The sequence below is a fragment of the Paenibacillus sp. CCS19 genome (assembly GCF_033239625.1).
GTDB lineage: Bacteria > Bacillota > Bacilli > Paenibacillales > Paenibacillaceae > Paenibacillus_T.
Genome location: NZ_BTCK01000043.1, coordinates 1 through 56062 on the forward strand (window position 1 = coordinate 1; position 56062 = coordinate 56062).

Genomic DNA, 56062 nt, shown 5'->3' on the forward strand with positions numbered 1-56062 from the left:
AGTACCGACGCCAGCTTGCAGCCTAGGGCTTTTTTCAATGTCCGAAAAATGGGGTCTTGACCACTACGAGCGGATGGCTTCTTCTATATCACGCAGCTGAAGGTATTAAGCTTAGCCTTCGAGCAGCAGCGTTTCTGGATCTTCGAGCAGTTCTTTCACCTTCACGAGGAAGCTTACAGCGCCTGCGCCATCTACGATGCGGTGGTCGTAGGACAGTGCGATGTACATCATCGGACGGTTCTCCATACGCTCAGCATCGATTGCAACTGGACGGAGCTGGATTTTGTGCATACCGAGAATGCCGACTTGCGGAGCATTCAGGATAGGCGTCGACAGCAAGGAACCGAATACGCCGCCGTTCGTGATCGTGAACGTGCCGCCTTGCAGTTCGGACAGGCTGAGCGAGTTGTTGCGAGCCTTTACCGCAAGATCAACGATGTTGCGTTCGATCTCTGCGAAGCCGAGACGGTCTGCATCGCGTACGACAGGAACGACGAGACCTTCCGGTGCCGATACAGCGATACCGATGTCATAGTAGTGCTTCTCGATAATATCGTCGCCGTCGATTTCTGCGTTGAGCAGCGGGAACGCTTTGAGCGCGCCTACGACAGCTTTGGTAAAGAACGACATAAAGCCGAGGTTGACGTCATGTTTCTCTTTGAACTTGTCCTTACGGCGTTTGCGAACGTCCAGGATCGCCGTCATATCGACTTCGTTGAACGTCGTCAGCATGGCTGCGTTATGTTGTGCTTCTACCAGACGTTTCGCGATCGTCTGACGGCGGCGCGACATGCGCTTGCGCTCTGCTGGCTTGCCAGCTACCGCTGCAGCCGGTGCTGCAGGAGCAGGTGCTGCTGCAGGCGCCGGAGCTGCTGGTTTGTTCGATGCCGATTTCACATCATCGGAGTATACGCGACCGATTGGATCACGCGTTGCGACGGCATTCAGATCGATGCCTTTCTCGCGTGCCAGCTTGCGTGCTGCTGGCGAAGCATTCACTTGCGACGGTTCTGCAACAGCTACTGCTGCTGGCGCGCTAACTGCCGCAGGAGCCGCTGCCGGTGCAGCAGGCGCAGGTGCGCTGGCTGCAGGCGCTGCCGCTGGAGCTGCTGCTGCAGCCGAGCCTGCACCGATTGTACCGATAACTTCACCGATTGCGACCGTATCGCCTTCTTGCTTCAGGATGCTCGTTACAACACCGTCTGCTTCTGCGCCGATCTCGATATTTACTTTATCCGTTTCAAGCTCGAGGAGTACGTCACCTTGACGAACTGTTGCTCCTTCTTGAACGACCCATTTGGAAATCGTTCCTTCTGTGATCGATTCTCCCATTGCTGGTACGATAATATCACTCACTGCTGCTACCTCCCATTGCTATATGTCAAGCTTGGTTTTTGGTCAAACGTTAATGTAATAATTTGCTGCTGCTCGAACGCATGTACATGTTGGAAGCCTGTAGCCGGGCTCGAACGGTCTGGACGGCCGATGTAGCTTACGCTCGCATCTTTCGGAGCTACAGCACGCAGACGAGGTTCCATGTAGAACCAAGCGCCCATGTTTTGCGGCTCTTCTTGTACCCAGATCAGCTGCTTCGCATTCGGATAACGCGCAACGATCGCTTCGATCTCTTGCTGCGGGAATGGATACAACTGCTCGATGCGCACGATGTGCAGCCAGTCGTTATCTTTGTCTTCCGATTTGTCGAGTGCATCTTCCAGATCGATTGCCATCTTGCCTGTGCAGAACACGATGCGCTTCACATGCTCCGGCTTGCCGCCAAGACCTGGCTGCTCGATTACAGTGCGGAACTCCGTTCCTTCTGCGAACTCCGATGCCGACGAAGCGACACGCGGGTTACGAATCAAGCTCTTAGGCGACATCAGGACGAGTGGACGCGCTGCTTCCGTGCCTGCGATTGCTGCTTGACGACGAAGCAGGTGGAAGTACTGCGATGCGCTGGACAAGTAAGCTACCGTCCAGTTCTCTTCACCGGACAACTGCAGGAAGCGTTCCAGACGTGCACTGGAGTGCTCCGGTCCTTGACCTTCGAAGCCGTGCGGCAGCAGCATAATCAGGTTCGATTTCTGCGACCACTTCGAGCGGCCAGCCGAGATGAACTGGTCGATCAGCACTTGCGCCGTATTCGCGAAGTCGCCGAATTGCGCTTCCCAGATCGACATCGTCTCTGGCGAGTATACATTATAGCCATATTCGAAACCAAGTACAGCGGATTCGGACAGCGGACTGTTATGGATAGCGAACGAAGCTTTCGCTTCTGGCAGCTTGTGCAGCGGGCAGAACGTGTCGCCCGTTACTGCATCGTGAAGCACGAGGTTACGGTGCGCGAACGTTGCACGTTCAGCATCTTGACCCGTAATGCGGATTGGTTTGCCTTCTGCCAGAATCGTTGCGAACGCAAGCGTCTCTGCATGGCTCCAATCGATTTTCTCGCCTTCATTGAAGGCTGTTCCACGACGCTCCAGAATACGCTGCAGCTTCGGATATACTTTGAATTCGTTAGGCCATTGCAGCAAGTTCGTATTGATCGTGCGCAGCTGGTCAAGCGAAACGCCTGTTGCGATCTTGCCGATCTGACGAGCAGCGCGAACGTCTGTGTTCTGTTGAACCTGTTCCTTCGTCTCGCTAGCTTTCATTTCGTCATAAGCTGCTTTGAGAATCGCTTGAACATCTTCACGAATGGCGTTGATCTCATCTGCCGTAAGGATGCCGCGTGCTACGAGCTTGTCGCCATAAATATGGCTGACCGATTTGTGCGCTTTAACCTTCGCATAAATCGTTGGCTGCGTTGTTTCCGGATCGTCCGTTTCATTATGGCCGTATCGACGGTAGCCGATCAGGTCGATCAAGAAGTCTTTCTTAAATTTCGAACGGTAGCCCGTAGCGATGCGAGCTGCCAGAATAGCCGCTTCCGGATCGTCGGCATTTACGTGAATAACAGGGATCTCGAAGCCTTTGGCCGGGTCACTCGAATAATGAGTGGAACGGGAGTCTCCGCTTTCCGTCGTAAAGCCGATTTTGTTATTAACGATGACGTGAATCGAACCGCCATTGTTATAACCGCGAAGCTGTCCAATGTTCAGCGTTTCAGTTACGATGCCTTCGCCCGGGAATGCAGCGTCACCGTGCAGCACGATTGCTCCTGCAACGGACTGGTCTTGAACCGGATAACCTGGCTGCGTGCGGTTGTCTTGCGCAGCACGAGTGAAGCCGTGAACGACAGGGTTGACATATTCCAAGTGGCTCGGGTTGTTCGCGAGCGTAATGCGCGTCTGAACCGTCTCGTTCATCTTCAGCTCGTGATTCGCACCCAAGTGATATTTTACGTCGCCGGACCAGCCATAGTTGATCCCCATCGAGCCCTCGGACGGAACCAGGTTGCGGTTCGGCGCATGATGGAACTCCGAGAAGATCTTCGAGTAAGGCTTGCCGAGCACGTGCGCCAATACGTTCAGACGACCGCGGTGCGCCATGCCGAGCAGAATGTTCTTCGCACCGTTGTTAGCAAGCTGCTTGACCAGTTCGTTAACGAGCGGCACTGTTGCTTCATTGCCTTCAACGGAGAAGCGCTTCTGACCGACGAACGTACGGTGCAGGAAGTCTTCGAATGATTCAGCCTCGATCAGGCCGCGAAGCAGCTCCTTACTCTCGCCGCTGGACAGCTTGAAGGAAGGGGCAATTCGCTCAGCTTGTGCGTGCAGCCAGTCCCGTTCCTCCTGCACATGCACATGACTGAACTCATAGGCAATTGTGCCTGTGTATGCATTGCGAAGCATACGAATAGCATCGGCGCCCGTGACGGCCGATGCAGGCGCGTTATACCATACGAGTTCGCCAGGAATGTTGGTAAGGTCAGACTCTTTAAGGTTGTATTTCTCGAGGCTGCTCATGCCGGAATCTGCTGCCGGACCAATGTTCAGCGGATCGATGTTAGCTGCAAGATGGCCGTGCGCGCGAATGTTCGCCACAAGCTTGCCTGCTGCAACCGCTTTCTTAACCAAATTCATACCTATTGTCGTTCCAGCACCTGCCGTGTTGACTTGCGGCGTCTCTGCTGCAGGCGGCTGCCCCCAGCGTTCAAACATTGATCGCGTTTCGGCATCAACAGATGCAGGATCGTTCACATAACGCTCATACTGCTCTTGTGCGTAACCAAGGTTCGGACCATAAAAACCTTCCCAAGAGCGTTCTTTGTTATTGTCCGTCGACATGGATGTTAGACCTCCGTCTAGGATTTTGTAATTCAATATGGAGGAAAATCATATTCATTCCTGAAATCATTATAATATAGCCAGACCATAAGACTGAAATAACACTTTTGTATGATATCAATCTCACATAGAGATGAATCGGCACAAAAGCATAATTTTTTAACAGAACCGTTCGATTTCAGCGATAAACCGTCTTTTTATTGTGAACATAGCCTGCATTGGTTATTCCTTCTTATGTACGTAAAAATAGCTGTACAGGTTTCAATATCCTGCACAGCTATTCCTTTTAAGTTTCGACAGCAACGACTTTGCCGGTCTCCTGCGACTCGAACGCCGCCAAAATGACCTTAAGCGACCTCAGTCCCTCTTCCCCCGAAATCAAAGGCTTCTTATTGTTCAAGATACAGTCGACGAATTGTTCGATGACGAAGCTCGGCAGCTGCCTCTCGTTCGTTGAAATCGCGCCTGCCTCAATATTTTCCGACGCACCGTCGCGCAGTTCGAGTATAACCTGACGATCAGGGTCCGTGCCGATCTTCAGAACGCCATTCTCGCACCATAGAATCGTCGAATTGTCCTCGCCGCGATAATAGGTCCAGCTGGCGACAAGCGTTCCGATGGCACCGCTCTTCATACGCAGAATGCAAGTGGCATTATCGTCGACTGCCGTGTTCTCCTTATGAAGCGTTCCCACGAAAGCTGCGACGTCCGCCACTTCGTCACCAAGCAGCCAGCGGATCAGATCGGCTTTGTGCACACCCAGGTCGCCCATCGCCCCCATGACGGCCTCATCCTTACGGAAAAACCAGCTGTCGCGTCCATCCAGACTCCAGCCTTCCGGTCCCGGGTGACCAAATGAAGTGCGGAACGAGAGTACCCGCCCAAGCCTGCCGGACTCGAGCACTTCCTTCGCTCTCACATGCGGCGGCATAAGTCGCTGATTATGGCCGACCATGAGCAGGACGCCGTTATCTTCAGCCGCTTTAATCATCGCGAGCGCTTCTTGTTCATTCGTTGCCATCGGCTTCTCGACCAGCACATGAGCGCCAGCGTTTGCCGCTGCAATCGATGCATCCGCATGCAGGTGATTCGGCGTACAGACGCTTACCGCATCAACTTCTACTTCAGCCAGCATCGTCCTATAATCATGAAAAGCGCGCGCGCCGAAGCGAGCCGCCTGTTCCTCTGCCCGCTCCAGCCTCGGATCGGCGAAAGCAACGAGCCTCACATTCGGATTGTCCGCATACTCCGGAATATGACGACGAACTGCGATAGCACCGCAGCCAATAACTGCTACTCGAATCGGTTCAGTCATGAAGAAACGCCTACTTTCGTCAGATAATGGTCCTTCAGCCACTGCATACTCGCCTCAATGCTTTCAAAAGGAGGGTTCTGGCATACATCCTGCTCGACGATCAGCCATTCAACACCTGCACGGCTTGCTTCCTCCAACACAGCCGGAAGATTGACCTTGCCTTGGCCTAATTGAAGCGTAATCATCTGTTTCTCTTCACCGAGCGTGAAATCTTTCAAATGCAAAAGCGGCAGTCTTCCAGCATAACGGCGAATATAAGCGAGCGGGTCTTCACCTGCAAATTGCACCCAGCAAACGTCCAGCTCTGATTTTATTTCTTGTTCACTGATTTGGCCGAACAACTGGTCGTACACGCTCATTCCATCCAGCTTCGTCTCAAACTCAAATTCATGATTATGATAGCAAAATTGAAGACCTTGCTTGTTAACTTCCTCTGCCGTTGTTCGGAAATAGTTGATCAGACCGCGCCAGTCTTCCGCACTTTGCCGATCCTCTGGTTCTATATACGAGCAGGGCATATATCTTGCTCCTATTGCTATAGCATATGCAATTTCGCCCTGAAGGTCATTACGGAGTCGCGTAAGTCCGACATGCGTACTGAATGCCTGCAAGCCTAGCTCGTCCAGCCAATCTCGCATTTGCTTCGCAGGTACATCGAAGTAGCCTGCGAATTCTACTCCCTCATAGCCAAGAGCTGCCACTTTGCGAAGCGTCCCCTGAACGTCCTTCTCCATCTCATCCCGCAGCGTATACAATTGTACGCCGATTCCCATTCGCCGCATTACGAACTTCCCTTCTTTCACCGTGATCTAGAGGTACGTTGTGCTTTAACCATTGTCGCCGGGAAAGAATGGAAAAATACGAGGGGCCGCTTCAAAAAGTCATCCCGACTCTCTGAAGCAGCCCCCTATATATGAACGGCCGCTATTCGATTATTCAGCTCATAGAAGCAGCATTCCGGCCTTCGACTCCGCCCAACATATACTTATTGTTCCGCGCATAAGAATCTCCCGGATCCTGTCTATTCTCTCGAACGGTAATCGTTACGAGCCGCTTCGGTCACCCGTTCGCCATTGTAATAATAGTCGTATGCCCGGATAGCGCAAACTATATGGATCGAATAGGACAGGTACGAGATCGAGCCACGGCTGATGATAGGAATGAACTTCATGCGAGCTGCTGTGATTGCATTGATCCGCCCACCAGGTTACAAAACGGTTCGACTCGTCAATACGCTTGACTCCGATGAACCCAGCGTTAAAGGTTCCCGTTCGAAGGAGCTTCACTGCTCATCGTGATCCCGCTCTCCTTCGGAGTTTCGCCGAATGAATTAACAATGGAGCCGCCCTTCTATGGCTGAACGACCATGTCCACTGTTTCTTCACGCTGCTGTCTTTCGCTTCCCGAATTGATTTAACCAGAGAATCAGATGATCGGCTGCGGGAACGTTTACGGATCGATCTCGACTTCTTTCCTTTCTTCGTTATCCTATGATGCGGGAGCATCTTCCTTCGTGGCACATCAAATAGCGTTAGAACTCCCGGTTGAACAGACCTGGTCATCGGTTCAGCCTGGGATTGAATCACTGGCGGCACCTCACCGAACATCCCCCACTCGAAGAACTCGTTACTCAGCTCATAGGGATTCGGATATTCCTGCTCAAGAAAGAGATTGTTGCGATAGAGCATTCGCGTTGAGTCTTGAATCGGTTCTCCGCTCGCGAAAAATTGATAGCTCCAAGGCATCGAATAGGTGCGATCCCATCCTAGCGCATCCAACCGTTCTACATATTGCTTAATCAACGCAGCAAGCACAGGCCTCTTACTTGCGTATTCCGGTTGGCTTGCTTCCTTCTCTTGATCCTCGACGCGGTGATAATGTTTGATGTACAACGTCTCTCCGTTAGCTAAGTAATGACTGCCTCCATTCTGCGTAATGTCCCGCTCATCATAGTTCCAATCCGCAACGTTATAGCCGGCATGCTTCAACACTTGAACGCCATCGAACAATACCGGGACCTGGTTCAGCCATTTTTGCTCCGCTAGAAGTTTCTTCGTCTCATCGTCATATTCCAGGAAACTGTAACGCTCCAGCCGCTGCATCCACCATTGTGCGAAAGCCAATCCCGAAGGCGTGCGGCTGACGCCTACCAACCCCGCATTGTATACGCCGACGCGCGTATCATCAGATTCGGCACCTGTTCGGAGATGCCGAGGGGTTAACAAGATGGAGCACTCCTCCAGCCTTGAACGCAAATCTTGCAGCGGTGCGAGAACCTCCATATCACTGTCGAGCAATACGATCTGATTCTCATTCGGATATCGATTGAACAGATAGTCGATTAGCAGTGCTCTAGAGAAGCTGGATGCTTCCCGTGCGTTGTATTTGAAGATGGCCTGATTGAAATCGCCCAGCCACGTTTGACTTGCAAGAACCACCTCGTCAAAGTGAGGATACATGCTTATATCCTGCATGTTGTAACGTTCCAGCAGACTGACAACGACCTTTACTTCGGGGTTGAATCGTTTGATTGATTGTGCCAGCGCTTTCGCTCGGACCAGGTGACTCCTCGTTACTACAATGCCAATGATCATAGGCTCACCCACTCCTTTGCCTTCATCCTCATCCAGCTTATGTGCGTTTGTCGCGGAGGTATAGGCAATAGAAGCAGTGTGAATGCCTGTTTTGCAGGATACGCAACTAGTGATTCGTCACCCTTCAACTCTCGGCTTTGCCGGATCACAATTCGGAGAAGGCACCAGCCCGACTGCCGCCAGCTTCGTCAAATAATAGCACTCTTCTCTGGCCATATGATCAGGCATAAGCGGCGTAATGGTATCGAGCACCGCGGCTGACAGCTCCAATTCCTCCAGCTCCTGCAGAAACTTGCGGAACAGAGACAACTCCAGATCAATCTCGGCATGAAATCGGCGAAACGCTGGAAAGTCACGAAGTCCGGTGCGCATATAGCCCGCCATTTCTACCGCTTTGAGAAACAGGTCATTAAAATGCTTCTCGAATGACGAATAACGTTCGATTAGCGATCGTTCAACCCGATCCAGCCCCATCACGATGGAGCCTGCATGACCCGAAGCGTCCGGGAGCCAGACCATATCATAATGAAGAGGCTCGTATAAGGGCACCGGTTTACCCTCGAGCAAGGCATGCAGAATACGAACATATTCATCCAGCTCATTCACCATATGGTTGAAAAAAGTCGGCGGAAGGCCCACTGTTACCTTGCCCAACAGCAGCCTCTCCAGCAGTGACAACTTAAATGCCCGAAGCTGCATTGCTGCCGTGTGCGCCTGCCGATTAAGTTCCGCCAGCGTCAAACTGCCGGAAGGATATCGAGCCTGCGACAGCAGCGAATCGAAGCAAGCAATCCAATGCTGCGCTTGCTGCACATCATTCGTTTCCTTCGGAGACAGCGCATTCAGTATAAACCTGCTGTGATCTCCTAGAATTTGCAGCCAGAACCGATGCTCAAACCATGCAGCCGATTGCTCTGCATCCACAGCGGCCTTGTTCATCTTGATCCCTCCCTATGTTCATAACGAGGGCCGCAGAGTACTCTCTGCGGCCCTCGTGAGTTGATTCGCATCATCAAAATATTTTCTTCTGCTCCCGGTCCGCCTTAATGATCTCGACCGCTTCCTTGAAGCGAAGCGCATGCACGATCTCGCGCTCCCGCAGAAACTTCAAGCTATCCTGGAGGTCGACGTCATCGGTCATATCAATCAGCCATTGATACGTCGCTCTTGCCTTCTCTTCGGCAGCAATATCCTCATACAAATCGGCAAGCGGGTCGCCCTTAGCCTGAATGTAGGCAGCCGTCCAAGGCACTCCCGACGAGTTCGCATAGAACAAGGCGTGATCCCGCTGCGCATAATTGTCGCCGAGCCCCGCCGCCTTCAACTGCTCCACAGTGGCGTCCTTCGTCAGCTTATACACCATCGTCGCAATCATCTCAAGGTGGGCGAATTCTTCCGTTCCGATGTCCGTCAGCAGCCCGATGACCTTATCCGGAATCGAGTACCGTTGATTTAAGTAGCGCAGCGCCGCCGCCAGCTCGCCGTCTGCCCCACCGTATTGTTCCAGCAGAAACTTAGCCATCATCGGATCGCATTTGCTGACTCGAACCGGGTACTGCAGCTTTTTATCATAAACCCACATCGTGTACAAAGCCCCCTTTCAAGATCGTGTTCAAAAAATCGGCTCACCGATTGTTATACCTGCCAAGGCCAAGGCGTCTCCACCCACTGCCAAGGAAAACGAGAGTAGCTGTGTCCGAATTGCAGCAATGGCCCATACTGCATCTCGAATTGATATGCCGCCTGCTGCCGTTGCTGGGCAAGCTGGTTGAACTGCTGAAGCGCATGCAAATCATTCGGATGCGTATCCAAATAGAGCGTCAGCTCGACTAGCGCAAAATCAAGCTGCTGAAGCTCCAAGAGCTTCGCATAATATTGTGCATCCAGCTGCTTCTCGCTCATGTGCGGATCACCTTCCTTTACCGGACTTCGACTCGTACGGACTGTACAAGGCAGGCCACAGCGTTCCTTTGCATAATGCTTCCTGCAGCGAGAACTGCGGCAGGTTCATCGGTTGAAACGTGATGTATTGGTTCGGCGGCACAACGTACGTTTTGACAAGAATTGGCGGGCAAGGATCGAACGGACCACGGAACGGCCTCCATTCCCGATAGCCTGCTTGGGAAACGCCTGCCACATAACCCGCTGGATTGGCATTCAAATTCGCTGCGTTCACGACATTGGGGTTGTTGACATTTGAATTCAAGCTCAGGACCTCCTCCTAATAGCCACAGCTGCTCTTTTTCATCGTATGTGCTGGGCGGTATGTCCAATGTCATGGAAGATATGCCCCTGTATGTTGAAAAACAAAAAAAGCAGTGCGGGCATCATTCCCGCACTGCTTGCCAGTCATTGCTTATGGCTCGATCCGTCATTCGATTGTATCCGCACTATCGTTCACGTTCTCATTGTCATTCTTCTTGTAAATCGATACGCGCAAGACGCGAAGCGGCTCGCATTCGGCTACCTCGAACCAGTAGCTGTCGTAATCAACCCGTTTACCGACGACAGGAACGCCCTCCAGCTTCGTAAACAGCCAGCCGCCGATCGAATCGACATCCTCGTCGGTAATGTCAAGGTTGAACATGTCGTTTATATCCTCGATCAGCATCCGGCCTTCAACCGAAGTGATATCCCCTTTGATGACAACGCTCGGCTGCTCGGTATCGAATTCGTCATGAATCTCGCCGACGATCTCTTCCAGAATAAGCTCCGTTGTAAGCATGCCGGCTGTACCGCCATACTCATCGACAACGATGGCAAGCTGTGAATGCTTGCGCTGCATCAGCTTCAGTACGTCGCTAATTTCCATCGATTCCGGCACGCTTAAGATTGGCCGTATGAATCGGCGAATATCGTAGCCGGCTGATTTGTCCGCGGTAAGCAGATCCGTAATGTGCACGAAGCCGATAATCTGATCCTTATCTTCGATCCCTACCGGATAGCGCGTATGCTTCGTCTTATACACCAGCTTGATGACTTCATCATACGATTGATCCGTGAAGACGCAGTCCATATCGGTTCGCGGCAGCATGACTTCACGAGCAAGCCGATCTGAGAATTCAAAAATATTATCGAACAACGTCATCTCGTCCTTGTCAATGACACCGCTCTGCGCACTCTGATCCATCAGAATGCGAATTTCTTCCTCTGTATGTACACCTTCACCTTCACTTGCAGGTTGAACGCCCACCAGCCGAAGCAGTCGATTGGCGGTGCCATTAAGCAGCCAGATCGCAGGCAGGAACAACTTGTGGAACATCATCAGCGGCCAGGACAGCCACAGGGATACGCTCTCCGATTTCTGAATGGCCAGCGACTTCGGCGCAAGTTCGCCAAGAACAATGTGCAGAAACGTAATGACGAGAAATCCGATTGCAACGGAAAGCGTTGAAATAATCGTCTCATCCGTTACGCCGAGCTTGTAGAAAATCGGTTCGACGATCAGCTCCGATATCGCAGGTTCGCCAACCCAGCCAAGTCCAAGCGAGGCCAGCGTAATGCCGAGCTGTGTAGCCGACAAATACGCATCCAGCTTCCGATTGACCTTTATGGCATATCTCGCGCGTGAATGACCTTCATTCGCAAGCTGCGTCAGCCGAGACTGACGCACCTTCACAAGCGCAAATTCTGCGGCAACGAAAAAAGCGTTCAACATGACGAGCAGCAATACGATCAGCAAGTTTGTAATGATCGATCCGGGCATAAATTCCGTATGGTTCAAGCCGGCATTTCTCCTTTACCGCCTTCGTCTCACCGAGACTGGCACTAGCGTTTACTCTATAATTGCCGAACGCTCCAGGAAATTATCATCGCGGTAATACATATCCTTCACGAGCAGGTTCGGCCCGCAGCAGCTGGCAGCCGGGCAATGACAGTCGATCGACTTGGCAAGCGAACCGTTCAACCAGCGACCGAAGACATCGTCCAGACGATCATTCGTAATATTCCCGAATGCCGGCACATCTGAGAAGTCGGTGACGAACACATCTCCCGTGAACAGATTCACGTTCAAGCGATTGCGGCCGTCGGGGTCGTTGCGCACCGTAACATTCGGCTCTGAAGCAAGCCGCGCCAGCAGCTGCCGCTCCTCGGCATTCGTGCTGCAGCGGAAGAATGGCAGGGTGCCGAACAGCATCCACACCGACTTATCGCGCGTATTCAGCAGCTTCTCGATGGCCATCCGCATCTCTTCCCGCGAGAGCATCGGCAAATTTTTCGCGAAGGAGCTCGGATACATCGGATGCACCTCGTGCCGCTTGCAGCCCATCTCGATAATGAGTTGATGGATTTCGTCGATTTTGTGATGCGTACGGAAATTGATCATCGATTCCGCGGACACGAGCACGCCTGCTTCGCTCAAACGTCTTGCATTGTCGATCATGCGCTCGTACATCCGCGCGGCCGTGTCTCGAGAGACTGCGTGGTTCGATCTCGCAAAGCCGACCTGATGGAAGTCATCCGCCGACGTATAGTTGAACGAAATGTGCATGACGTCAAGATAAGGCGCAAGCTGCTCATAGCGCTTATAATCAAGCGTTACATTGGAATTGATCTGCGAACGGATTCCGCGGCTACGTGCATAACGCAACAGCGGCACCATATAATCGCGGACAGTCGCAGCCGAGAACGACGGCTCTCCGCCTGTGATACTGATCGTCTCCAGATGCTCGACTTCGTCCAGTCTGCGAAGCATAAGATCGAGAGGCATTTTGGCAGGCTCCGCCATGACAAGCGTATCGCCCACTGCACAATGCTCGCATCGCATATTGCAAAGATTGGATACCGTCATCTCGACACTCGTCAGCACATGGCGTCCATGCTGCTGAAGCGAACGAATCGGGTCCCACGGATCGTATGTAGGAGACAGCTCTTCTCTGTTGCTATGCATATTGTTTAACGCTAGTATATGATTCATTCTCTACACCTATTTTCACCGATATGAATGATTGCATTATCTTTCATTGTAATATTCGAAGCGTGCCGACGCAAATGTGAATACCTGTATTGCTGTCAATCTTACGATTCGCGGAACGCGAACGCCTCGGTTTCCTCTGCATGCTTACGTACTATACAATATGCTTCAACTTAAGCGAACTAGCTCTGCAAACATGAACAAATCCCGCCGTTAGCGGCGGGATTGCGCTTAAAAAGTCTTGAGCTATATGAGGCTAAACAGCCTCTGTGATCTCATTATTGACGCTAATAATCATGGTAGTCAGCTGCTTGGACAAATCGACTTCATACGGCGAATTCACCATGGAGCCGCCCTCTTCTAATACACGGATTATCGGACGATGCGGACATGCCGCATTGATATCGACGACGACACCGGTCTCGCCGCTGTTCATCTGCACCGTCAAGCCGATCGGATAGATCGCGACCTTATCGCGGAACTGCTGAACCATACGCTGCTCATACAAGGTTCCGCTCCCTGCATACAGAAGCTCGATCGCTTGATGCGGCAGCATCGCCGACCGATAGATACGCTTCGTCGTCATGGCATCGTACGAATCAACCAGCCCGATCCACTTGGCGTACTCGTGAATCTCATTCCCTTTAATGCCTCTAGGGTACCCGCTTCCATCTAATCGCTCATGATGCTGGAAAGCGCAATGCGCTACAAGCAGCGGCATGTTCGGCTCATCTTTCAGCATCCGATAACCGACTTCCGCATGCAGCTTCATCAGCTCGTATTCCTCATTGCTGAGCTTGCCGGGCTTCTTCAAGACATCGGCCGGAATTTGTGATTTTCCGATATCATGCAGGGCAGCGCCCATCCCAAGCACCATGAGATCGTCGCGGTTGTAACCTTCAGCAATGCCGAGCAGCGTCGTATAGACGCATACGTTAAGCGAATGCTGGTACAAATAATGGTCCACCGAATTTAAGTTCATCAACATAATCATCGCATCTTCATGCGCGGTCAGATCATCGATGACCATGTTCATCATGTTGTAATAGGATTTCGATATATAAGGGTATGTTACGCCTCGTCTGCCGTTCGGACGATCCATCATCTGACGGAACGACTGCCGAATCTCCTTCAAGGCATTGCGAATCGTATCTTCGCTTATGATATCGGGAATGACTGTATCCTCAAGGCGTGGATCTTTTATATAGATGTATGAAATTCCGCAGTCCGTCAACCGTCTGATCATGCGAGCGTCTAACTCCACATTTTCAGCAAGGAGAATAAGCCCTTCCTCGGAAAATATTTTTTTGGCCAGCCGCATCCCCGGTCTAGCCATTGATATGGGCATTAAACGCATTTCCTTATCCCGCCCCGCAACTGGTGTTTAATCGTATAATATATCGTGTTTATCGGTCAGGGACGCCTTGTTGTGAATCGATTTCATAATATTTTTCATCAAAAATCGACTTTTTCTTCGACATTTACGTTGCTGCTCTGCCACGGATAACAAATCGCGCATGCGAAGCGGCTGTAATAGCCGCCGGATTCTGCAATTCCTCCGCCAGAACATCGCGAATAAACTCCGGCAGGAAATAGTGAATATCAGATCCCTGCTTTAGTGATAAATAGCCCACGCCGAACGTGAACATGTCCAGCGTCCCTACGGAATATTCGCGGTCATCGACCAGCGGATCGCCATCCACATAGATCGCGGCTAATTGAAGCTGGCCTTGACGATCATATTCCGCTTCAACGCTCATGCCGTCTACCGCTAACGTGCCCAACACATTGCCCCTGAAGCCGAAACCTCGGATCGGCATCGTTATATATTCGTCGCGCAGCGACTGCTGCAGCGCTTCGCGAATATGCGTGCCGAGCAGTTTCAGCCGGCATGGATTGATTGGAGACGGGCAAATCGCATGCAGATCGCCCGCCGTCACATCGCCGAGCGGCAGTCCAGACAGCAGTTGACCATTGTTCGTGATGCCGATGTCTGCGTTCGTCCAGCGGCGAATGCCTGCAGCGAGCAGATTCGGCAGCTGCGATTCTTGATCCTCTCGCGATAGGATCGGCATCTCTAGCCTAGTGATTACACGCCCCAGCCGCTCCGAAGCCAGCTCTCGGTACTTCGCGATCGCCGCCACTGCATCTGGATGTTCTTCATAAGCGGCAGTAGGCACACATTCTGCACGGAATAAAGGCTTAGATGCCGCTTCATCCCAGCCAATCTCAACGCGTCCAACCCAATCGCCGAACTTGCCAGCGGCGCATATCGTCGTCGAGCCGATGACGAGCGGCTCCTCCAGCAGATGATGCGTATGTCCGCCAAGGATAAGATCAATGCCTTCAAGCTGCTCAGCCATGCGTCTGTCGAATGGCAGGCCGAGATGTGACAATACGACGAGTACATCAACATGCGGCCTAAGCTCAGCGGCCTCCATTCGAACAGCATCGATTGGGTCTGTCACGTCCCAGCCAAGCAGTGTATAGAAATCGGTATATCTAGCCGTTACGCCGATGATGCCAATTCGTAATTTCCCTTTGCGAACGACCGTCGAGGGCGACAACCACTCCGGCCGCTCATGGTCGGAAGTGCGGAACATATTCGCCACAAGCACAGGAAATTTCACGCGATCCCTATAGGCCGCCTCCAGCAAACGAGGCTCGAATGTCAGGCCTTCATTGTTGCCAAGCGTCGCTGCCTCGCAGCCTGCAATGTGCAGAAGCTCGATATTAATCAGTCCATCGCTTCCCTCTGTCTCGACACGCATGCGGTCCATATGATCTCCGATATCAACGGCCAACACCCGGTCGCTTCCATACGTTCGACGGTGCTCTGCGATGACGGTCGCGATCTTTGCTGCATGCTCAAGACGGCTGTGAATATCGTTGCTATGCAGCAGAATCGCTTCTATTGTCCAATCCTGCGTCTCGTTCATGCGTACCTCCTTGCCAAGCGGGCTCGTTAGCTGCCCAACACTTTCTTCTTCCTCAGCTCATCGGCTGACCATTGCTGTTTAAAGCCATATGCCGCTTCATCGCCCAGCGCTTGCTCCGTGCTGATGACGATTCGAACGACATTTTTCACATTCAAACATTTGCTCGTACCGTTCGGAACGTAGAATCGGATTGGCCCAGCCTGTTCCAGCGGACTGCCGTCGTTCTCGGCGAACAACACTGCGGCAGCTTGCAGCTGCGTCCATGGAATTGTTGCCTCGAAGGAATCTGCGGCATACAGCTTCAAATGCGTAGGCTGCGGCAGCTTGGCTTGCGTCGTGTAGGAGAGCAGAAACAACCATTCCTCGAACCACTTCTGCCAGTCGAAAGCAAGACCCGAAGCGCCGGGCACGCGCGTATCGATTGGGAACACTTCCCCAGCCAGCTCCGACATAACGATCGCCGTCCACTGCTCCACTCCGAACTGCTCGTGCTCAATCTCGATGCTTGCGTCCTTCCCAGCATTATTGTACGCTTTCGGCACCATCATGTCAGGATCTCCTTTCGAGATGTAATAAAAAACAGCGCTTGATTATGCGAGCTAACCCCCGATTTGGGACATTCTCCGATCTGTCGGCACATGCGACAGCGCACCGCCCGCTAATGTCGCTGCCATCTCATGGCTTTCCGGCTTCAAGTCCAGCGCCTTGCGCAGCAGTGCATCCATCGCCTCTTCACTGCCAAGCGCTTGACGCACATTCAGCTCCTCCATCCAATAGAGGCATGGCTTCAAATAACCATCCGCCGTCAGCCGCAGTCGATTGCATCGTTTGCAGAATTCGTCGCTGATGGGGTGAATCAATCCGAACGACCCCCGGCCGCCGACGATCTCATAATTGTCAGAAGGACCACTGCCCGACACATCGTCCCGTGAACGATAACGAAGTCCGCGCTCATCCGCCACTTCCAATACACGCGTCAAAGGCAAGTACTGCTTGCGCCAATTCTCATCCGCATGGCCGATCGGCATATATTCGATAAAACGAACATGCAGCGGCTGTTCATAAGCCATCTGCAGAAAATCGCCGATCTCATCCTCGTTAACGCCGCGAAGCAATACGCAGTTGAGCTTGATCGGATCAAACCCGACCCTGCCTGCGGCCTCAATCCCTTCCAGCACGCGCCTCAGCTCGCCGCGCCGGGCGATGAATTTGAAGCGGGCCGAGCTGAGCGTATCGAGACTTATGTTTACGCGATTCAATCCTGCATCACGCAGCGCCTCAGCCTGCTGTGCTAATAGAATGCCATTCGTAGTCATCGAAATATCGGATATGCCAGGAATCGAAGCCAGCATTCGAATGAGCTGGTCAAGATTCTTACGAACAAGCGGCTCCCCGCCTGTAATACGCAGCTTCGTTACGCCGGAGCTGGCTGCTGAACGAACGACCTCCGCAATCTGTTCGAACGACAGCAGATTAGAGGCATCTGTAAATTCGACGCCTTCCTCTGGCATACAGTATACACAGCGCAAGTTGCACCGGTCCGTTACCGATATTCGCAAATAGTTATGCTCCCGTCCAAATCGATCGATCAATAGACTCATTACAGCCACCCCCTGCCCTTACGTTTCACAAACATTTCATTACTTTCTAGCATAACATCTCTATGCCGATTATGATATACTTTACCCATCATTATACCATCGCTATGAGAGGTTTTCTAACATGGAATATAAATGGACGATTCGTTTATTCGCCGGTCTCAATGAACGACTGGGTGCTTCTTCAATCGAACTAAGTGTCCCGCACCCGACACTTTCCGTTATAGAATTGAAAGCGCTCCTAAGTGAACAATATCCGGCTCATCAGCACCTGATCCACTTATGTTTCGTTGCATGCAATCAGACTTATGCAACTGACGAGGCATCCGTCAGCCATTCAGACGAACTCGCTCTGCTTCCTCCGGTTTCGGGTGGAGAGGAACCACCTGCTGACCCAGCGCACCATTCATCGGCGGATGCATTGCCGCTCTATTGGCTGACGGATCAGCCCATCTCGGTCGAGGATGTTACACGACGGGTTATCGCACCTAATCACGGCGCCTCCATCGCATTCGTCGGCACGACGCGCGAATGGACGGAAGGTCAGCGGACCGTACGGCTTGAATATGAAGCTTATGCGCCAATGGCGGTTCGAACGATGGAACAGATAGGAGAAGAAATTGCAGTAAAGTGGAATGGCGCCCGCTGCGCAATTGCTCATCGGACAGGCGTAGTAGATGTAGCGGACATCAGCGTCGTCATTGCCGTCTCTTCCCCGCACCGGGATGAGTGCTATGAAGCAAGCCGTTACGCGATTGAACGGTTGAAGCAGATTGTACCCATCTGGAAGAAGGAAATATGGGAAGACGGATCGGAGTGGAAAGGCCATCAGACGGGCCCATGGAACCCGCTGGCGGATCAGGTGCAGTCATGACCAGCGACCATATCCATCTGAACAAACAGGAAGCCGGATCAAGGTATGTGCGTCAAATGCGATTTGCACCAATCGGCGCAGCCGGACAACAGTCGCTAGGGTCGCGCTCTGCGGTTGTCGTCGGCTTAGGCGCGCTGGGAGCTGTCATCGCATCCCACCTCGTTCGCGGCGGCATTGGCCGGATTCGGCTCATCGACCGTGATATCGTCGAGTACAGCAATCTCCATCGGCAGATGCTCTATACCGAGCAGGATGCCGAGCAGCTGCTTCCGAAGGCCGAAGCTGCGGCAATCCGTCTTCGTGCTGCGAATTCAGAACCTATCATCGAACCAATCGTTACGGAGTTGTCTCCCTCTAATGCGCAGAAGCTATTGGCTGACGCCGATATTATTATGGATGGGACGGACAACTTCTCCGCCCGCTATCTCATGAATGAGGTAAGCGTGAAGCACGGTATCCCGTGGATCTACGGCGGCGCTGTTGGCGGATCCGGCATGTGTACTTCTATTATACCAGGAGAGACCGCTTGCTTCCGCTGTTTATTCCCAGCGCCGCCGGCTGCCGGAGCAGTCGACACATGCGAAACGGCAGGGGTCATTTCTCCTATTATCGATATTATCGGTTCCTTGCAGGCCGCCGAGGCGCTTAAGCTCCTCACAGGTAATGCCGGTGCCGTCAATCAGGGGCTTACTCAAGTCGACGTGTGGAACAGCCAGTGGATGAACATTAAGACGACGCAATCAAGAAGAAGCGACTGCCCCGTATGCGCCAATAGACAGTTCGACGCCCTTGAGAACCATGACAACCATACGGAAACAGCCTCCTTATGCGGCCGCCATACCGTGCAGATTACGCCGCCGCAACCGCTGCAAACCCCACTGCCCCACATCGCCAGCAGACTATCGCATACAGGCGAGATCGAACTGACGCGTTATCTGATGCGGCTCTCGCTCGCTGACAGTGATTATACGTTCATTCTATTCCCGGATGGCCGAGCCCTCGTGCAAGGGACAGATGACCCAATTACGGCACAGCGCATTTATAACGATTTGATCGGAACCTAATGGAACGCCGATACCCTTCGACATAATATGCAATTTCTTTAAGAAATTAAATTAATGTTAAGAAAATATGTATAAAATGTTAGCGTTTTCGCCATTGGTCGACATTCAACTTATTGCCATCAGTAGCAACTATTGATACTATATGACTAGTACATCAAATCTAGTTCAGGGGTGTCATCATGCGGGTACACGTCACCGATTTGAGAGATGGAGACCTCCTCATACGCGATACATTCAACGATTATGGGCTCCATGTTTTATCAAAGGGTACGACTTTACGCAACAAAGAGATCTCCATGCTGTTCCAGCATCAAATCGATTACGTCGATATTGAAATACGATCCTTCGACAAACCTGTACATCCGGCAGCTGAAGGCAGCACTCGCACGATCGAGACTAGTGTAAGCCCGAAATGGATGCCAACTGTTAAGCCTATTTATGAAGATACAATTAAGGGGTTCAAATCGCTGTTCGAGCAAGCGATCAATGAGGGGGTAATTGAAGAACAAGCCGTAAAGGAGACGTTCCAGCCGCTAGTCGATAACTTCCGAATGGAGCGGGACGTCGTTTCTATGCTGCTGCTCTTGAATACGAAGGACGACTATACTTATCAGCACTCCGTGCAGGTGGGCATGTTATCCTTCTATCTTTCGTCATGGATCGGTTACAGTCAGGAAGAAGCCGTTGAGATCGGACAAGCCGGCTTCCTTCACGATATCGGCAAGTGCCGAATCGACAGCACCATTCTGAATAAACCAGGACGACTAACGGATGAAGAGTTCAATGAGATCAAACGTCATCCGGAATACGGCCACGATATCATTAAGAAATCGATGGACAACGAGATTGCTGCAATCGTTGCAGCACAGCATCATGAACGCAATGATGGCAGCGGTTACCCGCTCGGCTTGAAGGATGAGCAAATTCATCCCATCGCCAAAATCGTTTCCGTTGTCGATGTGTACAGCGCGATGATATCCATGCGCGTCTATCGCGAGAAGCGCGACCTGCTTCAGGTCCTTCGCGAGATCTATCGCATGAGCTTCAAGGAACTCGATGCCAAGACGGCTCATACGTTCATCAAGCATATGATCCCGAACTTCATCGGCAAACGCGCAACGCTCGATAATGGCAAGACCGGCGTCATCGTTATGACACATCCGACGGAGTTCTTCCGGCCGCTCATCCAGATTGATGATGAATTCGTCGATCTGACGATCATTCGCGACGTTGATGTGAAAGAAATCATTTTATAACCATTCGTACTAGTGAGGCGTTCCGCATCGGTGGGGCGCCTTTCTTGTGTCTTTAGGACAACACAAAGACGACCGCTCCATCGAGCGGTCGTCTCCATCTTTAACCTATTTCACTTCGATCTTGCTGAAATATTTGTCCTGCATGTTCTTCGCCGCTTCGTCCAGCTTCGCCTTCAGATCGACGCCTTTCTTCGAGAACACTTGTTGAACGACATTCGTCATCTCCGCATAGTAATCCTGCGTATTGTATTGCGCTTCTGGCTGCCCATCCAGCAGGGCATTCGACTCTGGTGCATATTTGTATACGTTGTCGTACTTATCGAAGATCGCTTGAACCTTTTGTCCATAGTCGGAATCTTCACGGAAGTAGTTCATTTGTGGCGGAATGAAATATTTGTTCTGCGCTTTACGCGCTTGGATATCCTTCTCGACCGAAGCAAGCCAGTCATCGGAGAAGTAATCGAACGTAATGTAACGGAATGCGGCTTCTTGCTCGACTTTGCTAGCATTCGGATTGATGACAAGATAGTCGCCGCCCAGAATGCCATAATGCTTGCCTCCTGCTTGGAATGCAGGCATTGGGAACGTCAGAACATCCTCCGGCTTCATGCCGCCTTGGTTCAACGCTTCCTCAAGCGGACCTTCAGCACCTGCAATGACCATCGCCGTTCTGCCTTGCGTGAACGCGCCTACAGCGTCGCCCCAGCCAAGCGCCCAGTCCTTCGGAATGGCATTCGCATCCCAGCGCAGTTTCTCGTACAGCTCCAGCGCTTTAACGCCTGCATCCGAGTTGAATGCTGCCGTTACTTTGCCGCCGTCCGTGCTAATGATTTGACCGCCCGCTTCGAATAAGAAGTTGGTCCAGTTCCAGCCTGCTTCGTTGCCTTTGCCCATCGGCGCAATGCCGGCAATGCCTTTCGCCGGGTCAGCGACAGCCTTAGCCGTGTTGACCATGTCATCCCAAGTCCAGTCGTACGAAGGAATGGCTACGCCCTTCTCATCCAGCATCTTTTTGTTCACGACCGTACTTGTCGAGTAACCCTTCTGAACGACGCCATACACTTTGCCATCTACGATGAACTGACTTTGCAGCGTCGGGTTAATTTGATCTTTATTCTCGTAATTGTTCCACAAGTCGGTGATGTCAGCCGCCCAGCCGCGCTCGATCAGGAACTTCGCTTCCGTAGCGAATGTATTGAAGATCGTTGGCGCTTCGTTCGATGCCATCTTGATGCCAATCTCATCTACTTTATAATGCCAATCGCTCTTCTCAATCGTAATGTTCGGGTATTTCTCGGTGAAGCGGCGGATCTTATCATCTTCCAACTTACGGTTTTCTACCTGATCCGGCGTCGGATAATAGATGCTGATCGTCGCCTTCTCATTCAGGAACGGGTCTTGCGCCGCTGGTTCGTCAGTTGTACCCGCCGTGTCCGTCTTCGTGCCTGCGTTGTCTGTCGTGCCGGTCGCGCTCGTGTCTTCCTTCGTCGTTTCCTTCTTGTCGGTACCGCCGTCGCCGCATGCTGCGAGGATGGATGTAGACAACGCTAGACATGCCATGACTGTCATGAGCTTACGCTTACGCATAGATACTCCCCTTTTCTAGACGCTTAAGTTTTCCTTACGCATTCATCATATCGCTTGCAAACGCTTCACACGATGTGCGTCGTTATGCCGATCATGTGTGGTTCTACGCTGTTGCAGATCGCCTAATGTGTGCAATATTACCCTTTGACCCCGCCTAGATTAAGTCCGCGCATAATAAAACGCTGGAAGACGAGGAACACAACGATCGGCGGCAGCATGACCATGAACAATATCGCGAATCGAATATTCAGACCGAGACCGCGTGCGCTTATGACGTACTTATAGATGGCTGTCGAGAGCGGATACTTGCTGTCATTGTGCATGACAAGCGATGGCCAGAACCAGTCGTTCCATGCGGTTGAGAAGACGAAAATCGCCAGCGTTGCAATGATTGGAATGGACAGCGGCAGCGCCAGCCCTGCGAAGCAGCGCCACTCGGATGCGCCATCCATACGAGCTGCCTCGAACATCTCTTGGTGAAGGCCGTCGAAGAAGTTCTTGAGCAGAAGCAGGTTGAACGCACTTGCACCGGCCGGCAGCCAGAATGCAGCGAATGTGTTGATCAAGCCGAAGTCTTTCAAATTCAAGAAGTTAGGAATCAGATACGTTGTCGGCGGAATGAACAGCGTAATAAGAAAGAACATGCTGATCATTCTAGCCTTCGGCACATGAAGCTTGGACAAGCTGAATGCCGCAAGTCCAAGCACCCCGACTGTCACCACCATGTTGCCGACGAAAATAAACATCGTGTTGCGCAGGAATATCGGCAAATCGATGTAATTCCAGGCCTGCTTTAAGTTGCTCCAATGCCAGCCCTCATTCGGCAAGAAGGTCGGCGGGAAACTGTTGACTTCCGTGTTCGTCTTGAATGCATTGAACATCGCAACAAGAACCGGGTAGATCATGGAGCAAGCCATCACAATGACGCCCACGAGCATGGTGACATATACCGTCCGGTTAAAAGGCTTCCTCAGATCATAACGGGACAAGATGCCGCGTTCTTCTAGTTTCATCCTAGTTGTCCCCCTTATGCTGAAGCCGGAATTGGATAATGGCAAGCACGCTCAATACGATGAACATGAGCACGCCCATCGCGGAAGCAACGCCGAGTTCGAGCCGGGTTGTCGCGTATTTGACAATGAGCAGCGCATACGTCAGCGTAGCATTGTTCGGACCGCCGTCCAGCATCGCCAGCTGTGATTGGAAGCCTTGCGAAGTGCCGATCAGCTGAAGCAGCAGCATAAGCAAAATCAAGCTTTTGATCGAAGGCAGTGTAATGTGACGAATCCGCATCCAGACGCCCGCCCCGTCGATCTCCGCCGCTTCATACCAGTCGCGCGGAACGCTTAAGATCGCCGCTAGATAGAGCAGCATCGCTGCACCGAATTGCTGCCACGTCTCCATGAAGACGAGCGAGATCATTGACCAGCCGGTGTCGGTCATGAAGGAGATGCCTTCACCGCCGACCGTCTTCGTGATAGCTGCATTGATCGGTCCAACCGGATCGTAGAACCAGCGCCATAATCCGTATAGAACCACGACTGGAATAACGTTCGGCAAATAAGCTGCGACGCGCAGAATGCCTTGGAATCTCCGAACCTCAGAGATCGAGATGGCGAATACGATCGGCACCCAGAAGCCCATTACGAGTGCCAGTCCCATGTAATAGAGCGTGTTTCGAATGGAAGTCCCTACATCGGAATCATGGAATACCGTCTTATAGTTGTCGAATCCGACGAACGTGTTCCCTTTGACAAAATCGACATTGTAGAAGCTGTAGAAGAAACCTTTGATAATGGGCAGCCATAGAAATAATGCAAAAATAAGAAGGGCGGGCAGTAGAAACAGATATCCCCAAAGATGCTTCTTCAGGATCTGTCCGATGCCCGTCCTCCGTTCTCCGATCGCCCCTTGCTGCCGCTGCGGAGCTGCTGTTTGATCCATCTTACGTCCCCCTCATTCCCCTGTAGCAAGTAGTTTGCTCCTTCATTGTAGAGAAAGCGCCGCCTGCTGCACATGTGCGTATCTATTGGAATGATGAGTGATTTTACGTGGGTGGATGCAAGGTTATTTTTTCAGCTCGCTGGGGCTGATGCCGTAATACTTTTTAAATATTTTGCTAAAATGTTCCGGCGACTCGTATCCGACCCGCTCGGCAATTTCGTATCTGCGCATATCCGTCTCGAGCAGCAGACGGCGGCTCTCCTCCATCCGCAGCTTCATGACATATTCCCACAGGTTCATGCCATTCGTTTTCTTGAACAGATAACTGAGATAATTCGGGCTCACATGGTTGTTCTGCGCCACTTCATGCAAGGTCAGCCCTTTCTGAGCGTAATTGCGGTCGATGTACGCCTTCGCGCCTTCCGCAATCCGATTGTGTTGCGCGTGGAGTTCATCCTCGGAAGTCTCTTCTTTCGTATACAAGCTTTCGTGAAAATCTCCATAATAGAAGACATCATGATCCGGGTGCCGCTCGCTCCACTGCAGCGCTTGCATGGCCTGCTTATTCAGCAGAACAAGGCTCTGCAGGCCGTTTGCGATCTGGCTAATGCTGACGATGGTCGTCAGCCCGAGATATCGTTTCATGCTTCGGTGCAAGCTTCTACCGATCATGTCGAGTTGATCGAGCTTACTTACGGATGTGTTCTCGTACGATTCCTCGTCCCACTGGATTACGATGCTCAGCTCATCAGCTCCGGAATAGAACACGACAGATTTGCGCTCGGTCTCGGCAAGCAGCTCGGCCGTTATGTTAAGTGCCGCGTAGCGCAGCAGCTGAGCATCCCGCTCCGATGGCGGATTGTTGGATGCAATCGCAGAGCGCGGGAGCAGTCTTAACTTGAGTACGGCAAAGTAGGGTCCGCCCAGCCCGATGCCAAGCTTATGCAGCTCGGCAGCCGATGGCTTCATGGAATTGACATCCTCGCTGAGCAAATTGTTCAGCAGTGCCGTCTGAAGAGCGGATGGCTCCTCCACTCGGAACGAATCGCGCAGCGTGTCGATCGTTTCCTCACGCGACTTCGAACGCTTCTCGAGCTTCAGCAGCGCATTGCGGACAGAATCAAGCAGTTGTACGCCATCAAGCGGCTTGATCAGGTAGTCTTTCGCTCCAAGCCGCATGGCAAGCTGAGCGTATTGGAACGTTTCATGGGCCGAGATGACAATGGTCTGAATCCAAGGGCGAACGAGCTTCGCTTGATGCATAAGTTCAATCCCGCTCATCGCCCCCATCTGGATGTCGGTGATGAGCAGGTCGATATCTTCCATTCGTATATAGTCAAGCGCCTCATAGCCGTTATGAGCGACATAGATCGCTTCGATGCCGATCCCTGACGATGCGAGCAGGCTGTTTAGTCCTTGGCCGATCAACGGCTCGTCGTCGACAATTAGTATGCGGTGCATAAGACAGCCTCCTTTTTTTTGTAGGTGACAAAATATTAGTGCTTCGCATTGGCGCTGCGCGACAGTAACATGCATGATTGCTTCGCATTGACGCTGCGCGACAGCGTCATTCCTACGATCGCTGTTGTATCCAGATTGTTCTGATTAGAGTAGATCAGAAGTGGTAACAATCCGGATACAAAGGCGAACTACAAGCTTTTCGGAGAAAAGCTGCTTCGGAAGCAAGTACTTCGCTTCTACGGAATGACGCTGCCGCTTCGCTTCTTGACTCGCCGTTGACGGGATTTAAAAGATTGGGCTGTTGCCTGCTTTAGATTTTGCAGGCAACTGCTGATATAGTGAGTGATGCTTCGCATGGACGCTGCGCGACAGCCCGTTAGCTTTCTTCCTCCGGCGCTTCGGTGACGGCGGGCATGGTGAGGCGGGCGATTGTTCCCCCGCCTTCGCGGCGGCGGTAGTTCAGGCCGTAAGCTGTGCCAAAATGCAGCTGAATCCGCTGCTGGATATTACGAATGCCATACCCGGAATGTTCGCCTGAACCGTTGCCGGCTATCATGCGCTCAATCGCACCTGTGTCGACCTCTTTGTAGCCATTATCTTCGATTTGGATGATGATCGCGCTATTCTCAATACGAATATCAATCCCGATTTCCCCGTCTTCGCCCATATGCTTGATGCCGTGAATGATCGCGTTCTCGATAAGCGGCTGCAGCGTGATTTTCGGGATGAGATAAGGAAGCGCCTCATCAGGTATGCGCCAGTCGACATTGAAAGTGAAGGCATATCGATGCTGCTGCAGCTTGATATAAGCGCCTGCATGCTCCAGCTCTTCTCCGATCGTAATCAACTCGCGGCCGCGGCTTAAGCTGATACGCATCAGTTTGGACAAATCCTTGATCATCTCGGCAGATTCCGAACGGCCTTCGATCGTGCTTTTCCAATAGATGCTTTCCAGCGTGTTGTAGAGCAGATGCGGATTGATCTGCTGATAGAGCATTTGAAGCTGCGTTTCCTTCTGTTTAATCTCCATTTGATACTTATCTTTAATCAGCATGTTCAGACGTCGCGCCATATCGTAAAGTGAGGACATCAGAATACCAATCTCATCCCTTCTATCCTTGGCAGGCGTTCCTGGTACAAGCTTGCCTGGCTCATAGGAGCGTGAGAACGAAGCCATTTTCTGAAGCGGTTTCATGAGAGAACGCCAGAAATAAGTCATAACGACACAGCATAACGCCAGATAGATAATCGACAGCACCTGAATAATCCGTTTAAATTCAGTCTGTTGTTTGAGCAGCGGCTGCTTCGGAATATTGTAGACGAGCTCCCGCCCATCATTGCCGAACGTGGACACATAGATGCTGTCCGCTTCAATGAGATGAATCGATCTGCCCGGACCGCTCTGCTGCTGCAATTCCAGCGGCACGGTAAGCTGCGTTCCAAGTCGACCTGCCTCATTCGAGGCGAGAATCGTTCCCTGTCCATCTGTAAAATACACATTGCCGCCTTCCGGCAAGTCTACCGAATTGATCGATAATCCAATCTGGTCCTCCATATTGGTGGCTACAAGTACACCGATGACGTTGTTTCCGCTGCTCGTATCCCGCACGGCACGAATATAGGCCAGCGTCTTCGACCTCGGCGCCATCTGCACCATGCTGTCGATGACCTTCATATAACCTTCACCCTTGCGCTGCACCGCTTCTTCATACCAGACAGGTGGAGCCTGCTCCTTCGTGAAGAAATATACACCGCTCGCAGCCATTTGCCGTTTAGGCGCGAATTCGTATAAGTCATTGGGGTCATACACGTAGAAGGAATACGCAATCGTGCTGGAGCCATCGGCTGTCGTCGAATAGTTGGACAACATGATATCCGCTGCCGAATACTTGCGCACCCGATCGATTACCTCACTGCCTGCCGATAAATCCGTCCGCAGCTGCTGTGTGATTGGATTCGCGATAATCGTTGATGTGATTTTGCTAATCGTATCAATATCCCTGCTGATTAATGACAAGTTCTGCTTACTCGTCTCCGCATAAGCACTGGTCACGTTCCTAGTCATAATCTCCTCTGCCTTAGCACTCCCATATACCTGAAGAATAAGAATCGGAATGACCATCACGAGCAGCAGCAGCAGCAACTGACGGTTCACGCTGAACCTGGTTAATGGATTCCAACTGTATTTGCCCAAATGCAAGTTCCCCCTCCGGCTGATACTTATACGATACCAATTCTCGCGTACGATACAATGGCTAATGCTATTCAAATGAGGTGTTATGTTAAGCACTAATGCTCTCATTCTATCATTATAACTAGTTCTTTCGGCAGTAAAAAAAGCTTGCTCCATCAGTTCTCTAACTGATGGAGCAAGCTTATTCGTCCACGTATCAATTCGTTTGAGTGTCTCTAGCTTTAGGCATAAACCAATCATCTCGGTCGAACTGCTCCCTAAGATGATCCTGAGTCTCAACAGCCTGCCCATAGTTCGTCCCCGTCACAATGTACAAGGAATCCTTCTGGTTCCCACCGATCCAATCCGCACCGGTTACGATGTTGATCTGCTCGAAATCATCATCGAAATAGATCACACCATAAAATGTAGTCACATGTGGAGCAGCTGCAGCTGAATACAAAAGCCCTCCCATATTTACACCGTTGCTATGCTTCATGATATGAATCTTGTTCTGCCAATCCTTAGTTGTAGCCTCAATCCCATCAATAACGAAGCTGCCCTCAAAATAATGCTGCTTGAATAGCGGTTTATGCAGCTTCCCTTGTACACGTATCGTTGTCGTCTCAACCGAATCCGCACTATCATTCGTAATAATTACCGATGCCGTCTCTACATCGATCTTCTTCGACGCTTGCATTTTGTACAAATAGACTCCCACTCCAACCAGGCAGATAACCACAAACAAACTTATAGCAGTAATAACCGTCTTCCTCGTTATGACTTTCCCCTCCTAATCAACTAATTCACATTCCTGAATATGGAATATATACGCACCTTTACATGCAAAGTTGCTTCTAAGAGCCCCGAGCCGTCTCTAGGCAAGGGGCTTCACGCTGCCCACCGCAGGTGAAAAGGCATCATCCGCGAAGCGAAAAAGTCACGCGGCAATAGCCTCGCGTGACCGAACGCGAAGCGGTCCCCCATTTTCCCACCCTCATTGAAATTCCAAGCCCCGAGCCGTCTCTAGGCAAGGGGCTTCACGCTGCCCACCGCAGGTGAACCGGCAGCATCCGCGAAGCGAAACAAGCCTTCGAAGCATCACCTAGCGAAGCGGCGGCAATCATGATGGAGAAGCGGAGCGCTCGCCTTTGTCAACCGGATTGTAACCGATAAAGAATTTATAAGATCAGAACAATCTGGGGACAACAGCGATCGGAATCATGATGCCGCCGCGCAGCGGCCAATGTTTTCATGCTCTTGCCTCTTTCATGTCTTTCATGTCTTTCATGTCCTTCATGTCTTTCACGCCTTTTAAGCTCTTCACGCTTCCACTCCTGCGAAAACGCAGCAAAAAGCCCCTCGCCGATATTAGCGAGGGGCTTGGTATTGCAATGTTAACCGATCGAACCTTCCATCTCGAACTTAATGAGACGGTTCATCTCGACCGCGTACTCCATCGGCAGTTCTTTCGTGAACGGTTCGATGAAGCCCATAACGATCATTTGCGTTGCTTCGTCTTCCGTCAGACCGCGGCTCATCAGGTAGAAGAGTTGATCCTCGGACACCTTCGATACAGTCGCTTCATGCTCGAGCGTGATGTTGTCGTTCATGATCTCGTTGTACGGGATCGTATCCGACGTCGACTCGTTGTCGAGGATGAGCGTATCGCATTTGATGTTTGCTTTGGAGCCTTCGGAGTTGCGTCCGAACGAAGCGAGACCGCGGTACGTTACTTTACCGCCGTGCTTCGAGATCGACTTCGACACGATCGTCGACGTCGTATCCGGTGCCAGGTGGATCATCTTAGCGCCTGCGTCTTGGTGCTGGCCTTTGCCTGCTACTGCGATCGACAATACCATGCCTTTCGCGCCGCGGCCTTTGAGCACGACTGCAGGGTATTTCATCGTCAGCTTGGAGCCGATGTTGCCGTCGACCCACTCCATCGTTGCATTCTCTTCAGCAACGGCGCGCTTCGTAACGAGGTTGTAGATGTTTGGTGCCCAGTTCTGAATCGTCGTGTAACGAACGCGAGCGTCCTTCTTCACGATGATCTCAACGACTGCGGAGTGCAGCGAGTTCGTGCTGTATACAGGAGCTGTACAGCCCTCTACATAGTGTACGAAGCTGCCTTCGTCAGCGATGATGAGCGTACGCTCGAACTGACCCATGTTCTCCGAGTTGATACGGAAGTAAGCTTGCAGCGGGATTTCGCACTGCACGCCTTTCGGTACATAGATGAAGCTGCCGCCCGACCATACTGCGCTGTTAAGCGCTGCGAACTTGTTGTCCGCTGGCGGGATGACCGTACCGAAGTACTCTTGGAACAGCTCTGGATGCTCGCGAAGCGCCGTGTCCGTATCCGTAAAGATAACGCCTTGCTTCGCAAGATCCTCTTGCATGCTGTGGTAAACGACCTCGGACTCGTATTGAGCCGATACGCCGGCAAGGAACTTCTGCTCTGCTTCTGGAATACCGAGCTTATCGAACGTTTCCTTGATTTCAGCCGGAACTTCTTCCCACGTTTTGCCCTGTTTCTCGGATGGCTTAACATAGTATTGGATGTCGTTGAAGTCAAGATCGTCCATGTTGCCGCCCCATTGCGGCATTGGCATTTTGTTGAATTGCTCAAGCGATTTCAGGCGGAAGTTCAACATGAACTCAGGTTCGCCTTTCATCTCCGAGATAGTGCGAACGATCTCAGGCGTCAATCCTTTACCGGATTGGAAAATCGCCTTGTGCTCGTCGCGAAAGCCATATTTGTACTCTTCCATTTCTGGCATACTCTTTGCCATGGCAGTCACGCCTCCTTATGAAGTGGATCTGTATAGGAATACTCGACCTGTTATCGAGCGTGGTGGACAATTCAGATGAATCTATGATTGCTGCTGCTGCTCAATTCCTTTGCGAAGCGCGTTCCACGAAAGTGTTGCGCACTTGATGCGTGCAGGGAATTTGTTCACACCAGACAGTGCCTCAATATCTTCAAGCTCCTCGAATTCAACCGATTCGCCTTTCATGAGAGCGGAGAAACGTTCAGCAAGCTCAAGCGCTTGCTCGTACGTCCTGCCCTTCACGGCTTCGGTCATCATCGAGGCGGACGACAAGCTGATCGAACAGCCTTCGCCGCTGAACTTCGCATCGATGACTTTGCCGTCTTCAACCTGTAGCTGGAGCGCAATGCGATCGCCGCATGTCGGGTTGTTAAGGTTAATCGTTACCGATTCGTTGTCCAAGGTTCCCCGGTTTCTCGGGTTCTTATAGTGATCCATGATCACTCTGCGATACAAATCATCCAATTGCATGGCCGAAAAACTCCTTTGTCCGCTGCAGCGAAGCTGCAAGCCGGTCAATCTCTTCTTCGGTATTGTATAGATAGAAGCTTGCCCGCGCCGTCGAGCTTACATTCAGCCAGCGCATAAGCGGCTGGCAGCAGTGATGGCCTGCCCGCACCGCGATTCCTTCGGAATCAAGCGCGGTTGCCACGTCATGCGGATGAACGTCATCCAGGTTGAATGTGACCAGCCCGACACGGCCTTCCTTCGGTCCATAGATCGTAATACCGTCGATCGCCGACAGTTGCTCGTAAGCATAGGCTGCAAGCTTTTGCTCATGATGATGAATATGGTCCAGCCCGATCTCTTCAAGAAAATCAATCGCCGCCGCAAGTCCGATCGCACCGGCAATGATTGGCGTACCACCTTCGAAGCGAGTCGGCACATCCTTCCAAGTCGATTCGTACAGCTCAACGAAATCAATCATCTCGCCGCCGTATTCGATCGGCTCCATGCGGCTGAGAATCGCCTTCTTGCCGTACAGCGCGCCGATACCGGTAGGACCGCACATTTTGTGCGCGGAGAATGCGTAGAAATCGCAATCAAGGTCTTGCACATCCACCTTCAGATGCGGCGTGCTCTGCGCACCGTCAACGACCATTACAGCGCCATTGCGATGAGCGATCGCAGCAACTTCCTTCACTGGATTGATGACGCCCAGCACGTTCGAAGCATATGTCATCGAGACGACTTTCGTGCGGCTCGTAACCGTCGCTTCTACATCAGCAAGGCTAATGGTACCGTCAGGCTGAAGCGGAATGTACTTGAGCGTCGCGCCGGTTGCTTTCGCAGCCTGTTGCCAAGGAATCAAATTGCTGTGGTGCTCCATTGGCGTAATCACGATCTCGTCGCCTTCGCCGCATACCGAACGGGCATAGCTGCTCGCAACAAGGTTAATCGCTGCCGTCGTACCACGTGTGAACACAATTTCCTCTTCGCTCGATGCGTTCAGAAAAGCAGCCACTTTCGCACGTGCGGCTTCATATCCTTCAGTCGCACGCGAGCCCAGTGTATGCACACCACGGTGAACGTTCGCGTTATCCCACTCATAATAACGTTTTACCGCATCAATGACGGAACGCGGCTTCTGTGAAGTCGCCGCGCTGTCCAGGTAAACGAGCGAATGCCCGTTTATCTCTTGATGCAATATCGGGAATTGTTCCCGTATCGCATTTACATTCATGCTTCCAGCTTCCTTTCGAGCAGACGCTGCAGCTGCTCACGGACGGCGTCAATCGGAATTTCCGATACGACAGGCGCCAAGAAACCGTAAATAATGAGCCGTTCAGCATCAATCTTGGCAATGCCTCGGGACATCAGATAGTAAACTTGCTCCGGATTCACTTGACCAACGCTCGCTGCGTGGCCAGCCGTTACATCATCTTCATCGATGAGAAGAATCGGGTTCGCGTCACCGCGCGATTTAGGGCTGAGCATAAGAACTTTCTCTGTCTGCTCGCCGTTCGCTTTCGTTGCGCCCTTCTCGATCTTCGTAATGCCGTTGATGATTGCCGTTGCTTCTTCACGCATAACCGCACGCGTAATCATCTGGCTGTCCGTGCTCTTGCCCCAGTGAACGGCTTGCGTCGTCAGGGACAGCTTCTGCTTCTTCGAGCCGATGCTGATGACTTTGGAATCGGAAGACGAACCGCGGCCGTTAAGAACCGACTTCGTATCCGAAAGCGTGTTGCCATCGTTCAGGTCGCCGATAATCCATTCTACGCGTGCATCGTTGTCAAGCGCTGCGCGGCGGATCGAAATATCGACTACTTCTTCGCCCATGCTGTGAATGGAAGCGAAGCTTACTTTGGCGCCAGCTTTAGCAACAACTTCAACCACACCGTGGTGGATGGCTGCAACTTGTGCTGCGCTGCCCGTCGTGATGACGTTGTCTACGTACGTTACACGGCTGTTCGACTCGGCAACGATCAGAACATGCGGCGCGAACGTCGCTTCTGCATCGTCATTGTACAGCACCGCTTGAAGCGGAAGCTCTACTTCAACGTTCTTCGGCACGTATACGAATACGCCGCCGTTCCAGAGCGCGCTGTGAAGCGCCGACAATTTATCTTCATTGCTCGCTACGACCGTATGCAGGTACTGTTGTACGATTGCACCGTGCTCGCGAGCAGCTGTTTCGAGATCTGTAAAAATAACGCCTTGCGCCTTCAGTTCATCCGACAACGTACTGAATACCGCGCCAGATCCACGCGTAATGAGAAGACCCGATTGCGACTCCGGCACGAATGCTTGGATGTCTTCGGACAGCTCTGCTGCACTGTTAACAGGCTGAGCTGCTTTGTATTGACCGTACGCCGACAGGTTCCAGCGATCGATTCTCGTTTTCTCTACTTTCGGTAGTTCCAGTGTCTCCACCAGTTCTGCTGCTTCGGCGCGTTTGGCCGTCAGCCATTCTGGCTCTCCCTTGCTGCGCGACAACGCTTCGGCTGCTTGCCGGTTTACGGGAGTCGATAATTGAATACTCATGCTCGATATCCCCCTCCGATTAAGCTTGGCCTACTGTTTCGTCCACGATGCCGAGTTCTTCTTTCACCCAATCATAACCTTCGTTCTCCAGGCGCTCTGCCAATTCAGGACCGCCGGATTTCACGATGCGGCCTTGCATCATAACGTGCACGAAGTCTGGCTTGATGTAGTTAAGCAGACGTTGGTAGTGCGTGATAACGAGGAAGCCGCGGTCTTCGGAACGCATAGCGTTAACGCCGTTCGATACGATTCTCAGCGCATCGATATCAAGACCGGAGTCGATTTCGTCAAGAATGACGAGTTTCGGATCGAGCAGCATCATTTGAAGAATTTCGTTACGTTTCTTCTCGCCGCCGGAGAAGCCTTCGTTCAGGTAACGATGAGCAAACTCTGTGTTCATCTCGAGTTCTTTCATCTTGCTTTCCATTTGACGGATGAACTTGATGAGGGAGATCTCATTGCCTTCTTCACGGCGCGCGTTGATTGCGCTGCGCAGGAAGTCGGAGTTCGTTACGCCCGTAATTTCGCTTGGATATTGCATGGCAAGGAACATGCCTGCACGTGCGCGCTCGTCAACTTCCATCTCGAGGATGTCTTCGCCGTTCAGATGCGCCGTACCGCCTGTTACTTCATATTTCGGATGGCCCATGAGCGCCGATGCGAGCGTCGATTTACCCGTACCGTTCGGACCCATGATCGCATGGATCTCGCCACCTTTAATTTCTAGATTAATGCCCTTCAATATTTCCTTACCTTCAACCGACGCTTTCAGGTCGTTGATGATGAATTGTGTCGACATACAAGCCGCTCCTTCCAAATAGGTGAAATGTATCTTCTAGTTATGGGGGTCCACTCACTAGCCAGATCATGGCTGAAGCGGGTCAAACGTCCCGTAAGTGTAGCGTTGTTCTCCTCATAACATACAAGCATTCATGATTCTCACTGATTCTCAATAATTATTTTATTATAAGTCTTGTTACAAATCAATGTGCGATTCATGGAGGGAACCTGAGCGTTTGATGAAGAACCTCAGCACGAGCTATATACGTTACCCTTGTAAACGTTCCACGATTCTATTAACCTTCTCCGCGAAGTCCGTATCACTCAACACAGGCGTCATGCCTACCTCTGGTACTCCGTCCTCAAGCGTCACCCATGACTTACAACCCGTATAAGCGGGCTGCATCGGAACCGTAATCGGGCGATCAAGCTTGTACACACGCAGCAGCAGTACGTGAAGCGGGTTTTTCTTCTTCCACTTCAATCGTTCCTCTGCGAACGTCTCCGTCCATATATGCTCGCCAAAAACGCGCTCCAGCGTTTCGCTGTCGTATACCTCGATGTCTTGGGCTACCTCGGCGTAAGCTTCGAGCGTCATCGTCTCCGCTTCCTTGGACCATCCTTCCAGCGTCCCGGCGATCCGCCCTTGATAAGGTGCCTTCAGCAGCTCTTCACGCTGGTGCTCGAATGCTGGCATTAAGTAGAAGCTGGGCTTGATAAGCCGGAAATCTCGCGTCTCTTCTACAATGCCGCCTTTGCGCATGACCATAATCAGTTCGCCCTCAGCCAACGATCGAACCGTCACCGCCCACTCCTTGAGCGCGACCGGTTGATTCAATTGCTCTTGCTCGCTCATTGTATGTATTCCCCCCTGACCTATCCATTCATACCGTCACAACGGCGGTCTAATTGTCCAACCTTCATTATAACAAGAAGAGGTTCCAACGCGAAATATATTTCAGTATACTAAGTGGAGTTGCGTCTAGACATGGATTTATCCGACAAATATATGCACAACGAGCCGAGGGTTTCGCGGTATTCATGCCCTTACTGGAATCCCCCCTATGAACGAGGAAATTAACGGAAGGTATGGAATGCGCCACCCGATTGCTCGAACTAATATTCGATATACATGGAAAGAAGGTTACAAGCATGACTGCTGCTTCAACTTACGCAGGACTTCAGCCCGTTATTTGGGCCACCACACATCTCGACCTTCTCGATCAACGCCTTCTCCCGGGAGAAGTTACTTACCTTGAACTCCATACCGCGCAAAGCGTATGGGATGCGATCAAACATCTAGCCGTTCGCGGTGCGCCAGCGATCGGGATTGCGGCAGCGTACGGCGTTGTACTGGGCTCGCGTGAAGCAGCAGGCACCCCAGAGCAATGGCTCGCATCGGTCAATCAAACTGCCGAGCATCTTGCAACCTCCCGTCCGACTGCCGTCAATCTATTCTGGGCACTTGATCGGATGAAGGCGCTTGCTGCCTCTCTCGTTGCCGAAGGCGCATCGCTTGAGCAGTGCAAGCTGGCGCTGCTCGACGATGCGATCGCGATCCAGAGCGAAGACGAAGAAACATGCCGCCTCATCGGCGTACATGCACTCGAGCTGTTCGAGGATGGCATGGGCGTTCTGACGCACTGCAATGCCGGCGGATTGGCAACGGCTAAGTACGGAACAGCGCTTGCGCCATTTTATCTGGCACAGGAGAAAGGGATGACGCTCAAAGTGTTCGCGGACGAGACGCGGCCTGTTCTGCAGGGTGCTCGCCTTACAGCGTTCGAGCTGCATCAAGCCGGTGTAGATGTAACACTGATCTGCGACAACATGGCAGGCATGGTGATGTCCAAGGGCTGGATCAACGCCGTTATCGTCGGTACGGACCGCGTCGCGGCTAACGGCGATGTCGCTAACAAAATCGGTACATACAGTGTTGCAATTCTTGCTAAGGCACACGGCATTCCTTTCTATGTCGCTTGTCCACTGTCTACGATCGACTTGAATACGCCAAGCGGCGACCTTATTCCGATCGAAGAGCGACACGCCGAAGAGATCACCGAAGGGTTCGGCAAACGGACAGCGCCAGAAGGCGTCAAAGTGTTCAACCCCGCATTCGATGTTACGCCTAACGAGCTGGTAACGGCCATAATAACGGAGAAGGGCATAATAAGAGCGCCTTACAACGTGAACCTTCAGAAGCTGTTTCAACACGAATAATCGATGCTGCGAAAAACAATTCAATCCACATAAAAGCCTCTGTTTCAGGCGGTCGGATCACTCCGGTCGTCCTGATTCAGAGGCTTTATTCATCTCCACCTTATGCCACTCTCGCCTTCGTTCAAACTAACAGCTTCAGCGCTTCTCGGCCGCTCATTCCGGCATGAATGCCGATCTGCTCCGCATGCGTCGTCACCGATTCGAGCGGCGCTTCCATCAGCTGCTCCAACGTACGAACGCCGACTGCACGGCCTGCCAGAATGCCGCGATCCGCAAGATCGCGGTTCAAAAGACCTACGTCCAAAGCCCCGCACATAATGTATCCTTTATCCGTCATCCAGGCTAACAGCGTCGTCTTCGGTAGCTTAACTTCAATGCCGACGACAGTCTGGCCGTTATCCAATTCATAGGGAACCATGCGCATCATTGGTGTCCCGTTCCCCTCCTCCAGCGTGGCAATTGCTTAGATGTGCCAACTTTCTTCCGCACGTATTCACTATATGCATCGGTTCATGACTGGTGCGAGACGATAATATGATGCAAGAATGCTTGTTCGCGCCAAGCTCAATCTGATATAGTAGTAACGTTCACATATCATTAATAATCAAGTTAGGCCGGAGGACCTCATGATTCCAACGAATAAGGGTCAACAGACACATCTGTTTCAAGTCGAAATACTCGTCGAAGGCGAAACGAACGCTAAAGCGATGGAACAATTGCTGCATGTCTTGAATAATGGAGGGTTCCCAGACTTCCGAGTGCTGTCTGGTAGTGCATTAGGACTACTTATTGATGCCATGCGGGAACAGCATCAGAATGAACAGCAAAGGCCAATAACATCGACGCCAGCACCACAGAAGCAATCCAGAACAGTTTCCTCATCGGAGCCTGCTAAGGCTATCTCCAATCCAGGAAATGCGTCCGACCGCAAGTCCAAGCCGCCATCAACGCCAACGCTTAGCACAAGTCCATTCGCTTCGATTGCAGCACAATTTCGAGAATATATGGACAAGAACAAGCTGATTCGTTTGAAGGTGAACAAAGGTCTTGGGGTTTCGCTCAGCATCCCCGGAAGAATCATTAACTTGGACGAAGCTACCGAACTGTTAACGGTCTACCATGTGGATGAGAAGCAAGTATACACATTCAAGCTCAATGAAATTGACGACTTCTCTGTATAAAATAATAACCGCGCAGATGTCTGCCGCTCGTTCAACAGACATCTTCACAAATAAAAGCCGGCTTACAGCGAATATTCGCTGCGAGCCGGCTTCTTCTTTAGGCTGCTAACATCTCGGCGATCCGTTCGCTCGGCACTGGCGGGCTGCCATAGTAGCCTTGCATTTCGTCGCATAGATGCATTTTGAGAAAATCAACTTGCTGTGCCGTCTCGACGCCCTCCGCAATGACTTGCATGTGCAAATTGTGCGCCATCGCGATAATGGCTGCTACAATCTCCGCGTCGTCCGGATCCTCTTCAATATCGCTTACGAAGGAACGATCGATCTTCAGACGATCAATCGGGAAGTGCTTCAAATAGCTGAACGAGCTGTAGCCCGTGCCGAAATCGTCGATGCTGATAGCGATGCCGAGATCCGTAAGTCGAAGCAGGCTGTTCGTCAGCTTCTCCGCGTCCATCGTCATCGATTCCGTGATCTCCAATTCTAAATATCGGGGCGCTAAACCTACACGCTCCAGTACCGCAGCTACCGATTCCGGAAAGTTCGGCTGCCAGAATTGACGCATCGACAGATTCACTGATACTGGAATCTTCGGAAGTCCTGCATCCTGCCATTCCTTGTTCTGCCGGCACGCTTCCTCCAGCACCCATTGACCGATCGGTACAATAATGCCGCTGTCCTCCGCAATCGGAATGAACTGCGACGGCGGAATCAAGCCTCTAACGGGATGGTGCCAGCGTAACAGCGCTTCGACGCCGACGATCGCCCCTGAGCGCATATCGTACTGCGGCTGATAATGAAGCATAAACTCCCCATTAATAACGGCTCGGCGCAAATCATGCTGCATGCGAAGCCGCTCGAGCGATGCTTCATCCCACTCTTCCCGGTATCCCTGACATTCGTTGCGGCCGCTCTCCTTCGCCTTAATCAGCGCAAGATTCGCGTTGCGCAGCAGCTTATCGGATCGATGAGGCTCCTGTCGGCTCGTCGAGTAACCTGCGCTAGCCGTAATATGAATCGGAACGCCTTGCAGATCGAATGGCTCCTCCAATACAGCGATCAATTGGACAATCGCATCGGCTGGATGATCGCCACCTGTCGTATCTGACAGCACAATGCCGAACTTATCGCCTTCCATCCTGCAGATCAGATCGCCTTCGCCACAGCTTCGCAGCAGCCGGTCCGCAACCTGCATCAGCAGCATGTCGCCGTAATCATGTCCGAATGAAGCGTTAATCAGTTTGAAGTGGTCGATATCGATACAGCATACGGTCAACACCGTATCGGAATTGCCCGCTATTGCAGCCAGCATTCCATCAAGTTGTTCGATGAACAGTCTGCGATTCGGCAGACCGGTATGGTCATCATAGTGGGTCAAATGATGCGTGTGCTCTTCATTGCGTCTACGTTCACTAACATCTTGCGCAATAAGAATGCAGCCGACCGGGCAGCCGACAGAACCTGCCGGTGCAAGCAATGCCCGCCAATGGGAGATTTCGCCCGAGACGGAGCGAAGACCGATAATGATCTGAGTCGATTGTCCGCTCGCCGCCAATTCGGCATGCTCGGACAACGGCTTAATGTCTGAAGCGTCGACATAACGGTCGAAGCGCTCGCCGATCGGCGAACGAGAATGAGCTTCGAGGCCAAGCGACATCGCTGCTGCTTCGTTCAGCTCTATAATATGTCCTGTGCGGTCCATCGCATAGAACGGCAATGGGTTATGTCGGATGCCGGACCAAGCCGCCTCAATGCCTGCCCGTTCACGGAGCATTCGATGCAGCACACTGACCATGCCAAGCCCGCTAATAGCAGCAATGATGAACAATAACGTGTTGTCAAACCGAGCATGCTCTGCCACCGCCAACACTGCGAAAACAATCATCGCAGCCGCAACGCACCAGATGCTCCGATACTGCCATTTCAAGGATCGAATACTTATTGGCTTCCTCGTGAATCGAGCCCCATCGGGCTTTAGCTTCCGACTTGTCACCTGAAAACGTCCTTCCTCTATCCGAAATGCACGCGCAACTAGATTGTTGGCTTTATTATATATCAATGCAGTTCGTTGGGATAGAAAAAAATGCTAATCTTTGTCGCTAGCTAAGAGAATATTCAGGCTCTTGTCGAAAGGATGCCGACCTTGGATCTTGGTCTCGTTACTTCCCGCTTCGCACTTCGTTTCTGCCGGACCAGAGCGTCCACACAATCATAGCCCAACCGATGAGGAAGCAGACTCCGCCAAGCGGCGTAATCGCACCGAGCCATTTGGTATCGCTCAAGCTTAGTGCATAGAGACTTCCCGAGAACAAAATAATCCCGATATGTAACAGCATCGCGCCTCTGCGGAGCAATTTCGCATTGCTTACTCGATCGGAGAGTACAGCGACGATAAGGATGCCGAGTCCATGATACATTTGATAACGAACCCCTGTCTCGAATACTTCGAGCATGTCCTCATCGAGCACATCCTTCAACCCGTGCGCGCCGAATGCACCGAATGCGACAGCGAGCAAGGCATAGAGAGCGCCAATCGCGCCGTATTTGTTCAACATTGACATAAATAGATTCATCCCTTCTGCGTTGTATAAAAGACGGCGACAGCCGTTTCACCTTGCGCCATTATATCACATTCCGGTACACGGACATCTGTCAACATATCGGAATCTCCCGCTGAATATAGTAAGGAACATGTAGCGTTATTGAGATGCGCAGCTTAGCGTGCATTCGATTGGCATAAGACGGGAGGTGCTCCGACATGGGCACATTGGATAATCATCGCTCATTCATCGTATCCCGCGAGGACTGGTCGCTCCACCGCAAGGGCTATCAGGATCAAGCGCGTCACCAAGAGAAAGTCAAGGAAGCAATCAAGCAGAACCTGCCAGACCTTGTCTCCGAAGAGAGCATTGTCATGTCGGACGGCAAACAGGTCATTAAGGTGCCGATCCGAAGCCTCGATGAATATCGAATTGTTTATAACTTCAACAAGAACAAGCATGTCGGACAGGGCGACGGGGACAGCCAAGTCGGCGACGTGCTTGGCGTTGATCCGCAAGCAGCGCAAGGCCCTGGCAAAGGCGAAGGCGCCGGCGATCAGCCTGGCGAGGATGTGATCGAAGCCGAGATCAGCCTGGCGGAGCTGGAAGCGATGCTGTTCGAAGAGCTCGAGCTCCCTTTTCTCAAGCAGAAGGATCGAGATCAGCTGGAGACGAAGGAAGTCCGCTTCAACGACATCCGCAAGAAGGGCATCATGTCCAACATCGACAAGAAGCGGACCATTATGGAGAACCTCCGCCGCAATGCGACGACCGGACAGCCGGGCATCCACCATATCTCGCCGGACGATCTTCGTTACAAGACATGGGAAGAAATCATTAAGCCGCAGTCCAATGCGGTCATCATCGCGATGATGGATACGTCAGGTTCGATGGGTTCGTTCGAAAAATATTGCGCGCGCAGCTTCTTCTTCTGGATGACCCGCTTCCTGCGCCATCAATATGAGAAGGTCGAGCTCGTCTTCATCGCCCACCATACGGAAGCGAAGGAAGTTACCGAGGAGGAGTTCTTCACCCGCGGCGAGAGCGGCGGCACCATCTGCTCCTCCGCTTATATCAAAGCGATCGAAATCATCGACAGCCGCTACCCGCCGAATATGTATAACATCTACCCTTTCCACTTCTCCGACGGCGACAACCTCACGAGCGACAACGAACGCTGCGTCAAGCTGATCGGCGAGCTGCTGAAGCGCGCGAACCTGTTTGGCTACGGCGAAGTGAATCAATACAATCGCTCAAGTACGCTCATGTCTGCCTACAAGCACATTCAGTTCCCGCATTTCATGTATCACGTGATAAGGGAGAAAACGGAAGTTTATAATGCGTTGAAGTCGTTCTTTAGGAAGCGCGACCAAGTCCCTCAGTAGGATCCATGGGGCCGTGCCCCTTGGATCCACTTACTTAAAATTTAAACCCTAATATTATCGAACCTTAAATCCAACTTTTCTACCCACCTAAATCCTCCCTGCTAGGGAGGACCCCCGGGGTTGGAGAGCCCCGGGACCCCGGAAGGGGTCGGTATTGAAAAAGTGACGCATATTGGTGACTGCGTGCTGAGAGTCGTGCGACCTGTTAGGTCACAACTTTTGTTCGTGCGTATTGGTTCGGCGGCGAGACTGAGGTGCGTGTCGGGAACAGCGTGCTGGGAGTCGTGTGACCTGTTGGGTCACATTTTTTTGTTGCATGTAAAAAGCGCTAGCAAAGGCTAGCGCGATAAATTACTCCGTATATCCCATGCAAGTAATCGTAAACTTCTTATCCTCGCTGCCTTCTGCCATCTTAATCTCTATGGTATGTTGTGCAGCCGTGTCCTCGGAAAAGATCAGATCCACAACGGACTGACCCCAGCTTCCCGTATTGCCATTGATCGTTTTCGCTTTCTCCCCGTCTACATAAACATCGATTTCACCGAAGGTTGCATCGTTAACGGCACGGTAAGCAAGCAGGAGGTTCTTGCTGTTTATCGTAAACTTCAGGCTCTTAGTTCCGCCGACATGATGGAAGTTGTGCTCATAAAGTTTGCCGATCGGGAAATTACGGTACACGTTCGGGTCATCCTCGCTGAAGCCTCCGAGAGACAGTTGAATGCTCTCATCATAACTATCTTTAAAAATCGTCTTAAGCCCGACAAACTGCGTTCCATACGCTGGCGGTACGTCCAGGTCAATATCGGAAGCGGAAGTTTCCTTCTCTGCCGCCGTCTTGATCGTATGGAAGATCGCATCTGCCATAACGCCATGTCCAAGCGACGTTGGATGATAAATATCATAGAAAAATTGATCTTCCGTCCATTCTTTTCCGATATGAGGAAAAGCGCTGTCTTTGGTGCTGACCATCATCAGATCATAAGTCTGTCCGACTTTCTTTAATTCGTCTTGCAACGTAAAACCGCTAGGAAATACGGCGAATACGATTATGACAACAGGAGCATTAGGTTGAAGCAAAATATTCTTGACGAGTGATTCATAAGCTTGATGATTGGTTGGTTCGCCATAGTCATTGACCGCAAATTCTACCATAACGATGTCTGGAAGTCCGTCGGAGTCCGTCACCCTCGATACGATGTCACGTTGATAGCGCATGATCCCGAATGTCGAAGGAGTTCCGCCGACTCCCGCATTGATGAAGTGAATGTTAGTACCGTCTTTAGTGCCGTATTCATTCTTGAAATATTCATAAGTTCGATAAGCATAGCTTTCCGAATAGTTCTTCGCTCCGGCGCCTTCCGTGATGGAACCGCCGATCGAGGCGATCGTAACTTCTTCTCCGGCTTTCGCCTTGTCGATGATCGCTTTCAGTCGATAGTTATTGCCGACATTCATCTGTGCATTCGCGAGCAAAGTCTGGTACCAATCTTCCTTCGCGTAGTCTTCGAGTTTGGTGCCTGATTTCTCTCCAACATCCGAATTACTGATGTCATCATTGGGCATATTCTCAGGATTTTCAGGTACAAATGGTTTTGACGCGTCGATATCCACCTTATTCGATTCTCCTTCCTTGTTTTCCTTGCTAGCTGCTATATTCCCTTTATTATTAGATTTCACGTCAGACGAAGTCCTCCCACAGGCAGTAAGAATTAACGCTGCTATCATCGTCATCATGAACATCCTCTTCATAAGCGGCTCCCCCTTCCTTTGTAAGTAATGAGGCTCCTGTGGGGTTACAATATTTCGTTAGTAATAGCAGGCCTCAAACTCATATCCCTTTTTGTTAAAGGTAGCACTTTCATAAGTAGAAAAAAAACCTGTCAGACAAGGGTTGATTCGATCTACTTTCATTCCTACGTTACGCAAAATAAAGAAGCGCTGCCAAGCAGCGCTTCTTTATTTTGCGTCTATATCGTTTGGGATCAACTCGTCTGCAAAGCACCGAATTGGGCTTCGTGGAGGCGGCTGTAGATGCCGCCGGCGTTCACGAGTTCTTCGTGGCGGCCTTGTTCGGCGATGCCTTCAGGCGTGACGACGACGATGCGATCCGCATTCTTGATCGTTGCCAGACGGTGTGCGATAACGAGCGTCGTACGGCCTTGCGACAAATCGCTCAGCGATTGCTGAATCATCATCTCTGTCTCTGTATCAAGCGCGGACGTCGCTTCATCCAGAATAAGAATCGGCGGGTTCTTCAGGAACATGCGCGCGATCGCCAGACGCTGCTTCTGTCCGCCGGACAGCTTCACGCCGCGTTCGCCGATTACCGTGTCCATGCCTTCGGGCTGCGATTGAATGAACGCCTCCAGCCGCGCTTGGCGCGCTGCAGTCCACAGTTCATTCTCCGAAGCTCCCAGCTTGCCGTACAACAAGTTCTCGCGGATCGTGCCCGCGAACAGGAACACGTCCTGCTGCACGATGCCGATCTGACGGCGCAGCGACTCAAGCTTAACGTCGCGGATATCGGATCCGTCGACCGTAATTCGACCTTCGGCTACCTCATAGAAACGCGGCAGCAGGCTGCAGAGCGTCGTTTTGCCGGCACCGGATGGGCCAACGAATGCGACCGTCTCACCCTTGCGGATCGTCAGGTCGATGCCGCTCAGCACCGACGCTTCGTTCTCGTAACCGAACGATACGTTCTCGAATCGAATCGCCTGTTTCAATTCGCCAAGCTCGACAGCTTTCGGCGAATCTTGAATGTCCGGTTCCGTATCGAGCAGCTCCGTGTAACGCTTGAAGCCTGCGATGCCTTGCGGATAGCTCTCGATAATCGCGTTGATTTTCTCAATGGGACGGAAGAATACGTTCGTGAGCAGCAGGAAGCCGATAAATTCGCCATAAGACAAGCCGCCTTTAATAACGAACCAAGTACCGCATACCATGACGAACAAAGTAACGAAACGCATCATCATGTAGCTGATCGAGCCGTTCTTGGCAATCAGCTTGTAGGACATCAGCTTCGTCAGACGGAAACGGCTGTTGTTCTCTGTGAATTGGTTGATCTCGTGCTTCTCGTTCGTGAACGCTTGAACGACGCGAATGCCGCCAACGTTATCCTCGATGCGCGCATTGAAATCGCCGATATCGCCGAAGAGCTGGTGAATCGCCTTCGTCATTTTGCCATTGAAGTAGATGACGACCCAAATAATTGCCGGTACGATAATGAACGTCATAACGGCGAGTTTCCAGTGAATGAGCATCATCAAGGTGAAAGCGCCGAGCAGCGTCATCACCGCAATGAACAAGTCCTCTGGACCATGGTGGGCTACCTCTCCGATCTGCATCATATCGTTCGTCAGACGGCTGAGCAGATGTCCTGTCTTCGTATTGTCGAAGAAACGGAATGAAAGCTTCTGAATATGCTCAAATAACTTCTTACGCATATCGGTTTCAATATTGATCCCGAGCATATGGCCGTAATAGTTCACGATGTACATCAGGAACATATTCAGGATATATAGGGCAAGCAGGCCAATTGAAGCGCCTACGATGATCCCCCATTCGCCATTAGGAAGAAGTTCATCGACGAACTTATTAATCGCAATCGGGAAACCAAGTTCGATCAAGCCAGCTAACACGGCGCAGCCGAAGTCGAGCATGAACAAGCCTCTATACGGCCGGTAATAGGAGAAAAAGCGTTTTATCAAAAGTTTCGAGCTCCTTTGCGTAATCGATACTTCGCACGTTACGAACTTTTCGTTCTCGCGAGCAGGTACAGGAAATAAGGAGCGCCGATAACGGCGACTACAACACCTGTTGGAATTTCTGCGGATGACATGGAACGGCTGATCGTGTCCGCAATAATCGTGAGCAGAGCTCCGACCATTGCCGATGCAGGAAGCAGCTGCTGATGCTTCGGACCAACGAGCGTACGCGCAAGATGCGGGCCAATCAAACCAACGAAGCCGATTCCGCCGCTCACAGCAACGCACGAGCCTGCAAGTGCGACAGCGGCAAACATCAGTTTGCCGCGGCTTGCCGCGATCGGAGCGCCAAGTCCGGCAGCCGTCTGATCGCTTAGGTTCAGAATGTTCATCATGTTGGCTTTCCACATTACATAGGGCAGCAGGATAACGATCCAAGGAAGCAGCGCCAGTACGAATTTCCAGTTCGCTCCCCAGATGCTGCCGGCGATCCATGTCGCAACGAACTGGTACTGCTCAGGGCTTAGCGTTAAGGTCAGTACGATCATGGCAGCATTAATGCCTGCCGCAACGGCAATTCCGGTAAGGATGAGACTTGTAGGAGAAACCCCTTCGTTCTTCTTGTGTGCAAGACCGAAGATGAGAAGCGCCGTCAAACCAGCGCCCAGGAGCGCCAGAAGCGGCAGTCCGAACACCGGCACGCTGCTTGTCGACGGGTAGAAGCAGACGAACAAAATAACCGCAAGACCTGCACCCGCATTAATGCCGAGCAGACCAGGGTCAGCCAGCGCATTGCGCGTTACGCCTTGCAGAATGCAGCCCGATACGGCGAGTCCCGCTCCGATCAGAACGGAAATCACGATTCGCGGCAGACGGAAATCGAACAATATAAGCTCTTGCTTGCTCGTCCCCATGCCAAACAACGTCTTCAGCACGTCGAGCGGCGACAGGCGGATGAAGCCTGTGTTCATACTAATAATGAACGTTATAACGATTAAAGCGCCTAGTACAGATAACACGAGAATGCTTCTCTTGCGGCGGCGCTGTTCGATGCCGAACCGATTGATCATGTCCATTACAGCCCTCTCCTCTCGTTGCGCGCCAAGTAGAGGAAGAATGGAACGCCAAGCATTGCGATCAAAGCGCCGATAGGGAATTCATACGGCGGATTGATCATTCGTGCGCCAAGATCGGCCAATACGACAAGAAGGCCGCCCAGTATCGCCGAGCAAGGAATAATCCAGCGATAATCGACGCCGACCAAATAACGCGTAATATGCGGTACGATCAGCCCAACGAAGGAGACCGCCCCTACAACCGATACGGACGCCCCTGCCAATACAATGATGACAATAATAGCCATCACTCGAATCAGCTGTGTGCGCTGGCCCAGATTGATTGCGATTTCCTCCCCCAGGCTAAGCAGCGTAATCGATCGGGATAGGACGATAGCGACCAAGATGGAGACGAATACCCACGGCGTGATCGTAAGAAACTGTTCCCACTTCACATTCGCTACGCCGCCGGCGATCCAGAACGCAAGATCCTGTCCGATTCGGAAGTGCAGCGCGATTCCTTCGCTAAGGGCATACAACAACGCGGATACGGCAGAACCTGACAGGACAAGGCGTACCGGCGTAAATCCGCCTCTGGATACGGCGCTTATCCCGAATACAATGACTGCACCAATTGCAGCACCGATAAAACATAGGAACAGAATCATGTTGTAAGACAACCTCGGTGCAAGCGCGAAACAAAGCGCTAGCGCAAGTGCCGAACCTGCGTTCAAACCAAGAATGCTGGAGTCGGCCATCGGGTTGCGCGTAATCCCCTGCATAAGCGCCCCCGCAACTGCGAAGGCTGCGCCGACCACTGCGGATGCCAGTACCCTCGGAAGTCGAATCTCGCGGATAATCTGGTGATGCGTAATGTCCGGATTGAACTGAAACACCGCTGTCCATACGGTCGACAGGCTCATATGTACGGCGCCGAATGAAATCGACAATGCGATGCTGAACGCCAATGCTGCTGCGCCGAACAATAGAACGAGCAAGCCAACAGCCGGTCGTGAACGAAGCGGCGGCAGCTCTTGTTTGTCAGGATCAACAGCCTGGCTGGTCTTGTTGCGATTCGTAGTGGAAGACATGATGGCCGATCGATCCTTTCTAGTTCTCACTCGCTGGATAACGATAATCATTCTCATTGTATCAAAGTCGATTCGTCATCGCTATGACAAATCGATAAATTGTTGAATAGAAATATTAATTAGGGGTACGATAGACTGCCTTATTCTCCAGACCACGAATCATCGGCGTCCAAGGCTCCGATTCCGGCGTCGAATCAAGCGCGTCCTCCACCATCTGCAGCTTGGCGTCCAGCGAATCAATATAATGAAGCGCTACGGCTTCAGCCGTCTGCGGCTGCACAGGGCTTCCCCACTCGCCCGTATTGTGATGCGACAGGACAAGATGTTGCAAGCCGACTACACGTTCGGATTCCAGCGGAATGTCAGAGCGAATCGCCGCCTCCGTAATCCATGATGAAGCGAGCGCGATATGTCCAATCAGCTTGCCCGTTATGCTGTAATCGGATACGACACCGAGCCGTGCATTCAACTCTTCGGTCTTCGCTATGTCATGTAAAATGATTCCCGCACGCAGCATATCTCCATTCAAGAAAGGACGCTGACGGATAATAAATTCGCCAAGCTCAAGCATTCGCACTGTATGGTAAGCCAGCCCCGCGTAATAAGCATGATGGTGCGTCTTGGCAGCAGGATAATCCATCAGTTTATCCTCGGCCTTCGCAATGCAATATTCAACAATCGTCCGCACTTCATCGTTGACGATAGAAGCAGTCGTATTCTTAATCGTATAAATAAGGTCAATAGGGCGGATAGGCGCCGAACGAATAAACTCGGTAATGGTCACGCCGTCCTCCGGCGTGGCGAGACGCATTTGAACGATCTTGATTTGAAGACGTTCCCGATACGTCTGGACGATGCCTCTTACTTTGACCAAACCCATTGGGAAAAAGGTTTCCTTGTCCGTCGGCGATACGTCCCACAGCTTCGCGGTCAGCTGCCCGGTTGAATCGCTGAGCACGATATCGAAATAATCTTTGGGCGGCGTCGCGTTGGTCTGCCGAACCTCAAGCTCCTTGAGTAAATAAAAGCCAGTAAATTCGTCTTGGCTTACTAATTGTTTAATTTGCGTCATGCCAGTCCTCCATCGTTCCATTAAGTGCTTCTATTATACTATAAAGTTGAACCTATCAGAATCCTCTCATGCTAGAGAGGTTCGCATAGGTTTGGATGATTAGTGCGTGATTGAAAATATACAGCAAAAAACGCGACCCGTGAGGATCGCGTCATCATTCAAGTATGGTGCTGATGAAGGGATTCGAACCCCCGACCTACGCATTACGAATGCGTTGCTCTACCAGCTGAGCTACATCAGCGTGTCTGATCTTCGCGTTAACAGCGACTTTTATAGAATACACGCTTTGTCTAATGAAGTCAATCTGTTTTCGATAAAATCCGACACCGTTGTTGGCGTTTATTCCATGCTGCCGTACAAGCCAGCCGACAAGTAGCGCTCGCCAGTATCGGGGAGCAATGCGACGATGCGCTTGCCATGGAATTCAGGCTTGCGGGCTAGTAACGAAGCGGCATAAACAGCCGCGCCGGACGAGATGCCAACGAGCAGCCCTTCGCTGCGCGCCAGAGTGCGGGACGTCTCATACGCTTGATCCGCAGGCACTTGAACAATTTCATCGATAACGTCACGGCGAAGAACACCAGGCACAAAGCCTGCGCCAATGCCCTGAATGCGATGCGCACCTGGTTTGCCGCCGGAGAGAATAGGCGATTCGGCAGGTTCGACGGCCACGATATGAACGCCTGGTTTGCGCTCCTTCAGCACCGATCCGACACCCGTTACCGTACCGCCGGTGCCTACGCCGGCAACGAATACATCCACTTCGCCGTCGGTGTCTGCCCAAATTTCTTCAGCCGTTGTAACACGGTGGATGGCTGGGTTGGCCTCATTCTCGAATTGCTGCGGAATGTAAGCATCCTTCAGCTCCGCCTTGAGCTCCTCGGCACGATTAATCGCTCCGCGCATGCCTTCTGCCGCTGGCGTAAGAATAAGCTCGGCGCCCAGCGCCTTCATCAGCAGACGGCGCTCGAGACTGAACGATTCCGGCAGCACAATCATAAGGCGGTAGCCAAGCGCAGCAGCTGCGAAGGCAAGCGCAATGCCCGTATTGCCGCTGGTCGGTTCAATGATGACGGAACCTGGACGCAGCAGCCCTTTCTCCTCGGCATCTTTAATCATTGCAAAACCGATCCGGTCCTTCACGCTGCCGGCTGGGTTGAAATATTCAAGTTTTGCGATGACTTGAGCTGGAAGATCCAGCTTCTTCTCATAATTCGACAGCCGAAGCAGCGGTGTTCCGCCGATCAGCTCCGTTAGGTTGTTAGCTATTCGAGTCATAGGCGCCTCCTTCATAAATCGGAGCGAGATGTAAGCCATCTTGCGAGATGATACTTGTGTCACTCTACTCAATATATCTATTGTAGTACAAATTCCATCAATTATTCTATAACCAATGTACTTATCGCATACAGAAGGCCTGCCCGCATCCTATGCGAACAGGCCTTCTTAGACGATCTAAATTGCATGCTTAAGGGTCAAAACTAAACTTTTACGCCTCTTCACCTAACTGTGTGATCAATAGAGTCATCATACGGTCGATGATGACCGCCGTCTCCGCACGCGTAATCTTACCTTGCGGACGGAAGCTGCCCGTCAAGTCGCCTTGTACGAGACCAAGATTCGCTGCAGCCATTACATCATCCGCTGCCCATTTCGACAGCTGATCATGATCCCGGAAACTTGCCGTACCATCGGATTCGATCGCGCTGGCATCGATACCTAGCGCTTCCGCTGCGAAGCGGTACGCTCTCATCAATACAACAATCGCTTCTTCACGCGTCATCGCATCATTCGGACGGAAGTTGTTGTTGCTTCCTTGGATAAGACCTGCTTGCACAGCGGCGGCAATCGCGCCAGCATCGCTTCTGCTTGCAGGAACATCCTTGAAGACAGCCCCGCCGCTTGTCACAGGCTCCAGATCGAGCGCACGAACGAGCATCAGGACGAGCTGAGCGCGTTTGACAGGCGATTTCGGATCGAATGTCGTCTCCGTTGCACCGTTGATAATGCCAAGCGCTGCAAGACGGTTAATGGCATCAGTCGCCCAAGGCACCGTGGATAGATCTTCGAATGCTGGAGTCTGAGCCGGCTGCTCGCCGCCTTGGTCCGTGTTATCTTCTGGCTCCGTATTGTCTACTGGCGTCGTTACCGGTGGCGTTGTTACCGGTGTTGTCGTTGGTGGTGTTACTGTCGGCGCTGCCGCAAGTTCCAATGTACCAATCTTGAATAGATCCTGATAAGCCGTTCCGGTAGCGTCGTTCCATGCGAACGCGCCAATGCGTACAGCCTCTTTCGCGTCATTCACTTGAACGTCAAAGCCGACTTGCTTACCGACCTCAGGCGTAATCTGGATGAACGGAATCTGCATCTCGACGGTGTAGGAGTTCGTCGTCTCGTCGAACGTCGTCGCGGAGGTCATATTCGTTGCAACGCCTTGATTATCCGTCATGCCTGCGTCCACCGTCGCAAAGCCGTCATACCGAACGCGGTAATGCCCGGAAGCGTTCGAGTACATGGCGCTGGAGCCGTTCGTCAGGTCGACAACCACCTCGACCGAATCCTGCTCCCAAGGGTTTCCGTTCCCCTTGTCCAACGGTTCGGACGGATCTTTGGCCACCTGCGCGAGTACGTACAGGTTCCCGTTGTCCCACAACATGCGAGCGGTAGCGGCCGGCATGTGCGTATCCGCCTTCGTGTTGCCTGGTTGCGTTACATTGATATCGATAGGCGTTGTCGAATTCCAAATGTCGTCTTTCGTACCGTCGATGACCGGCGTTCCTTTCGCAGCTGTTGAGGTTTTGCCCCCAGCAGGCTTTGTCGGAGCTTGGTAATTCTCAAGGTACTTGACCGGGTCGATCACGGCGTTAAACGCGTCTTTCGGGTACAGGTTGCCGTCGAACAGCAGCGGGCTGCCGCTAGACAACCAGCTGTTGGTGTCTGTCAGCCCCCAGATGGAGATGCGCTGAACCGTGTCCTTGAAGGCGGGATCGGTATAAACCTGCATCAACCGTGCGTACTGTGCGGCTTGGGCTTGTACCTGTTCGGTTGTCTGCTGCGAGTTCGTGCCAGCGGAGATGTCCAGCTCGCTGATCGAAACCTTGACGCCGATATTTTTGAACATCTGAATCGTCTTTCTCTGGTTGTTAGGGTTGGTGCCGAGGCCGTTATGCTCTTGCAAGCCGACGCCCTGTATGAGCTGCTTGCCAGGGTGATCCAAGGCCCAACGGTCATTAATGTCTTTCACCATGTCGCGCACTGCTGCGGCTTTATTCTGGTCGTCCATGCTATAGTCGTTGTAGTACAACAGGACGTTGTAATCCGGCTCCGCCGCACGGGCGTACTTGAACGCTTGTTCGACGTAGTTCTCGTCCGTTGCCTTCAGCCACGGGGTGTTTTTCAGGTAGCTGTGCCAGTCTGTCGGATCCAGCTTGCTGTCGCGGACGCTGCCGCTGAACGCTTCGTTGACGACGTCCCACGAGATGATGTTCTGCGTGCTCGCATTGTACTTTCCGTCAAAATGCGTGAGCACCGCATTAATGTACGCATTCATGTTCGCATATGCCCCATCCGCGGTCAGACCAGGGTTGGATGGAGTCGAGTCGGAGCTGGAGGTCTTATCATTGTTCAACCACGGAATCGATTGCGATTCCCAGACGAGCGTATGCCCATGTACTTTAAGACCGTTGTCGATCGCGCTCTGAACCTCTTTGTCCGCTTGGTTAAAGTTCAGATCCTTGACGTCATGCGTAGAGGCGCTGGTGCCGATCAGCGAAGCCGGCTTCATCGCGTTCTCAGATGTCACAACGCCGAACTGGGCTTTCAAGACAGGCATGATGGAGTCTTGCATGTAATAGGGACCGATGATGTTGCCCATCAAATAGTCCGGGTACGTATCCTTGATGCTTGGCAATTTAAGAACATCCGGGTTAATCGTTGGTGTTGTTGTTACAGCACTGGTGCTATTAACGACTGACAAAGCAGCAGATCCGCTTGATGTAAAACCATGAGTCGCTTTGTCGTCAAAGTTGGCTGAGTAAACAACATTGCCACCCGCGTCTTTAACAACAAAGTTGTCAATGTAGTAAGTAATATTTTTGGTATCCGTAGCTCCGCTATCGCCAAATTTAGCAAACTGAATCTGTGAACCGCTTGCGGCTGTATAAGCATGAGACCCCGTATGGGAAGTCCAAGCGGGATTTGCCGCGCTTAAAGCTCCTACTTGACTAATCCAGTCGTAGCTGGAGTTGGTTTGCAGAAGCATGCCTGCTATGTCTTTGTCAGGGGTATATAAATCATAGGAGAAGGTGTAGGATGTGCCGGCAACTAAATTCAAGCCGGCTGCCCCTGTAGCTATCTGCGCGCCGTCCCATTGCTGCCCGCCTGTAGTTTGGACCTTTAAGAAATAATTGTTTGCTGCCTGCGGCGGTGCTGTGGCGGACAGTGTAGCAGTCCCGCTCGATACAAAACCGTCAGCGGCTTGATCTTCAAAGTTGGCTGTGTAAACAACATCTCCACTCGTTGCGTTCTTAACAACAAAGTTGTCGATGTAGTAAGTGATATTCTTGGCATCCGTAGCTCCGCTATCACCTTTTTTAACAAACTGAATATTAGCGCCGCTTGCAGCCGTATAAGCATACGTCGCTGAATAGGAAGTCCAAGCCGGGCTTGCCGCGCTTAAAGCTCCTGAGTCTTTAATCCAGTTGTAGGCGCTAGTCTGTAGAACAATGCCTGCCACATCTTGGTCAGGGGTGTATAAGTCATAGGAGAAGGTGTAGGATGTGCCGGCAACTAAATTCAAGCCGCCTACCCCTGTGGCTATTTGCGCGCCATCCCACTGTTTCCCGCCTGTAGTTTGTATTTTCAGAACATGATTTCCATTCGCAACGGCCGCACTTGCCTTCTGAGCGACCCCAAACTGCGGCAACAACAATGCAACCGCGAACATAATCATCAAAATCTGCTTCCACCGTTTGCTCATCGTGTTACTTCCCCTCCTGAGAATAAATAATCTGTAGCCTCTCGGCATTCGCCGAGGCTTGCAGTACAAGGTTTTTCTTGTACCAACACCCCATTGATAAATTCGGCAGCCTAATTAAAGCGGTTACATTTTATCGGAAATGTCCTCCTTTCGAGAACTGTCTATTCCATGTTAAAGAAAATGAAAGCGGTTTACACTACACAAATTAAAGAAGAAACCACTATAATTTATAGTTCAAATTTCGATGCGGCCAAGCTGGGTTGTGGAGTTTTCAGTTTCCATGCCTATCGGATACGTATTCAAACAGCAAATAGCCGAGCGCATGTCGATGTGCTCGGCTGAAAATGAATGAAAGCATGAAAGCTATAAATGAAGCAAACGCTATTTCAACACGATGGACGTTCGGCTGTGGCCTTCCTTCGTCTTGGTAACTTCGATCGTCGCCGGGAACGCTTGCTTCAGCTCCTGAACGTGGGAGATGACGCCAATCATACGCCCAGCCTTCTGCAGATCGATGAGCGTCAGAATGGCTTTGCCAAGCGATTCTTCGTCCAACGAGCCGAAGCCCTCGTCTATGAACATCATCTCGATCGAGATACCGCCTTGATGAGACTGGATGACATCCGTCATCCCAAGCGCCAGGGCGAGTGAAGCGTTGAACTTCTCGCCGCCGGACAGAGATTTAACATCGCGATTCTGGCCGGTATAGGCATCATACACATCGAGCCCTAGGCCGCTCTGCTTCCCGCGTGCCTCAAGCCGGTCGCTCCGCTGCAGGACGAACTGACCATCCGACAAGCCGCGGAGCCGTTCGTTCGCTGCATGTAGAATTTGATCGAGATACTCGATAAGAATGTAGCGCTCGAATGAGATCTTAAGCGCATTGTCGCCTTTCATCATGCTGTATAAGTCCGCGACCTGCTCCAACTGACGCTCTAGCTCGGTACAACGTCCGCCCGCTTCGGACACAGCGTTCTGGAGACGAATCGCTTCGCTGGCGTATCGTTCCGCTGTCTGAAGATGCGTTAACGCTTGCTCCAGCTCGGTTCTAAGATCCACAAGCGCGAGTTCAAGAGATGTCGTGTCGATCGGCGATTGATCGGCAAGCTCTTGTTCAAGCTGCGCGACGCCATCCGTTGCAGCCGCAACCGCGGTGCGATACGCATCTGAAGATGCACGGAGCGATGCTCGCGTTTGCTCCGGCAGTTTCACCGCTCGGTAGCTGTCTGCATCCTGGAAGCCATCCTTCGCAAGCTCGGCCTGGAACCTTGCTGATGCCTCTGTCAGCTCTGCCTCTGCATCTGCAAGGGTATGAATCAACTGCTCAGCTGCTGCCCGCTGTTCCGCCAGCTTGGTTGTCGCTGCGAGCAGCGATTCTTCTGCCGCTTTCCATGCGGCATTAAGCTTATTCGCTTCTTGACGAATCGCGTTGAGCTTGGCGTTCAACTGTTCCGGCGTGCGAAGCTGTTCTTCGACTGCCTCCAGCTCTGCCTCGAGACGCGATTGCTTCGCGCTGCGGTCAGCCGTTGCAGCTTGCAGCTTCAATGCGAGTTCGTCCTTCTCGCGCAAATGTGCCTCAAGCTGACGATCAGCTTCTGCTGCTTGCTCTCGAAGCGCGGTTAGCTCCGCGTGGATTTGTTTCAGTCGATCCGTCTCTTCACGGAGCCTTGAGCCTTCTCTTGTCGTCGCAGCCTGCTGTTCTGCAAAGTCGGCGTTAAGCTGGATGCCATATTCCGCAATATCGCCGCTGCGTCTGTCGCGCCCTTCTTGTGCTGATGCAGCTTGAGCCGACGCTGTGCTGAGCTCGTGTTCCGCCTTACTCAGCTGCTGCTTCAATTGCTGCAGCGCCTCGCGTGAAGGCAGCTCAGCGGATGGCTGAGCCTTCGCCGGATGCTCGGCACTGCCGCAGACCGGACAAGGCTTGCCGTCATGCAGATGCACCGCGAGCAAGCTTGCCTGCCCTTCCAGCCATGCCGATTCCAGCCGATCATGTTCGCTGCGAAGCTTATGAACGATTTGCTTGTGTTCTGCTTCTAAGCGAGTGAACTCGTTGAAGCGCTTCGACGCTTCCGTCAGCTCCATGAGCAGCCGGAGCTTGTCCCGCAGTCGCTGAAGCTGCTCCTGCAGCTCCGGCAGCTTGGTCGTCTCCTTCTCCGCATCGGCAATTCGCGCTGCAGCCGTCTGCTTCGTCTCGCGCAGCTGCGCAAGCGCGCGATCCGTCTCCTGCTGCTTCGCCGCAAGCGCGCGCTCTGCGCCGAGCAGACGCCCGACCTCGCCGCGCC

Annotated in this window: 44 protein-coding genes and 1 tRNA gene; 6 read left to right on the forward strand and 39 right to left on the reverse strand. The window is 52.0% G+C overall.

What is annotated here, in order from left to right:
* Window positions 1-111 precede the first annotated feature (111 nt).
* The 15 genes from odhB to moaA all read right to left on the reverse strand — a co-directional run bounded on the left by odhB (window position 112) and on the right by moaA (window position 17593).
* Window positions 112-1356, reverse strand: coding sequence for a 2-oxoglutarate dehydrogenase complex dihydrolipoyllysine-residue succinyltransferase (odhB, locus tag SBI19_RS23355; protein WP_317971934.1), 1245 nt, complete (start codon window positions 1354-1356; stop codon window positions 112-114).
* Between the two features lie 5 nt (window positions 1357-1361).
* Window positions 1362-4229: a 2-oxoglutarate dehydrogenase E1 component gene (locus SBI19_RS23360; RefSeq protein ID WP_317971935.1), complete on the reverse strand. Its 2868-nt coding sequence runs from the start codon at window positions 4227-4229 to the stop codon at window positions 1362-1364.
* A gap of 286 nt (window positions 4230-4515) precedes the next feature.
* Window positions 4516-5544 carry a Gfo/Idh/MocA family protein gene (locus tag SBI19_RS23365; protein ID WP_317971936.1) on the reverse strand — a complete coding sequence of 343 codons (1029 nt, stop codon included), beginning with the start codon at window positions 5542-5544 and terminating at the stop codon, window positions 4516-4518.
* On the reverse strand, window positions 5541-6326 hold the full coding sequence (locus SBI19_RS23370; RefSeq protein ID WP_317971937.1) for a sugar phosphate isomerase/epimerase family protein: 786 nt from the start codon (window positions 6324-6326) through the stop codon (window positions 5541-5543). The genes SBI19_RS23365 and SBI19_RS23370 overlap by 4 nt, the downstream gene beginning before the upstream one ends.
* A gap of 507 nt (window positions 6327-6833) precedes the next feature.
* Window positions 6834-8138: a hypothetical protein gene (locus SBI19_RS23375; RefSeq protein ID WP_317971938.1), complete on the reverse strand. Its 1305-nt coding sequence runs from the start codon at window positions 8136-8138 to the stop codon at window positions 6834-6836.
* Between the two features lie 117 nt (window positions 8139-8255).
* Window positions 8256-9077 (reverse strand): DUF2935 domain-containing protein, encoded by an 822-nt coding sequence (locus tag SBI19_RS23380; protein ID WP_317971939.1) that lies wholly within the window; start codon window positions 9075-9077, stop codon window positions 8256-8258.
* A gap of 73 nt (window positions 9078-9150) precedes the next feature.
* A complete protein-coding gene (locus SBI19_RS23385; protein WP_317971940.1) occupies window positions 9151-9720 on the reverse strand; it encodes a manganese catalase family protein in 570 nt (189 codons plus the stop codon).
* A gap of 53 nt (window positions 9721-9773) precedes the next feature.
* On the reverse strand, window positions 9774-10040 hold the full coding sequence (locus SBI19_RS23390) for a spore coat protein CotJB (RefSeq protein WP_317971941.1): 267 nt from the start codon (window positions 10038-10040) through the stop codon (window positions 9774-9776).
* Between the two features lie 7 nt (window positions 10041-10047).
* The gene (locus SBI19_RS23395; protein WP_317971974.1) at window positions 10048-10275 is read right to left on the reverse strand and encodes a spore coat associated protein CotJA; all 228 of its coding nucleotides are present in this window, start codon (window positions 10273-10275) and stop codon (window positions 10048-10050) included.
* A 234-nt stretch (window positions 10276-10509) separates the two neighbouring features.
* The gene (locus SBI19_RS23400; RefSeq protein WP_317971975.1) at window positions 10510-11844 is read right to left on the reverse strand and encodes a hemolysin family protein; all 1335 of its coding nucleotides are present in this window, start codon (window positions 11842-11844) and stop codon (window positions 10510-10512) included.
* 69 nt (window positions 11845-11913) lie between these two features.
* Window positions 11914-13056 (reverse strand): radical SAM/CxCxxxxC motif protein YfkAB, encoded by a 1143-nt coding sequence (yfkAB, locus tag SBI19_RS23405; protein ID WP_317971942.1) that lies wholly within the window; start codon window positions 13054-13056, stop codon window positions 11914-11916.
* A gap of 253 nt (window positions 13057-13309) precedes the next feature.
* A complete protein-coding gene (locus SBI19_RS23410; RefSeq protein WP_317971943.1) occupies window positions 13310-14410 on the reverse strand; it encodes an HD-GYP domain-containing protein in 1101 nt (366 codons plus the stop codon).
* A 124-nt stretch (window positions 14411-14534) separates the two neighbouring features.
* Window positions 14535-15992 carry a bifunctional metallophosphatase/5'-nucleotidase gene (locus tag SBI19_RS23415; RefSeq protein ID WP_317971944.1) on the reverse strand — a complete coding sequence of 486 codons (1458 nt, stop codon included), beginning with the start codon at window positions 15990-15992 and terminating at the stop codon, window positions 14535-14537.
* A 26-nt stretch (window positions 15993-16018) separates the two neighbouring features.
* Window positions 16019-16540 carry a hypothetical protein gene (locus SBI19_RS23420; protein WP_317971945.1) on the reverse strand — a complete coding sequence of 174 codons (522 nt, stop codon included), beginning with the start codon at window positions 16538-16540 and terminating at the stop codon, window positions 16019-16021.
* Window positions 16541-16591: 51 nt separating this feature from the next.
* Window positions 16592-17593: a GTP 3',8-cyclase MoaA gene (gene moaA / locus SBI19_RS23425; RefSeq protein WP_317971946.1), complete on the reverse strand. Its 1002-nt coding sequence runs from the start codon at window positions 17591-17593 to the stop codon at window positions 16592-16594.
* A gap of 121 nt (window positions 17594-17714) precedes the next feature.
* Here moaA and SBI19_RS23430 point away from each other — a divergent pair, with 121 nt between their 5' ends.
* The 3 genes from SBI19_RS23430 to SBI19_RS23440 all read left to right on the forward strand — a co-directional run bounded on the left by SBI19_RS23430 (window position 17715) and on the right by SBI19_RS23440 (window position 20784).
* Complete coding sequence (locus SBI19_RS23430) at window positions 17715-18464, forward strand: molybdenum cofactor biosynthesis protein (protein ID WP_317971947.1); 750 nt, start codon at window positions 17715-17717, stop codon at window positions 18462-18464.
* Window positions 18407-19528: a ThiF family adenylyltransferase gene (locus SBI19_RS23435; protein ID WP_317971948.1), complete on the forward strand. Its 1122-nt coding sequence runs from the start codon at window positions 18407-18409 to the stop codon at window positions 19526-19528. Before SBI19_RS23430 ends, SBI19_RS23435 begins: the two co-directional genes overlap by 58 nt.
* A gap of 179 nt (window positions 19529-19707) precedes the next feature.
* Window positions 19708-20784 carry an HD-GYP domain-containing protein gene (locus SBI19_RS23440; RefSeq protein ID WP_317971949.1) on the forward strand — a complete coding sequence of 359 codons (1077 nt, stop codon included), beginning with the start codon at window positions 19708-19710 and terminating at the stop codon, window positions 20782-20784.
* Between the two features lie 105 nt (window positions 20785-20889).
* Here SBI19_RS23440 and SBI19_RS23445 read toward each other — a convergent pair whose 3' ends face one another.
* The 12 genes from SBI19_RS23445 to SBI19_RS23500 form a co-directional block, all read right to left on the reverse strand.
* Complete coding sequence (locus SBI19_RS23445; protein ID WP_317971950.1) at window positions 20890-22371, reverse strand: ABC transporter substrate-binding protein; 1482 nt, start codon at window positions 22369-22371, stop codon at window positions 20890-20892.
* 137 nt (window positions 22372-22508) lie between these two features.
* On the reverse strand, window positions 22509-23384 hold the full coding sequence (locus tag SBI19_RS23450) for a carbohydrate ABC transporter permease (protein WP_317971951.1): 876 nt from the start codon (window positions 23382-23384) through the stop codon (window positions 22509-22511).
* Window position 23385: 1 nt separating this feature from the next.
* On the reverse strand, window positions 23386-24315 hold the full coding sequence (locus SBI19_RS23455; protein WP_317971952.1) for a carbohydrate ABC transporter permease: 930 nt from the start codon (window positions 24313-24315) through the stop codon (window positions 23386-23388).
* 123 nt (window positions 24316-24438) lie between these two features.
* Complete coding sequence (locus SBI19_RS23460; protein WP_317971953.1) at window positions 24439-25776, reverse strand: response regulator transcription factor; 1338 nt, start codon at window positions 25774-25776, stop codon at window positions 24439-24441.
* A gap of 376 nt (window positions 25777-26152) precedes the next feature.
* A complete protein-coding gene (locus SBI19_RS23465) occupies window positions 26153-27970 on the reverse strand; it encodes a cache domain-containing sensor histidine kinase (RefSeq protein ID WP_317971954.1) in 1818 nt (605 codons plus the stop codon).
* A gap of 196 nt (window positions 27971-28166) precedes the next feature.
* Entirely contained in the window at window positions 28167-28658 is a 492-nt protein-coding gene (locus tag SBI19_RS23470; protein WP_317971955.1) for a hypothetical protein, read from the reverse strand.
* 688 nt (window positions 28659-29346) lie between these two features.
* Window positions 29347-30744 (reverse strand): Fe-S cluster assembly protein SufB, encoded by a 1398-nt coding sequence (gene sufB, locus SBI19_RS23475; RefSeq protein WP_110044647.1) that lies wholly within the window; start codon window positions 30742-30744, stop codon window positions 29347-29349.
* Window positions 30745-30825: 81 nt separating this feature from the next.
* Window positions 30826-31254: a Fe-S cluster assembly sulfur transfer protein SufU gene (gene sufU / locus SBI19_RS23480; RefSeq protein WP_317971956.1), complete on the reverse strand. Its 429-nt coding sequence runs from the start codon at window positions 31252-31254 to the stop codon at window positions 30826-30828.
* Window positions 31241-32467, reverse strand: a complete 1227-nt coding sequence (locus tag SBI19_RS23485) for a cysteine desulfurase (protein WP_317971957.1) — start codon at window positions 32465-32467, stop codon at window positions 31241-31243. Before SBI19_RS23485 ends, sufU begins: the two co-directional genes overlap by 14 nt.
* A complete protein-coding gene (gene sufD, locus SBI19_RS23490; protein WP_317971958.1) occupies window positions 32464-33771 on the reverse strand; it encodes a Fe-S cluster assembly protein SufD in 1308 nt (435 codons plus the stop codon). Before sufD ends, SBI19_RS23485 begins: the two co-directional genes overlap by 4 nt.
* 19 nt (window positions 33772-33790) lie before the next feature.
* Window positions 33791-34570 (reverse strand): Fe-S cluster assembly ATPase SufC, encoded by a 780-nt coding sequence (gene sufC, locus SBI19_RS23495; protein WP_317971959.1) that lies wholly within the window; start codon window positions 34568-34570, stop codon window positions 33791-33793.
* Between the two features lie 249 nt (window positions 34571-34819).
* On the reverse strand, window positions 34820-35407 hold the full coding sequence (locus SBI19_RS23500) for a DUF1802 family protein (protein ID WP_317971960.1): 588 nt from the start codon (window positions 35405-35407) through the stop codon (window positions 34820-34822).
* Between the two features lie 296 nt (window positions 35408-35703).
* Between SBI19_RS23500 and mtnA the strand changes: the two genes are divergently transcribed.
* Entirely contained in the window at window positions 35704-36771 is a 1068-nt protein-coding gene (gene mtnA, locus SBI19_RS23505; RefSeq protein WP_317971961.1) for an S-methyl-5-thioribose-1-phosphate isomerase, read from the forward strand.
* Between the two features lie 121 nt (window positions 36772-36892).
* Here the strand turns inward: mtnA and SBI19_RS23510 are convergent, their stop codons facing one another.
* Window positions 36893-37198, reverse strand: a complete 306-nt coding sequence (locus SBI19_RS23510) for a YunC family protein (protein WP_317971962.1) — start codon at window positions 37196-37198, stop codon at window positions 36893-36895.
* Window positions 37199-37397: 199 nt separating this feature from the next.
* Here SBI19_RS23510 and SBI19_RS23515 point away from each other — a divergent pair, with 199 nt between their 5' ends.
* Complete coding sequence (locus SBI19_RS23515; protein WP_317971963.1) at window positions 37398-37952, forward strand: hypothetical protein; 555 nt, start codon at window positions 37398-37400, stop codon at window positions 37950-37952.
* A gap of 97 nt (window positions 37953-38049) precedes the next feature.
* On the opposite strand, the gene SBI19_RS23520 is transcribed toward SBI19_RS23515, so the two are convergent.
* Together SBI19_RS23520 and SBI19_RS23525 are read right to left on the reverse strand one after the other, a co-directional pair.
* Window positions 38050-39837, reverse strand: a complete 1788-nt coding sequence (locus tag SBI19_RS23520; RefSeq protein ID WP_317971964.1) for a putative bifunctional diguanylate cyclase/phosphodiesterase — start codon at window positions 39835-39837, stop codon at window positions 38050-38052.
* 274 nt (window positions 39838-40111) lie between these two features.
* Window positions 40112-40507: a DUF423 domain-containing protein gene (locus SBI19_RS23525; protein ID WP_317971976.1), complete on the reverse strand. Its 396-nt coding sequence runs from the start codon at window positions 40505-40507 to the stop codon at window positions 40112-40114.
* A 203-nt stretch (window positions 40508-40710) separates the two neighbouring features.
* Here SBI19_RS23525 and yhbH point away from each other — a divergent pair, with 203 nt between their 5' ends.
* Window positions 40711-41877, forward strand: coding sequence for a sporulation protein YhbH (gene yhbH / locus SBI19_RS23530; RefSeq protein WP_317971965.1), 1167 nt, complete (start codon window positions 40711-40713; stop codon window positions 41875-41877).
* A gap of 351 nt (window positions 41878-42228) precedes the next feature.
* Here the strand turns inward: yhbH and SBI19_RS23535 are convergent, their stop codons facing one another.
* From SBI19_RS23535 to SBI19_RS23575, 9 genes are all read right to left on the reverse strand, one after another.
* Complete coding sequence (locus SBI19_RS23535; RefSeq protein WP_317971966.1) at window positions 42229-43554, reverse strand: SGNH/GDSL hydrolase family protein; 1326 nt, start codon at window positions 43552-43554, stop codon at window positions 42229-42231.
* Between the two features lie 305 nt (window positions 43555-43859).
* A complete protein-coding gene (locus tag SBI19_RS23540) occupies window positions 43860-45587 on the reverse strand; it encodes an ABC transporter ATP-binding protein (RefSeq protein ID WP_317971967.1) in 1728 nt (575 codons plus the stop codon).
* A 38-nt stretch (window positions 45588-45625) separates the two neighbouring features.
* On the reverse strand, window positions 45626-46660 hold the full coding sequence (locus tag SBI19_RS23545) for a FecCD family ABC transporter permease (protein WP_317971968.1): 1035 nt from the start codon (window positions 46658-46660) through the stop codon (window positions 45626-45628).
* Window positions 46660-47730, reverse strand: coding sequence for a FecCD family ABC transporter permease (locus SBI19_RS23550; protein ID WP_317971969.1), 1071 nt, complete (start codon window positions 47728-47730; stop codon window positions 46660-46662). The genes SBI19_RS23545 and SBI19_RS23550 overlap by 1 nt, the downstream gene beginning before the upstream one ends.
* Before the next feature lie 115 nt (window positions 47731-47845).
* Window positions 47846-48802, reverse strand: a complete 957-nt coding sequence (locus tag SBI19_RS23555) for a 3'-5' exoribonuclease YhaM family protein (protein ID WP_317971970.1) — start codon at window positions 48800-48802, stop codon at window positions 47846-47848.
* A gap of 165 nt (window positions 48803-48967) precedes the next feature.
* A tRNA-Thr gene (locus SBI19_RS23560) sits at window positions 48968-49043 on the reverse strand.
* A gap of 98 nt (window positions 49044-49141) precedes the next feature.
* Window positions 49142-50080, reverse strand: coding sequence for a cysteine synthase A (gene cysK / locus SBI19_RS23565; protein WP_317971971.1), 939 nt, complete (start codon window positions 50078-50080; stop codon window positions 49142-49144).
* Window positions 50081-50291: 211 nt separating this feature from the next.
* Window positions 50292-53780, reverse strand: coding sequence for an endo-1,4-beta-xylanase (locus SBI19_RS23570; protein WP_317971972.1), 3489 nt, complete (start codon window positions 53778-53780; stop codon window positions 50292-50294).
* A 381-nt stretch (window positions 53781-54161) separates the two neighbouring features.
* Window positions 54162-56062 (reverse strand): SbcC/MukB-like Walker B domain-containing protein (locus SBI19_RS23575; protein WP_317971973.1); only part of this gene is annotated, 1901 nt, incomplete at its 5' end.

What these genes read in the sequence shown, in the direction of transcription:
- SBI19_RS23360 (WP_317971935.1), bottom strand. Translation starts at nt 4,229, where the DNA reads ATGTCGACGGACAATAACAAAGAACGCTCTTGGGAAGGTTTTTATGGT.
- SBI19_RS23365 (WP_317971936.1), bottom strand. Translation starts at nt 5,544, where the DNA reads ATGACTGAACCGATTCGAGTAGCAGTTATTGGCTGCGGTGCTATCGCA.
- SBI19_RS23370 (WP_317971937.1), bottom strand. Translation starts at nt 6,326, where the DNA reads ATGCGGCGAATGGGAATCGGCGTACAATTGTATACGCTGCGGGATGAG.
- SBI19_RS23375 (WP_317971938.1), bottom strand. Translation starts at nt 8,138, where the DNA reads ATGATCATTGGCATTGTAGTAACGAGGAGTCACCTGGTCCGAGCGAAA.
- SBI19_RS23380 (WP_317971939.1), bottom strand. Translation starts at nt 9,077, where the DNA reads ATGAACAAGGCCGCTGTGGATGCAGAGCAATCGGCTGCATGGTTTGAG.
- SBI19_RS23385 (WP_317971940.1), bottom strand. Translation starts at nt 9,720, where the DNA reads ATGTGGGTTTATGATAAAAAGCTGCAGTACCCGGTTCGAGTCAGCAAA.
- SBI19_RS23390 (WP_317971941.1), bottom strand. Translation starts at nt 10,040, where the DNA reads ATGAGCGAGAAGCAGCTGGATGCACAATATTATGCGAAGCTCTTGGAG.
- SBI19_RS23400 (WP_317971975.1), bottom strand. Translation starts at nt 11,844, where the DNA reads ATGCCCGGATCGATCATTACAAACTTGCTGATCGTATTGCTGCTCGTC.
- yfkAB (WP_317971942.1), bottom strand. Translation starts at nt 13,056, where the DNA reads ATGAATCATATACTAGCGTTAAACAATATGCATAGCAACAGAGAAGAG.
- SBI19_RS23410 (WP_317971943.1), bottom strand. Translation starts at nt 14,410, where the DNA reads ATGCGTTTAATGCCCATATCAATGGCTAGACCGGGGATGCGGCTGGCC.
- SBI19_RS23415 (WP_317971944.1), bottom strand. Translation starts at nt 15,992, where the DNA reads ATGAACGAGACGCAGGATTGGACAATAGAAGCGATTCTGCTGCATAGC.
- SBI19_RS23420 (WP_317971945.1), bottom strand. Translation starts at nt 16,540, where the DNA reads ATGATGGTGCCGAAAGCGTACAATAATGCTGGGAAGGACGCAAGCATC.
- moaA (WP_317971946.1), bottom strand. Translation starts at nt 17,593, where the DNA reads ATGAGTCTATTGATCGATCGATTTGGACGGGAGCATAACTATTTGCGA.
- SBI19_RS23430 (WP_317971947.1), top strand. Translation starts at nt 17,715, where the DNA reads ATGGAATATAAATGGACGATTCGTTTATTCGCCGGTCTCAATGAACGA.
- SBI19_RS23440 (WP_317971949.1), top strand. Translation starts at nt 19,708, where the DNA reads ATGCGGGTACACGTCACCGATTTGAGAGATGGAGACCTCCTCATACGC.
- SBI19_RS23445 (WP_317971950.1), bottom strand. Translation starts at nt 22,371, where the DNA reads ATGCGTAAGCGTAAGCTCATGACAGTCATGGCATGTCTAGCGTTGTCT.
- SBI19_RS23450 (WP_317971951.1), bottom strand. Translation starts at nt 23,384, where the DNA reads ATGAAACTAGAAGAACGCGGCATCTTGTCCCGTTATGATCTGAGGAAG.
- SBI19_RS23455 (WP_317971952.1), bottom strand. Translation starts at nt 24,315, where the DNA reads ATGGATCAAACAGCAGCTCCGCAGCGGCAGCAAGGGGCGATCGGAGAA.
- SBI19_RS23460 (WP_317971953.1), bottom strand. Translation starts at nt 25,776, where the DNA reads ATGCACCGCATACTAATTGTCGACGACGAGCCGTTGATCGGCCAAGGA.
- sufB (WP_110044647.1), bottom strand. Translation starts at nt 30,744, where the DNA reads ATGGCAAAGAGTATGCCAGAAATGGAAGAGTACAAATATGGCTTTCGC.
- sufU (WP_317971956.1), bottom strand. Translation starts at nt 31,254, where the DNA reads ATGCAATTGGATGATTTGTATCGCAGAGTGATCATGGATCACTATAAG.
- SBI19_RS23485 (WP_317971957.1), bottom strand. Translation starts at nt 32,467, where the DNA reads ATGAATGTAAATGCGATACGGGAACAATTCCCGATATTGCATCAAGAG.
- sufD (WP_317971958.1), bottom strand. Translation starts at nt 33,771, where the DNA reads ATGAGTATTCAATTATCGACTCCCGTAAACCGGCAAGCAGCCGAAGCG.
- sufC (WP_317971959.1), bottom strand. Translation starts at nt 34,570, where the DNA reads ATGTCGACACAATTCATCATCAACGACCTGAAAGCGTCGGTTGAAGGT.
- SBI19_RS23500 (WP_317971960.1), bottom strand. Translation starts at nt 35,407, where the DNA reads ATGAGCGAGCAAGAGCAATTGAATCAACCGGTCGCGCTCAAGGAGTGG.
- mtnA (WP_317971961.1), top strand. Translation starts at nt 35,704, where the DNA reads ATGACTGCTGCTTCAACTTACGCAGGACTTCAGCCCGTTATTTGGGCC.
- SBI19_RS23510 (WP_317971962.1), bottom strand. Translation starts at nt 37,198, where the DNA reads ATGATGCGCATGGTTCCCTATGAATTGGATAACGGCCAGACTGTCGTC.
- SBI19_RS23515 (WP_317971963.1), top strand. Translation starts at nt 37,398, where the DNA reads ATGATTCCAACGAATAAGGGTCAACAGACACATCTGTTTCAAGTCGAA.
- SBI19_RS23520 (WP_317971964.1), bottom strand. Translation starts at nt 39,837, where the DNA reads ATGATTGTTTTCGCAGTGTTGGCGGTGGCAGAGCATGCTCGGTTTGAC.
- SBI19_RS23525 (WP_317971976.1), bottom strand. Translation starts at nt 40,507, where the DNA reads ATGTTGAACAAATACGGCGCGATTGGCGCTCTCTATGCCTTGCTCGCT.
- yhbH (WP_317971965.1), top strand. Translation starts at nt 40,711, where the DNA reads ATGGGCACATTGGATAATCATCGCTCATTCATCGTATCCCGCGAGGAC.
- SBI19_RS23545 (WP_317971968.1), bottom strand. Translation starts at nt 46,660, where the DNA reads ATGGACATGATCAATCGGTTCGGCATCGAACAGCGCCGCCGCAAGAGA.
- SBI19_RS23550 (WP_317971969.1), bottom strand. Translation starts at nt 47,730, where the DNA reads ATGTCTTCCACTACGAATCGCAACAAGACCAGCCAGGCTGTTGATCCT.
- SBI19_RS23555 (WP_317971970.1), bottom strand. Translation starts at nt 48,802, where the DNA reads ATGACGCAAATTAAACAATTAGTAAGCCAAGACGAATTTACTGGCTTT.
- cysK (WP_317971971.1), bottom strand. Translation starts at nt 50,080, where the DNA reads ATGACTCGAATAGCTAACAACCTAACGGAGCTGATCGGCGGAACACCG.
- SBI19_RS23570 (WP_317971972.1), bottom strand. Translation starts at nt 53,780, where the DNA reads ATGAGCAAACGGTGGAAGCAGATTTTGATGATTATGTTCGCGGTTGCA.